The 55,496-nt window shown below is 72.4% G+C and carries 52 protein-coding genes, 1 tRNA gene and 1 pseudogene (1 of these 54 cut by a window edge); 27 read left to right on the top strand and 27 right to left on the bottom strand.

Annotated features, from left to right (window positions below; all coding sequences use genetic code 11):
- Nucleotides 1-76 precede the first annotated feature (76 nt).
- The 4 genes from HZS56_RS01940 to HZS56_RS01925 all read right to left on the bottom strand — a co-directional run bounded on the left by HZS56_RS01940 (nucleotide 77) and on the right by HZS56_RS01925 (nucleotide 4,747).
- The gene (locus HZS56_RS01940) at nucleotides 77-922 is read right to left on the bottom strand and encodes an EamA family transporter (protein ID WP_216718870.1); all 846 of its coding nucleotides are present in this window, start codon (nucleotides 920-922) and stop codon (nucleotides 77-79) included.
- A complete protein-coding gene (locus HZS56_RS01935) occupies nucleotides 919-1,443 on the bottom strand; it encodes a YbaK/EbsC family protein (RefSeq protein WP_216718869.1) in 525 nt (174 codons plus the stop codon). The genes HZS56_RS01940 and HZS56_RS01935 overlap by 4 nt, the downstream gene beginning before the upstream one ends.
- Before the next feature lie 258 nt (nucleotides 1,444-1,701).
- A complete protein-coding gene (locus HZS56_RS01930; protein ID WP_216718868.1) occupies nucleotides 1,702-3,972 on the bottom strand; it encodes an MMPL family transporter in 2,271 nt (756 codons plus the stop codon).
- 163 nt (nucleotides 3,973-4,135) lie between these two features.
- Nucleotides 4,136-4,747 (bottom strand): TetR/AcrR family transcriptional regulator, encoded by a 612-nt coding sequence (locus HZS56_RS01925; protein ID WP_216718867.1) that lies wholly within the window; start codon nucleotides 4,745-4,747, stop codon nucleotides 4,136-4,138.
- A gap of 193 nt (nucleotides 4,748-4,940) precedes the next feature.
- Between HZS56_RS01925 and HZS56_RS01920 the strand changes: the two genes are divergently transcribed.
- Nucleotides 4,941-8,453: a S41 family peptidase gene (locus HZS56_RS01920; RefSeq protein WP_216718866.1), complete on the top strand. Its 3,513-nt coding sequence runs from the start codon at nucleotides 4,941-4,943 to the stop codon at nucleotides 8,451-8,453.
- Nucleotides 8,454-8,578: 125 nt separating this feature from the next.
- Here the strand turns inward: HZS56_RS01920 and HZS56_RS01915 are convergent, their stop codons facing one another.
- From HZS56_RS01915 to HZS56_RS01900, 4 genes and pseudogenes are all read right to left on the bottom strand, one after another.
- Complete coding sequence (locus HZS56_RS01915) at nucleotides 8,579-8,761, bottom strand: hypothetical protein (protein ID WP_216718865.1); 183 nt, start codon at nucleotides 8,759-8,761, stop codon at nucleotides 8,579-8,581.
- A 188-nt stretch (nucleotides 8,762-8,949) separates the two neighbouring features.
- Nucleotides 8,950-9,816 (bottom strand): annotated as a pseudogene (locus tag HZS56_RS01910) (SDR family oxidoreductase); the annotation flags it as partial.
- A complete protein-coding gene (locus HZS56_RS01905; protein ID WP_216718864.1) occupies nucleotides 9,813-10,877 on the bottom strand; it encodes an alpha/beta fold hydrolase in 1,065 nt (354 codons plus the stop codon). The pseudogene HZS56_RS01910 and the gene HZS56_RS01905, both read right to left, overlap by 4 nt.
- Nucleotides 10,874-12,484 carry a flavin-containing monooxygenase gene (locus HZS56_RS01900; RefSeq protein ID WP_216718863.1) on the bottom strand — a complete coding sequence of 537 codons (1,611 nt, stop codon included), beginning with the start codon at nucleotides 12,482-12,484 and terminating at the stop codon, nucleotides 10,874-10,876. The genes HZS56_RS01905 and HZS56_RS01900 overlap by 4 nt, the downstream gene beginning before the upstream one ends.
- Nucleotides 12,485-12,617: 133 nt before the next feature.
- Here HZS56_RS01900 and HZS56_RS01895 point away from each other — a divergent pair, with 133 nt between their 5' ends.
- Nucleotides 12,618-13,286 carry a MerR family transcriptional regulator gene (locus tag HZS56_RS01895; protein ID WP_216718862.1) on the top strand — a complete coding sequence of 223 codons (669 nt, stop codon included), beginning with the start codon at nucleotides 12,618-12,620 and terminating at the stop codon, nucleotides 13,284-13,286.
- Between the two features lie 37 nt (nucleotides 13,287-13,323).
- Here HZS56_RS01895 and HZS56_RS01890 read toward each other — a convergent pair whose 3' ends face one another.
- Nucleotides 13,324-14,127 carry an exodeoxyribonuclease III gene (locus HZS56_RS01890; RefSeq protein ID WP_216718861.1) on the bottom strand — a complete coding sequence of 268 codons (804 nt, stop codon included), beginning with the start codon at nucleotides 14,125-14,127 and terminating at the stop codon, nucleotides 13,324-13,326.
- A 91-nt stretch (nucleotides 14,128-14,218) separates the two neighbouring features.
- Here HZS56_RS01890 and HZS56_RS01885 point away from each other — a divergent pair, with 91 nt between their 5' ends.
- Nucleotides 14,219-14,710: a GNAT family N-acetyltransferase gene (locus tag HZS56_RS01885; protein ID WP_216718860.1), complete on the top strand. Its 492-nt coding sequence runs from the start codon at nucleotides 14,219-14,221 to the stop codon at nucleotides 14,708-14,710.
- 180 nt (nucleotides 14,711-14,890) lie between these two features.
- On the opposite strand, the gene HZS56_RS01880 is transcribed toward HZS56_RS01885, so the two are convergent.
- From HZS56_RS01880 to galU, 7 genes are all read right to left on the bottom strand, one after another.
- Nucleotides 14,891-14,964, bottom strand: a tRNA-Ala gene (locus HZS56_RS01880).
- A gap of 84 nt (nucleotides 14,965-15,048) precedes the next feature.
- Nucleotides 15,049-16,329 carry a divisome protein SepX/GlpR gene (sepX, locus tag HZS56_RS01875; protein ID WP_216718859.1) on the bottom strand — a complete coding sequence of 427 codons (1,281 nt, stop codon included), beginning with the start codon at nucleotides 16,327-16,329 and terminating at the stop codon, nucleotides 15,049-15,051.
- Between the two features lie 173 nt (nucleotides 16,330-16,502).
- Entirely contained in the window at nucleotides 16,503-17,147 is a 645-nt protein-coding gene (locus HZS56_RS01870; protein ID WP_216718914.1) for a GNAT family N-acetyltransferase, read from the bottom strand.
- A complete protein-coding gene (locus tag HZS56_RS01865) occupies nucleotides 17,144-17,683 on the bottom strand; it encodes a MogA/MoaB family molybdenum cofactor biosynthesis protein (protein WP_216718913.1) in 540 nt (179 codons plus the stop codon). Before HZS56_RS01865 ends, HZS56_RS01870 begins: the two co-directional genes overlap by 4 nt.
- A gap of 35 nt (nucleotides 17,684-17,718) precedes the next feature.
- Nucleotides 17,719-18,231 carry a cyclic pyranopterin monophosphate synthase MoaC gene (gene moaC, locus HZS56_RS01860; RefSeq protein WP_216718858.1) on the bottom strand — a complete coding sequence of 171 codons (513 nt, stop codon included), beginning with the start codon at nucleotides 18,229-18,231 and terminating at the stop codon, nucleotides 17,719-17,721.
- Nucleotides 18,232-18,317: 86 nt separating this feature from the next.
- The gene (glp, locus tag HZS56_RS01855) at nucleotides 18,318-19,667 is read right to left on the bottom strand and encodes a molybdotransferase-like divisome protein Glp (RefSeq protein WP_374201051.1); all 1,350 of its coding nucleotides are present in this window, start codon (nucleotides 19,665-19,667) and stop codon (nucleotides 18,318-18,320) included.
- A gap of 5 nt (nucleotides 19,668-19,672) precedes the next feature.
- Nucleotides 19,673-20,575: a UTP--glucose-1-phosphate uridylyltransferase GalU gene (galU, locus tag HZS56_RS01850; RefSeq protein WP_216718857.1), complete on the bottom strand. Its 903-nt coding sequence runs from the start codon at nucleotides 20,573-20,575 to the stop codon at nucleotides 19,673-19,675.
- A 93-nt stretch (nucleotides 20,576-20,668) separates the two neighbouring features.
- On the opposite strand from galU, the gene HZS56_RS01845 reads away from it, so the two are divergent.
- The gene (locus HZS56_RS01845) at nucleotides 20,669-21,283 is read left to right on the top strand and encodes a 5-formyltetrahydrofolate cyclo-ligase (RefSeq protein ID WP_216718856.1); all 615 of its coding nucleotides are present in this window, start codon (nucleotides 20,669-20,671) and stop codon (nucleotides 21,281-21,283) included.
- 424 nt (nucleotides 21,284-21,707) lie between these two features.
- On the opposite strand, the gene HZS56_RS01840 is transcribed toward HZS56_RS01845, so the two are convergent.
- Nucleotides 21,708-24,491, bottom strand: coding sequence for a penicillin acylase family protein (locus tag HZS56_RS01840; protein ID WP_216718855.1), 2,784 nt, complete (start codon nucleotides 24,489-24,491; stop codon nucleotides 21,708-21,710).
- A gap of 372 nt (nucleotides 24,492-24,863) precedes the next feature.
- Here HZS56_RS01840 and HZS56_RS01835 point away from each other — a divergent pair, with 372 nt between their 5' ends.
- From HZS56_RS01835 to mscL, 6 genes are all read left to right on the top strand, one after another.
- Nucleotides 24,864-26,390: a potassium/proton antiporter gene (locus HZS56_RS01835; RefSeq protein ID WP_374201050.1), complete on the top strand. Its 1,527-nt coding sequence runs from the start codon at nucleotides 24,864-24,866 to the stop codon at nucleotides 26,388-26,390.
- Between the two features lie 433 nt (nucleotides 26,391-26,823).
- Nucleotides 26,824-28,071 carry an MFS transporter gene (locus tag HZS56_RS01830; RefSeq protein ID WP_216718910.1) on the top strand — a complete coding sequence of 416 codons (1,248 nt, stop codon included), beginning with the start codon at nucleotides 26,824-26,826 and terminating at the stop codon, nucleotides 28,069-28,071.
- Between the two features lie 68 nt (nucleotides 28,072-28,139).
- On the top strand, nucleotides 28,140-28,511 hold the full coding sequence (locus tag HZS56_RS01825; protein ID WP_216718854.1) for an FmdB family zinc ribbon protein: 372 nt from the start codon (nucleotides 28,140-28,142) through the stop codon (nucleotides 28,509-28,511).
- A 127-nt stretch (nucleotides 28,512-28,638) separates the two neighbouring features.
- Nucleotides 28,639-29,511 (top strand): S-methyl-5'-thioadenosine phosphorylase, encoded by an 873-nt coding sequence (locus HZS56_RS01820; protein ID WP_216718853.1) that lies wholly within the window; start codon nucleotides 28,639-28,641, stop codon nucleotides 29,509-29,511.
- Between the two features lie 261 nt (nucleotides 29,512-29,772).
- Nucleotides 29,773-30,381: a hypothetical protein gene (locus HZS56_RS01815; RefSeq protein ID WP_253913561.1), complete on the top strand. Its 609-nt coding sequence runs from the start codon at nucleotides 29,773-29,775 to the stop codon at nucleotides 30,379-30,381.
- 111 nt (nucleotides 30,382-30,492) lie between these two features.
- Nucleotides 30,493-31,059, top strand: a complete 567-nt coding sequence (gene mscL / locus HZS56_RS01810; RefSeq protein WP_216718852.1) for a large conductance mechanosensitive channel protein MscL — start codon at nucleotides 30,493-30,495, stop codon at nucleotides 31,057-31,059.
- A 49-nt stretch (nucleotides 31,060-31,108) separates the two neighbouring features.
- On the opposite strand, the gene HZS56_RS01805 is transcribed toward mscL, so the two are convergent.
- Nucleotides 31,109-31,285, bottom strand: a complete 177-nt coding sequence (locus HZS56_RS01805) for a hypothetical protein (RefSeq protein ID WP_216718851.1) — start codon at nucleotides 31,283-31,285, stop codon at nucleotides 31,109-31,111.
- 131 nt (nucleotides 31,286-31,416) lie between these two features.
- Between HZS56_RS01805 and HZS56_RS01800 the strand changes: the two genes are divergently transcribed.
- The 4 genes from HZS56_RS01800 to HZS56_RS39005 all read left to right on the top strand — a co-directional run bounded on the left by HZS56_RS01800 (nucleotide 31,417) and on the right by HZS56_RS39005 (nucleotide 35,206).
- Nucleotides 31,417-32,682 carry a low temperature requirement protein A gene (locus tag HZS56_RS01800; RefSeq protein ID WP_216718850.1) on the top strand — a complete coding sequence of 422 codons (1,266 nt, stop codon included), beginning with the start codon at nucleotides 31,417-31,419 and terminating at the stop codon, nucleotides 32,680-32,682.
- 74 nt (nucleotides 32,683-32,756) lie between these two features.
- Entirely contained in the window at nucleotides 32,757-33,806 is a 1,050-nt protein-coding gene (locus HZS56_RS01795; RefSeq protein ID WP_216718849.1) for a P1 family peptidase, read from the top strand.
- A gap of 244 nt (nucleotides 33,807-34,050) precedes the next feature.
- Nucleotides 34,051-34,797 (top strand): DUF6227 family protein, encoded by a 747-nt coding sequence (locus HZS56_RS01790; protein WP_216718848.1) that lies wholly within the window; start codon nucleotides 34,051-34,053, stop codon nucleotides 34,795-34,797.
- Between the two features lie 34 nt (nucleotides 34,798-34,831).
- Nucleotides 34,832-35,206 carry a transposase gene (locus HZS56_RS39005; protein WP_374201058.1) on the top strand — a complete coding sequence of 125 codons (375 nt, stop codon included), beginning with the start codon at nucleotides 34,832-34,834 and terminating at the stop codon, nucleotides 35,204-35,206.
- Here HZS56_RS39005 and HZS56_RS01780 read toward each other — a convergent pair.
- The gene (locus HZS56_RS01780) at nucleotides 35,178-35,771 is read right to left on the bottom strand and encodes a TetR/AcrR family transcriptional regulator (protein ID WP_216718846.1); all 594 of its coding nucleotides are present in this window, start codon (nucleotides 35,769-35,771) and stop codon (nucleotides 35,178-35,180) included. The two genes, HZS56_RS39005 and HZS56_RS01780, sit on opposite strands and share 29 nt — an antisense overlap.
- Before the next feature lie 83 nt (nucleotides 35,772-35,854).
- On the opposite strand from HZS56_RS01780, the gene HZS56_RS01775 reads away from it, so the two are divergent.
- Nucleotides 35,855-36,775 carry an NADP-dependent oxidoreductase gene (locus HZS56_RS01775; RefSeq protein ID WP_216718845.1) on the top strand — a complete coding sequence of 307 codons (921 nt, stop codon included), beginning with the start codon at nucleotides 35,855-35,857 and terminating at the stop codon, nucleotides 36,773-36,775.
- Nucleotides 36,776-37,021: 246 nt separating this feature from the next.
- Here the strand turns inward: HZS56_RS01775 and HZS56_RS01770 are convergent, their stop codons facing one another.
- From HZS56_RS01770 to HZS56_RS01760, 3 genes are all read right to left on the bottom strand, one after another.
- Nucleotides 37,022-39,163 (bottom strand): PTS fructose transporter subunit IIABC, encoded by a 2,142-nt coding sequence (locus HZS56_RS01770; protein WP_216718844.1) that lies wholly within the window; start codon nucleotides 39,161-39,163, stop codon nucleotides 37,022-37,024.
- 124 nt (nucleotides 39,164-39,287) lie between these two features.
- Nucleotides 39,288-40,235: a 1-phosphofructokinase gene (pfkB, locus tag HZS56_RS01765; protein WP_216718843.1), complete on the bottom strand. Its 948-nt coding sequence runs from the start codon at nucleotides 40,233-40,235 to the stop codon at nucleotides 39,288-39,290.
- Entirely contained in the window at nucleotides 40,232-40,993 is a 762-nt protein-coding gene (locus tag HZS56_RS01760; RefSeq protein ID WP_216718842.1) for a DeoR/GlpR family DNA-binding transcription regulator, read from the bottom strand. Before HZS56_RS01760 ends, pfkB begins: the two co-directional genes overlap by 4 nt.
- 232 nt (nucleotides 40,994-41,225) lie before the next feature.
- On the opposite strand from HZS56_RS01760, the gene HZS56_RS01755 reads away from it, so the two are divergent.
- On the top strand, nucleotides 41,226-42,197 hold the full coding sequence (locus tag HZS56_RS01755) for a helix-turn-helix transcriptional regulator (RefSeq protein ID WP_216718841.1): 972 nt from the start codon (nucleotides 41,226-41,228) through the stop codon (nucleotides 42,195-42,197).
- A 193-nt stretch (nucleotides 42,198-42,390) separates the two neighbouring features.
- Here HZS56_RS01755 and HZS56_RS01750 read toward each other — a convergent pair whose 3' ends face one another.
- A complete protein-coding gene (locus tag HZS56_RS01750) occupies nucleotides 42,391-43,194 on the bottom strand; it encodes an IclR family transcriptional regulator (protein WP_216718840.1) in 804 nt (267 codons plus the stop codon).
- Nucleotides 43,195-43,360: 166 nt separating this feature from the next.
- Between HZS56_RS01750 and HZS56_RS01745 the strand changes: the two genes are divergently transcribed.
- From HZS56_RS01745 to HZS56_RS01705, 9 genes are read left to right on the top strand one after another with little or no spacing between them, the layout of a single operon-like run.
- Entirely contained in the window at nucleotides 43,361-44,692 is a 1,332-nt protein-coding gene (locus HZS56_RS01745; RefSeq protein ID WP_216718839.1) for an MFS transporter, read from the top strand.
- Complete coding sequence (locus HZS56_RS01740; protein ID WP_216718838.1) at nucleotides 44,692-45,546, top strand: N-acyl homoserine lactonase family protein; 855 nt, start codon at nucleotides 44,692-44,694, stop codon at nucleotides 45,544-45,546. Before HZS56_RS01745 ends, HZS56_RS01740 begins: the two co-directional genes overlap by 1 nt.
- Nucleotides 45,546-46,373: an SDR family NAD(P)-dependent oxidoreductase gene (locus HZS56_RS01735; protein ID WP_216718837.1), complete on the top strand. Its 828-nt coding sequence runs from the start codon at nucleotides 45,546-45,548 to the stop codon at nucleotides 46,371-46,373. The genes HZS56_RS01740 and HZS56_RS01735 overlap by 1 nt, the downstream gene beginning before the upstream one ends.
- Nucleotides 46,370-47,446, top strand: a complete 1,077-nt coding sequence (locus tag HZS56_RS01730) for an NAD(P)-dependent oxidoreductase (RefSeq protein WP_301542963.1) — start codon at nucleotides 46,370-46,372, stop codon at nucleotides 47,444-47,446. The genes HZS56_RS01735 and HZS56_RS01730 overlap by 4 nt, the downstream gene beginning before the upstream one ends.
- Nucleotides 47,443-47,835, top strand: a complete 393-nt coding sequence (locus tag HZS56_RS01725; protein ID WP_216718835.1) for a cupin domain-containing protein — start codon at nucleotides 47,443-47,445, stop codon at nucleotides 47,833-47,835. Before HZS56_RS01730 ends, HZS56_RS01725 begins: the two co-directional genes overlap by 4 nt.
- A gap of 16 nt (nucleotides 47,836-47,851) precedes the next feature.
- Nucleotides 47,852-48,319, top strand: coding sequence for a carboxymuconolactone decarboxylase family protein (locus HZS56_RS01720; RefSeq protein ID WP_216718834.1), 468 nt, complete (start codon nucleotides 47,852-47,854; stop codon nucleotides 48,317-48,319).
- A complete protein-coding gene (locus HZS56_RS01715; protein WP_216718833.1) occupies nucleotides 48,316-49,320 on the top strand; it encodes an NAD(P)-dependent oxidoreductase in 1,005 nt (334 codons plus the stop codon). Before HZS56_RS01720 ends, HZS56_RS01715 begins: the two co-directional genes overlap by 4 nt.
- Nucleotides 49,321-49,325: 5 nt before the next feature.
- Nucleotides 49,326-50,096 carry a carboxymuconolactone decarboxylase family protein gene (locus tag HZS56_RS01710; protein WP_216718832.1) on the top strand — a complete coding sequence of 257 codons (771 nt, stop codon included), beginning with the start codon at nucleotides 49,326-49,328 and terminating at the stop codon, nucleotides 50,094-50,096.
- Complete coding sequence (locus HZS56_RS01705; protein ID WP_216718831.1) at nucleotides 50,093-50,872, top strand: N-acyl homoserine lactonase family protein; 780 nt, start codon at nucleotides 50,093-50,095, stop codon at nucleotides 50,870-50,872. The genes HZS56_RS01710 and HZS56_RS01705 overlap by 4 nt, the downstream gene beginning before the upstream one ends.
- A gap of 97 nt (nucleotides 50,873-50,969) precedes the next feature.
- On the opposite strand, the gene HZS56_RS01700 is transcribed toward HZS56_RS01705, so the two are convergent.
- A complete protein-coding gene (locus HZS56_RS01700) occupies nucleotides 50,970-51,656 on the bottom strand; it encodes a TetR/AcrR family transcriptional regulator (protein WP_216718830.1) in 687 nt (228 codons plus the stop codon).
- A gap of 383 nt (nucleotides 51,657-52,039) precedes the next feature.
- Nucleotides 52,040-53,038, bottom strand: a complete 999-nt coding sequence (locus tag HZS56_RS01695; RefSeq protein ID WP_216718829.1) for a sigma-70 family RNA polymerase sigma factor — start codon at nucleotides 53,036-53,038, stop codon at nucleotides 52,040-52,042.
- Between the two features lie 219 nt (nucleotides 53,039-53,257).
- Between HZS56_RS01695 and HZS56_RS01690 the strand changes: the two genes are divergently transcribed.
- Nucleotides 53,258-53,782 (top strand): GNAT family N-acetyltransferase, encoded by a 525-nt coding sequence (locus HZS56_RS01690; RefSeq protein ID WP_216718828.1) that lies wholly within the window; start codon nucleotides 53,258-53,260, stop codon nucleotides 53,780-53,782.
- Between the two features lie 55 nt (nucleotides 53,783-53,837).
- Here the strand turns inward: HZS56_RS01690 and HZS56_RS01685 are convergent, their stop codons facing one another.
- A complete protein-coding gene (locus tag HZS56_RS01685) occupies nucleotides 53,838-54,599 on the bottom strand; it encodes a dioxygenase family protein (RefSeq protein ID WP_374201057.1) in 762 nt (253 codons plus the stop codon).
- Nucleotides 54,600-54,752: 153 nt separating this feature from the next.
- Here HZS56_RS01685 and HZS56_RS01680 point away from each other — a divergent pair, with 153 nt between their 5' ends.
- Nucleotides 54,753-55,286 carry a MarR family winged helix-turn-helix transcriptional regulator gene (locus tag HZS56_RS01680; protein WP_216718826.1) on the top strand — a complete coding sequence of 178 codons (534 nt, stop codon included), beginning with the start codon at nucleotides 54,753-54,755 and terminating at the stop codon, nucleotides 55,284-55,286.
- Nucleotides 55,287-55,407: 121 nt separating this feature from the next.
- Here HZS56_RS01680 and HZS56_RS01675 read toward each other — a convergent pair whose 3' ends face one another.
- Nucleotides 55,408-55,496, bottom strand: partial view of an MFS transporter gene (locus HZS56_RS01675; RefSeq protein WP_216718825.1) — the 3' end only. The gene runs 1,456 nt beyond the window's last position; 89 of the gene's 1,545 nt are visible here — the last part of the coding sequence; its start codon lies beyond the right edge, outside the window — the gene reads right to left on this strand; it ends in the stop codon at nucleotides 55,408-55,410.

The raw sequence follows: 55,496 nt of genomic DNA, 5'->3' as shown, positions 1-55,496 counted from the left end.
CACCTCCTTCCAGGGTGCGCCTCACGACGGCGGTACGCACGTAGGCCCGTACGCCCGTACGTAGGCATGCGCCTGCCTACCCGGTGTGCAGCATCAGCCCGATCCCGACCACCAGCAGCCCGGCCGCCGCGATCCGGGGCGCACCGAACCGTTCCTTGAAGAACAGGGCCCCGATCGCCGCACCGACCAGGATGGAAGACTCCCGCAGCGCGGCGACCGGCGCGAGTTCGGCGCGGGTCTGGGCCCACAGGACCAGCGCGTACGCGGCCACGGACAGCACCGCGCCGACCAGGCCGATACCGGCGTGCGGGCGCAGCAGCGCCCGGGCCCCGGCGCGGTGGCGGTACAGGAAGTACGCCGGGAGCACCGTCCCCTGCACCGCCATCAGCCAGGCGATGTAGCCGAGGGAGGAGCCGGAGGCGCGTACGCCGAGCCCGTCGACGACGGTGTACGCCGCGATGGTCACCCCGGTCGCCAGGGCCGCGCCGATCGCCGTCCAGTCGGGCCGGCGTCCGCGCAGCCCCCACAGGGCGACGCCGGTCAGGCCCGCACAGCAGAGCAGGATGCCGCCGGTCGCCCAGCCGTCCGGCACCTCGTGGGCGAAGACGGCGGCGAGGGCGGTGACCAGCAGCGGCGCGCTGCCGCGGGCGATGGGGTAGGCCTGGCCGAAGTCGCCGAGCCGGAAGGAGGTCATCAACAGCGCGTAGTACGCGATGTGGACGGCCGCGGAGACCAGCAGGTACGGCCATGCCCCGGCCGCCGGGAACGCCGTGAACGGCAGCAGCGCGAGCCCGATGAGCATGCCTCCGCCGGAGATCAGCGCGAAGCCGGTCAGCTTGTCCGGGATCCGGTGGGCGATGGCGTTCCAGCTTGCGTGGGTGATGGCGGCGAGCAGGACCGCGCCGGTGACCGGTGGGGTCACGCGGAGGGTTCGCGGACGTCCGTGAGGGTGGCGTCGGCGGTGGTGACGAGGTCCTCGGGCCGCATCGGGAAGACGGCGTACGGGGTGCCGGCGGCGGCCCAGACGACGTCGTGGGCGAGCAGCGAGCGGTCGGCGAGGACGCGGGTGCGGGTGCGGTGTCCGAAGGGCGGTACGCCGCCGATGGCGTACCCGGTCGTCTCCCGTACGACGTCGGCCTTGGCCCGCGTGACCTTCTGGGCGCCGAGTTCCTCGCGGACCCGGTCCAGGTCGACGCGGGAGGCACCGTCCATGAGGACCAGGACGGGGACCCCGTCCGCGGCGAAGACGAGCGACTTGCAGATCTGGCTCAGCTCGCAGCCGATCGCGGCGGCGGCCTCGGCGGCGGTCCGCGTGGCCTCCGGGAACCGCCGGGCCCGTCCGGCCAGGTCCCCGAGCCCGAGTTCGCGCAGGGCGGCGGCGAAACGGGGATGGGCGTCGGAGGCGTCGGGAGTGCCGTCGGCGGAAGGCGTGCTCGTAGTCATGGTCGGCACCGTAACGCCCGGTGCGGCGCGTGTGCGAACGGGTTGAGGCGGCCTGCGGAAGACGGAAAGCCTTCGGAAAGACGGAAGAGAGGCAGGACGGAAAAGGACGGACAGGAAGGACAGGACGGAAAGGAGGAAGCCGGTGAGGGCAGCCCCGTCCCCACGGAGCCCTCACCGGCTGGTCTGTCGTCCTCCTGTCAGAGGCTGCTGGTTGTCAGAGGTTGCTGGTTGTCAGAGGTTGCTGGTTGAGGCGGCGGGTCAGGTGCGGACCAGCTCCCGGTCCTCGTCGGGGTCGGAGCCCCGCTCCTCGGCCGTGCGCAGCCCCTCGCCCTCGACGTCCACGTTGGGCAGGGCGCGGTCCAGCCACTTGGGCAGCCACCAGGCGCGCTTGCCGAGCAGGGCGAGGACCGCCGGGACGATGGCCATGCGGACGACGAACGCGTCGAAGAAGACGGCGATCGCCAGGCCGAAGCCGATCATCTTGACCATGGACTCGCTGGAGCCGATGAAGCCCGCGAAGACCGCCATCATGATCACGGCCGCGGCCGTGACGACCCGGGCGCCGTGCTTGAAGCCGGTGACGACCGCCTGGTTGGGCTTCTCGCCGTGGACGAAGGCCTCCCGCATGCGGGTGACCAGGAAGACCTCGTAGTCCATGGCCAGGCCGAAGACCACGCCGACCATGAAGATCGGCATCATCGACATGACCGGTCCGGTCTCCTCGACGCCCATCAGGCCGGACAGCCAGCCCCACTGGAAGACCGCGACGACCGCGCCGAGTGCCGCGAGTACGGAGAGCAGGAAGCCGAGGGCCGCCTTCAGCGGAACCAGGATCGAGCGGAAGACCACGATGAGGAGGAGGAAGGCGAGTCCGACGACCAGGACCAGGTACGGCAGCAGCGCGTCGTTCAGCTTCTCGCTGACGTCGATGTTCATCGCCGTGGAGCCGGTGACCAGCGTCTCGGCACCGGTGTCCGCCTCGATGTCGCCGCCCGCGTCGCGGATGGCGTGCACCAGGTCCTCGGTCTGCACGGAGGACGGCTTGGAGTCCGGGACCACGGTGATGGTCGCGGTGTCGCCGTCCTTGTTGGGCGCGGGCGGGGTCACCGCCATGACGCCGTCGAGGCCCTTGATCTCGTCGGACACGTCGGTGAAGGCGTCGTTCGGGGCGGCGGCGCCCTTCGCGTCGACGACGACCATCAGCGGGCCGTTGAAGCCCGCGCCGAAGCCTTCGGACAGCAGGTCGTAGGCGCGGCGCTGGGTCGTGGACGTCGGCTGGGAGCCGTCGTCGGGCAGGCCCAGCTCCAGGGAGGCGGCGGGGATCGCGGCGGCGCCGAGACCGATGACGCCCAGGAGGAGGACGGCGAGGGGGCGGCGGACGACGAAGCTCGCCCAGCGGGTGCCCAGGTTGGCCTTGGGCTGCCCGCCCGGCCTCCCCTGTCCCTCCGGGGACCCCTGTCCTTCCGGCTGCTCCGCGCCCTTGCCCTTGCGGGAGCGGCCGAGCAGCCTGCCCTTCGCGCCGGCGGGCTTGACCCTGCGTCCGGCGTAGCCGAGCAGCGCGGGGATCATCGTCAGGGCGATCAGGACCGCGATGGCGACGGTGCCGGCCGCCGCGACACCCATCTTGGTGAGCATCGGGATGTTGACGACCGCGAGGCCGACGAGGGCGATGACGACGGTGAGGCCGGCGAAGACCACCGCGGAGCCCGCGGTGCCGACCGCCCGTCCGGCGGCCTCCTCGCGTTCCCGTCCCTCGGCGAGTTCCGCGCGGTAGCGGGAGACGATGAACAGGGCGTAGTCGATGCCGACCGCGAGGCCGATCATCATGGCCAGGATCGAGGTGGTCGAGCCGAGTTCGAGCGCGCTGGCCAGCGCGGTGATCGTGGAGACGCCGATGCCGACGCCGATCAGCGCGGTCAGCAGGGGCAGCCCGGCCGCGACCAGGGAGCCGAAGGTGATGACCAGGACGACGGCGGCGACCGCGATGCCGATGATCTCGGTGGCGCCGGTCTCCGGCACCGCCTGGAGCGCGTCACCGCCGACCTCGACGGTCAGCCCGGCGTCGCGCGCCTGCTGGGCGGCGTCCTCCAGGGCGTCCTTGGTGGACTCCTCCAGCTCCATGCCGGAGACGTCGTACTTCACCGACGCGTAGGCGATCGTGCCGTCCTTGCTGACGGCGTTGCCCTCGTAGGGGTCGGCGACCGAGGCGACCTCGGAGCCGTCCGCGAGATCGTCGACGGTCTTCTCGACGGTCGCCTTGTTCCCGGCGTCCGTCATCGTCTCGCCGGACGGAGCCTTGAAGACGACGCGTGCGGTCGCTCCGTCGGCGCTCTGGCCCGGGAAGCGCTGTTCCAGCAGGTCGAAGGCCTTCTGGGCCTCGGTGCCCGGGATGGAGAAGGAGGAGTTGCCGGCGGGCGGGGCGCTGGCCGCGCCGACGCCGGCGAGCGTCAGCAGGGCCACCCAGATCAGGGCGACGAAATGCCGTCGGCGAAAGGCGAGCCGGCCGAGTTTGTAGAGGAACGTGGCCACGAGGGCGTACTCCCGGTCAGGTCGTGGGATCTTCAGGGCAGGGGGGATCGGCCCGACGACGTGAGCGGTTACGTCAGGTGGGGCGTCAGGTGGGACGTCAGGTGGGTCTCATGCAGGGGACGTGTCGGAGAGACGCGCCGGTGAGACGCATCGCAGGGACGTGTCAGAAGGACGTGTCAGTGGTGGCGACACCGAGGGCGGGGAGTACCACGGCGTCGAGGTAGGAGGCGAGGAAGGCCTGCGTCGGCGGCTGGTCGTCCAGCAGCGTGCGGGTGGCGAACCCACCGATCAGCATGTGGACGACGAAGTTCAGCGCCGGACAGTCCGGTCTGATCTCCCCGCGGTCGACGGCACGCTGGAGGAGCTTCTGGCCCTCGGCCATCTCCGGTTCGATGAGCTGCTCGCGGAAGGCCTGGCGCAGGTCCGGATTCTGGTGCAGCGCCATGGCCAGGCCGCGCATCAGCGCGGAGTTCTGCTCCATGACGCAGTCGTCCTCGCGGAGCAGCAGGGCGTGCAGGTCACCGCGGAGCGACCCGGTGTCGACGTCACTGATCGAACCGGGCTTGCTGTGCCGCACCGCCTTCACGACCAGCTCCGGCTTGCCGCCCCACTGGCGGTAGAGCGTCGCCTTGCTGGACCGGGTGCGTGCGGCGACGGCGTCCATGGTCAGTGCGTCGTAACCGACTTCCCGGAGCAGGTCGAGCACGGCCCCGTACAGCTCGGCCTCGCGCTCGGGAGTGATCCGGCTGCGGCGCGCGGTGGCTGCCTCGGTCATCCCACTCACTCCTCTCCGGTCCGCCGGCCCGTCCGCTCATCCCGAACGACACCGTTTCGTACATGACGAATGTACCCCACCCCCAAGCGAAACGAAACTGTTTCGTTCGTGGCCTGGGTCACGGTTGTCTGCACCGCATAAGTTGCCGCACAAGTTGCCGCACAAGTTGCCGGTACCCGGCGCCGGGAAAAGCATGGGGCGGGTGAGTTATCTGCGCCTTCCGCACCTCAGTGGCGACCAGCTGTGCTTCGTGACCGAGGACGACCTCTGGCTCGCGCCCCTCGACGGCCGCGGCCGTGCCTGGCGGCTCACCGTCGACCGCACCAAGACGGGGCACCCCCGCTTCTCGCCCGACGGCCGCCACATCGCGTACACCAGCTGGCGCACGCTCGTGCCGGAGGTCCACCTCGTCCCGGTGGACGGCGGGCCCGGACGGCAGCTCACCCACTGGGGCGGCCTCGACACCCGGGTCTGCGGCTGGTCGCCCCCGGACTCCGACGGCGGCACCGCGGTCCTGGCCGTCGCCTCCCACGGCGAACCCTTCTCCCACCTCACCTGGGCCTACAAGGTCACCCCCGACGGCGACCCCGGCCGCAAGCTCCCCTGGGGGCCGGTCACGGACATCCAGGCCGCGGATCTGGCGGGGGAACGCAGGACCCTGCTCCTCAGCGGCACCCCGCCGCACGAACCCGCCGCCTGGAAGCGCTACCGCGGCGGTGCCACCGGCCGCCTCTGGCTGCACGGCGAACGGCTCCTGCCCGAACTCGGCGGGCACCTCGCCGCCCCCATGTTCGCCGGCGGCCGGATCGCCTTCCTCTCCGACCACGAGGGCGTCGGCAACCTCTACTCCTGCGCCCACGACGGCACCGGTCTGCGCCGCCACACCGACCACGACGCGTTCTACGCCCGCAACGCCTCGAGCGACGGCACCCGTGTCGTGTACCAGTGCGCGGGCGACCTGTGGATCGTCGACGACCTCGCACCGGGGTCGGTGCCGCGCCGGCTCGACGTGCGGCTGAGCGGGCCGCGCGCGGGACGGCGTACGTACCAGGTGCCCGCGGCCCAGCACGTGAACGGCGTCTCCGTCGACGAGACGGGCCGCGCGAGCGCCGTCGTCGTCCGCGACAGCCTGTACTGGCTCACGCACCGCGACGGTCCGGCCCGCACCATCGCCGACACGCCGGGCGTACGGGTGCGGCTGCCGGAGATGCTCGGGGCGAGCGGCCGGATCGCCTACGTGACGGACGCGGAGGGCGAGGACGCCGTCGAGATCGCCCACCTGCCCCGGGCCACCGGGGGCCGCGCGGCGCGCAGGCTGGCGTCCGGCCGGCTGGGCCGGGTCCTGGAGCTGGCCTCGGACCCGGCCGGCGAACGCCTCGCCGTCGCCTCGCACGACGGCCGGCTGCTGCTCCTCGACGTCACGTTCGACGCCACGGAGGGGGACGCGGAGGTCGCCCGGGCGCTGGACGTGGTGGACGCAGGAGACGCAGGAGACGCTGAAGACACGACGGAAACCGGCACCGGAAGCGGAACCACCCCGGCCGGAACCACCCCCGCCCCCACCGCCGAAGGCCACGTCACCGAGCTGATCCGCTCCGTCAACGGCCCCGTCCGCGACCTCGCCTTCTCCCCGGACGGGGCCTGGCTCACCTGGTCCCACCCGGGCATCGGGCGCACCCTGCGGCAGATCAAGATGGCCCGGATCGCCGGTCAGAACGGCCAGGACAGCCAGGACAGCCAGGACAGCCAGGACAGCCAGGACAGCCAGGACAGGCAAAACAGGCAGGACAGGCCGAACGGCCGGAACCGTCGGAACGGCGGTCACGGCGGACCGCTCGTCCTCGACGTCACCGACGGCCGCTTCGAGGACGAGAACCCGGTCTTCACCCGGGACGGCCGCTACCTCGCCTTCCTCTCCTGGCGCGGCTTCGACCCGGTGTACGACGTGCACACCGGCGACCTGTCCTTCCCCCTGGGCTGCCGCCCCTACCTGGTGCCGCTGTCCTCCGCGACCCCCTCCCCCTTCGCACTCAACCCCGAGGGCCGTCCCGCCGCAGGCGGCCTGGACCCCCTGGAGGACGAGCCGGGCGACGGCGGCGCGGTGACGGTGGAGACCGAGGGGCTGGCCAGCCGGGTGACGCCGTTCCCGGTCACCGCCTCCAAGTACTCGACGCTGTGCCCGGTCGAGGGCGGCGGCCTGGTCTGGCTGCGCTGGCCGATCTCGGGCGCGCTCGGCGAGACCTTCGCCAACCCGGCCGACCCGAGCGAGCAGCCCACGCTGGAGCACTTCCACCTCGCCAAGGCGCGGAAGTCCGAACTGGTCGACCACCTGGACTGGTTCCGGGTCAGCGGCGACGGCAGCCGCCTGGTCGTGCTCGACGAGGGCGACCTGCGCGCCGTACCGGCGACCGAGGCCGGGGACGGCGACTCCACCACCTGGATCGACCTGCGCCGCATCCTGCACGAGGCCGATCCGGCCGCCGAGTGGCGCCAGGCGTACGACGAGGCGGGCCGTCTGACCCGCGCCCACTTCTGGGACCCCGGCATGTGCGGCATCGACTGGGACGCGGTACTGGACCAGTACCGCCCGCTGGTCGAACGCGTCGCCTCGCCCGACGAGTTCGCCGACCTGCTCCGCGAGGTCCTCGGCGAACTCGGCACCTCCCACGCCTACGTCGCCGCCGCCCGGCGCAACGAGGGCCCCGCGCACTACCAGCGCCGGCAGGGGCTGCTCGGCGCCAACTTCGTCTGCCGGGACGGGAGCTGGCTGGTGAAGCGCATCCTGCCGGGCGACTCCTCCGACTCCAGGGCCCGCTCCCCGCTGGCCGGCACCGGCATCCGCGAGGGTGCCGTACTGACCCACGTGGACGGCCGCCCGGTCGACCCGGTGGCGGGGCCGTCTCCGCTGCTCGCGGGCGCGGGCGGGACGACCGTGGAGCTGACGTTCGCGCCGGCGGAGGGCGGTCCCGGACCGTCGCGCCGGGTCGCCGTCGTCCCGCTCGTCGACGAACGCCCCCTGCGCTACCAGGACTGGGTGGCCAAACGCCGCGAGGTGGTCCGGGAGTTGAGCGGCGGGCGGTGCGGGTACCTGCACATCCCCGACATGGGCGGCTCGGGCTGGGCCCAGTTCAACCGCGACCTGCGCATGGAGGTGTCCCGGCCCGCGCTCATCGTGGACGTGCGGGGCAACGCGGGCGGGCACATCAGCGAACTCGTCGTCGAGAAGCTGACCCGGACGATCCTGGGCTGGGACCTGACCCGCGACGCCCAGCCGGTGTCGTACGCGTCCAACGCGCCGCGCGGTCCGGTCGTCGCCGTCGCCGACGAGGCGACCTCCTCCGACGGCGACATGATCACGGCCGCGTTCAAGCTGCTGCGGCTCGGCCCGGTCGTCGGACAGCGCACCTGGGGCGGGGTGGTCGGCATGACCGGGCGGCACGTCCTGGGCGACGGCACGGTGATCACGGTGCCGATGAACGCGGCCTGGTTCGACGCGTACGGCTGGTCCGTGGAGAACTACGGCGTCGCCCCGGACGTGGCGGCCCTGCGCACCCCGCTGGACTGGGCCGAGGGACGCTACACCGTGCTGGACGAGGCGGTGCGGCTGGCGTTGGAGCTGCTGGAGACCAACCCGCCCGCGACGCCGCCCGGTTACGACGGCGTACCGGACCGTTCCCGCCCGCCGCTGCCGCCCCGGGAGCGGTGATCCGGCCCACGGGCCCACGCCACAGGGAAAGGGCGCCCACCCGTACGGAAGACGGGTGGGCGCCCTCTCACCTTGGCTCAGCCTCTGGCTCAGCCCTTGGCTCAGCTCGGCTCAGCCGTGACGCGTCAGGCGTCGAAGCTCTCGTCGAACCGGTCCTCCGCGTCCCGACGGCGCGAGGAGGGGTCCATCTCGTCCTCGTCGCGGCGGCGGTCGCGGTTCTGGAGCTGGTCCTTGGCCTGCTCGGCACGCTGCTTGCCCTGCTGCTGCATGCGCTCGGCCTTGTCCTGGAACTGGTCCTTGATACCCATGTGGGTTCACTCCTGTGGTGATTCGGGCCCGACCGGATCGGCCGGGTGCCCGATCAGATTCACACGAGCGGTGACCGTGCGCATGTCGATCACTTACGGATCGTAGTCGCACCCTTCCGGCCCTGTTCGCCGGCGCCTGCCCGGCTCTGTTCCCCGGCGCTTGCCGGGTCTTGCCCGCCGGCGCCCTTCCGGCGCTGTTCGTCGGCCGCGCCGCCCGCGCCGACCAGACCGATCCGGCGGCCTTCGAGCCGGTCACCGAAGCGCCGCATCTCGCGCTGCCCGCCGGTGCCGACGATGGCCGGCAGAGCGCCGCGCACGCCCTGCATGCCGCGCAGCCACCACTGGCCGTAGACGTGCGCCGAGCGGCGCTCGATGCCGTCGACGAGCCGCTCGACCGCCGGGCCCAGCGGGTAGGTCTTGTTGCACGGCCAGGGCAGCCGCTGCCGCATCTCCCGCATCACGTCGTCCTGGTCGGCGCCGCGCACCATGTCGGTGTCGGTCCAGGACAGGTAGCCGACGCCGACCTTCACGCCCCGGTGGCCGACCTCGCCGCGCAGGCTGTGCGCGTACGCCTCGACGCCGGACTTGGAGGCGCAGTAGGCGGACATCATCGGCGCGGGGGTGAGGGCGGCGAGGGACGCGATCTGGAGCAGGTACCCGCGGGTTTCCAGCAGCGCGGGCAGGAAGGCGCGGGCGGTCACCGCCGAGCCGATCAGGTTGACCTCGATCACCCGCCGCCAGGACTCGGGGTCGGAGTCGACGAAGGGACCGCCGGTGGCGACACCGGCGTTGGCGACGACGATGTCGATGCGGCCGAAGCGTTCCTTGACCTCCGCCGCCACCCGGGCCATCGCCTCGTGGTCGGTGACGTCGGCGTGCCAGTGCCCGTTCTCCCCGTGCAACCGGGCGGCGACCTGCTCCAGTTCGTCGGGCTCCAGGCCGACCAGCGCCACCTTCACCCCGCGCGCGGACAGCTTGCGGGCCAGCAACTCCCCGACACCGCGCGCCGCTCCGGTGACGACGGCGACCCGCCCCTGAAGACTCACCCTGCTCATGCGCTCTCCTCGGTCTGTACGGCGGTCTGTACGGCGGTGTGGCCGGCGGCGCGTCCGTCGGCGGGGACGGCGGTGTGTCCGTCGGCGTGTTCGGCGGCGCGTCCGTCGGCGGGGACCGCGGCGTGTCCGTCGGCGGGGACTGCACGCTTCCGGCGGGCGCCGGGTATGTGGTCGGCGGCCAGGGTCCGTATCTTCCCGGTGACCAGCTCCGGTGCCTCGACGGGCGTCATGTGGCCGAGGCCCGGGAGTTCGGTGAGGCCCACGCAGTCGGGCAGTGCCGTGGCCAGCGCGCGGGCGTGCACGGGCGGCGTCAGCCGGTCCGCCGTACCGACGACGACCTCCACCGGCATCCGCAACTCCCGTACTCCGTGGTCGAGGTCGAGCAGGTCGAGCACGTGCGACCAGCCGTGCCGCACCCGGCGCGGACAGGCGTGCACGATCCGGGCGCAGGCCTCCACCATGTCCGGGGCCGAACCGGGGCCCATCGTGGCGTACTTGAGGATCCTGCGGGCGAGGGGCGTGACCGGCCCGAGCGGTGCCCGGGAGCCGAGGACGCGCCGGGTCAGCCAGGTCCGCACCCGGCCCTCCCCGAGCGGCAGCACGGTGGCGGACGGCACCAGCCGCGCGCTGCCGGTGCTGCAGAGCAGGACGGCCGCCGCGTGCTCGCGCACCGCCGGGCGGGTGGCGGCGGCCATCATCGTCATGCCGCCCATGGAGTGTCCGGCGAGCACGGCCTGTTCGCCCGGGGCGAGGGTGGCCTTCAGGACGGCTTCCAGGTCGTCGGCGAGCGGCTCGGTGCCGTACGCCGGGTTGGCGGGGCTGCGGCCGTGGCCGCGCTGGTCGTAGGCGACGACCCGGTGGTCGGCGGCCAGTTCGCGGACCTGCGCCGCCCAGAAGGCGGTGGAACAGCACCAGCCGTGCGAGAGGACGACCGCGGGCGCGTTCTCGGGGCCGTGCACCTCGACGTGGAGGCGGGCGCCGTCGGCCGAGGTGACGGTCAGTTCGTGGGCGGGGACGGGCGGGGCGTACGGCCCGTCGGCGACGTGCGGCAGGCGGCTCACGCGCTCACCTCGGCGTCCGCACCGGCGGCCCTCGCCGGGGTCTTCGCCGCGCCCTTCGCGGGGTTCTCCCCGGTGTTCTCCCCTGTGTTCTTCCCGGTGTTCTCGCGGGCCGGGCGCAGCACCTCGTACTCCGCGAGGTCCACGCGGCGCGTCGCGCGCCGGAACTCGGCGGTCGTGCCCGGCCAGACGGTGGTGTTGCGGCCGCTCGCGTCCAGGTACCAGCTGGTGCAGCCGCCGGTGTTCCACACCGTGCGCTTCATGCGCTCCTGCACGCGGTGGTTCCAGTTGCGCACGGCGGCGGGGCGGGGGGCGAGGGCGGTGCGGCCGCCCAGGACGTTCAGCTGGCGCAGGTAGTCCGCCAGGTAGTTCAGCTGGGACTCGATCATCAGGATCATGGACGAGTTCCCGAGGCCGGTGTTGGGCCCGATGACCGTCACGAAGTTGGGGAAGCCGGCCGCCGTGCTGCCGCGCAGCGCCTCCATGCCGCCCTTCCAGGTCTCGGCAAGAGTCCGCCCGTCCTCGCCCACGACGCGCTCGGCGATGGGCATGTCGGTGACGTGGAAGCCGGTGCCGAAGACGATCGCGTCGGCCTCGGCCTCGGTGCCGTCGGCGGCGACGAGGGTCGACCCGCGCACCTCGCTGAGTCCGGCGGCGACCACGTCCACGTTGGGCCTGGCGAGCGCCGGGTAGTAGGTGCTGGACAGCAGGATCCGCTTGCAGCCGATGCGGTAGTCGGGGGTGAGCTTGGCCCGCAGGGCCGGGTCCTTGATGGCGGCACCCATGTTGCGCTTGGCGATCTGCTCGACGAAGCCCAGTTCGTCCGGGTGCTTGGTGAAGGCCTGCACCTGGAGTTCCCGGATGCCCCAGAGCAGTCCGCGGCGCAGCTTGGTGGTGACGGGCAGCGCCCGGTGCAGGGCCCGTTCGGCGCCGCTGATCGGCCGGTCCATGCGGGGCATCACCCAGGCCGGGGTGCGCTGGAAGAGGGTGAGGCGGCCGGCCTTCGGCTGGATCGACGGCACGATCTGGATGGCGGAGGCGCCGGTGCCGATCACGGCGACGCGCTTGCCGGTGAGGTCGTAGTCGTGGTCCCAGCGGGCGGAGTGGAAGACCTTGCCGGGGAAGGAGTCGAGCCCGGGGATGTCCGGGACCCTTGGGTCGGACAGCGGCCCGGTGGCGGAGACGACGACGTCGGCGGTGAGCGTGCCGCGCACGGTCTCGATCTCCCACCGCAGCTGCTCGGTGTCCCACGCCATCCGCTTCACCTCCGAGTCGAAGCGGAGGTGGGGGCGCAGCCCGAAGGTGTCGGTGACGTGCTCCAGGTAGGCGCGGATGTGCTCCTGGCCGGAGAAGGTGCGCGGCCACTCGGGGTTGGGGGCGAAGGAGAAGGAGTACAGGTGGGACGGCACGTCGCAGGCGCAGCCCGGGTAGCTGTTGTCCCGCCAGGTGCCGCCGACGCTGTCCGACCGCTCCAGGACGACGAAGTCGGTGATCCCCTCGCGCCGCAGCCGCACGGCGGCCCCCAGCCCGCCGAAGCCGGACCCGATCACCGCCACCCGCACATGTTCTTGAACCCGCTCGTGTTCTTGAACCTGCTCGTGCTCGGCCATCCCGAAGCCTCCACGCGTCGCCTAGAACTCCGCCAGTGATTACTGGCGCAATGGGAGCGTAGAGCAGTCGCGTACTCGTGGGTAGGGGTTGGGCGGAAGAATGTTACCGGCGGTACGCCATAGGGTCGTGCACGTGACCGAGAAGCGTGAACACCACCGTGAGTACCGCATGGAGGAACTGGCCCGGCTGGCCGGCATCACAGTGCGCACCGTGCGCTTCTACCGCGAACGCAAGCTGATCCCGCCACCCCGCCGCGAGGGCCGCATCGCCTGGTACGACGACCACCACCTGGCCCGCCTGCGCACGATCGCGGCGCTGCTGGACCGCGGCCACACGCTGAACGGCATCGCGGAACTCGCCGACGCCTTCGACCACGGCCGCGACGTCGGCGACCTGCTCGGCCTCGGCGAACCGACCGAGGAGACCCCGGTCCGCCTCACCCCCGAGGAACTCGCCGCCCGCTTCGAGGGCGAGGTCACCCCGGAGAACCTGGCGGCCGCGATGGAACTGGGCTACCTCGGCACCGACGGCGACGACTTCGTCCACATCAGCCACCGCCTGCTCGAGGCGTCCTCCGCGCTGGTCCGCGAGGGCATCCCGCTCGGCGAGGTCCTCCGGGCCGGCGACCGCGTCCGCGAACACGCCGACGCCCTCGCCGCCCTCTTCGCCGACCTGATCCTGCGCCACGCCCCCGAGCAGGAACTCCAGCGCCTGCGCCCGCTGGCCCGCAGCGTGGTGGAGGCGGAACTGTCCCTGGCCCTGGACCGGCGGATACAGAAGCCCGCCCCGGGCCCTCGGTGAGCGTCAGCGCTCGTGGACCCGGGGCGGGGCGCTCGCGTCAGCGGTCGTAGACCACCGTGACCGGCGCGTGGTCCGACCAGCGTTCGGCGTGGGTGGCGGCCCGCTCCACGTGCCCCTTGACCGCCCTGGCCGCCAGCCCGGGCGTCGCCACGTGGTAGTCGATGCGCCAGCCCGCGTCGTTGTCGAAGGCCCGCCCCCGGTACGACCACCACGAGTACGGTCCCTCGACGTCCGGGTGCAGCGTCCGCACCACGTCGACGTAGCCGCCCTCGGCCGGGTCGAGGACCCTGCTCAGCCACTCCCGCTCCTCCGGCAGGAAGCCGGAGTTCTTCTTGTTGGCCCGCCAGTTCTTCAGGTCGGCCTCGCGGTGGGCGATGTTCCAGTCGCCGCAGACGACGACCTCGCGCCCCTCGGCGGCGGCGCGCTCGCGCAGGCCCTTGAGGTGGGCGAGGAACTCCCCCATGAAGCGGACCTTCTCCTCCTGGCGTTCGGTGCCGACCTCGCCGGAGGGGAGGTAGAGGGAGGCGACCGTCACACCGGGCAGGTCGGCCTCGACGTAGCGGCCGCCGGTGTCGAACTCGGCCGAGCCGAAGCCGACCCGTACGGCGTCGGGCTCGCGGCGGGTGTAGAGGGAGACGCCGGCGCGGCCCTTGGCGGCGGCGGGAGCGTGCGTGACGTGCCAGCCGTCCGGGGTGCGCACGTGCTCGGGGAGCTGCCCGGGTTCGGCCCGCACCTCCTGGAGGCACAGCACGTCGGCGGAGGTGCCGGCGAGCCACTCGACGAAGCCCTTCTTCGCGGCGGCGCGCAGGCCATTGACGTTGACGGAGGTCACGGTGAACATCCCGGCACGATACCGGCACACTGGACGGTGCCCCGATCAGCCCCGATCAGCCCCGATCCCGGGTGTCCCGCATCGATTTACGGTAGGTAGCATGAACATTCGCCGGGTCCCCTTCGACCACCCCGACGCCGTGAAACTCAGCAACGAGGTCCAGGCCGAGTACGACCTCCGCTACGGCGACGGCGGCGACGCCACGCAGCTGGACCCGTCGGACTTCGCGCCGCCGAACGGCCTGTACCTCGTCGCCTACGACGACAACGGGGTCCCGGTCGCCTCGGGCGGCTGGCGCCGCCAGGACGCCAACGACGAGGGGAACCTCGACGGGGACGCCGAGCTCAAGCGGATGTTCGTCATAGAGCAGGTGCGCGGCCGCGGGCTGGCCCGCCGCATCCTGGCCGCCCTGGAGGACGACGCCCGGGCGGCGGGCCGGACCCGGATGGTCCTGGAGACCGGCACCAAGCAGCCGGAGGCCGTGGCCCTGTACACCTCCAGCGGCTACGAGCCGTGCGGCAAGTTCGGCTACTACCGCTTCCACGAGGACAGCCTCTGCTACGCGAAGGCCCTCCAGGTCCCGGTCCCGTAGCCGCCCGCGGGCCGGGGCCCGTCGGGCGGGGTGGTCGCGCGGCCGCCCGGTCACACGTGCACCCCGGCCCGCGCCAACGGCCCGGGAAACCACGAACGGCCGCAGAACGACGAAGGTCCCGCGAAACGTCGAAGGTCCCGTCCGATCGTGACGATCGGACGGGACCTTCGACAATGTGCGTGGACCTGAGGGGATTTGAACCCCTGGCCCCCTCGATGCGAACGAGGTGCGCTACCGGACTGCGCCACAGGCCCTTGCAACGAGTGAAACTTTAGCACCCCGACGGGCCTGCTCAAAAATCACTTCCGGGGCCGCTCCCGGGGCGGCCCCGGCGGGGACTACTCGTTGGCCGCGCGGGGGCGGTCGCCGTCCTCGTACTGGTCGAAGAGGGGGGTACGGCCGCGCTCCCGGGCCCGGCGTGCGGAGGCGGCGCGCCGGGCGTCGCTGCGGGCCGGTGCCTCCGGACGGTCCTCGGCGGGGGCCGCCGGGGCGGCGGAGTGGTCCGGGGCGGCAGCCTCCTCCCGGCCGGGGGCGACGGCGCTGGAGCGGGCCGAGCTCCAGGCGTCGGGCGCCGCGAGGTCCACGTCCGGCGTGGCGCGGGGGGCGACCGGTGCGGTCACGTAGGTGGGCAGCGGCACCGGGACCGGGTCCCAGCTGTCGCCCTGCGGGCGGCCGCGGCGTTCGCGCTGCTGGTCGACCCACTCGGCGTGGTCGGTCTGCTCGACCAGGGCACGCCGGTCCGCGGCGAGGGCGGAGAGTCCGGCGTCGGGCTCGGCGTCGGGGCCGTCGTCCGGTTCCTCGGCGTCACCGTCGCCGACGGCGGCGGTGGGGTCGGCGGGCGCGCGCCGGCGCGGCCGGGGGTCGCGGGCGCGCAGCCGCTGTGCGGCGGCCTCGGCCTGGCGGCGGTCCATCTGGAAGGCGAACCGGCGGCGCTCCTGCGCACGCAGATAGGCGATGTAGGCGCTGAGCAGGACGGCGGGCACGCCGGGCGCCCACAGGAACGCGAGGCCGCCGACCGCGGCGACGACCGAGCCGAGCGTGAAGGCCAGGAACAGCATCACAGTCGTACGCCGGCGGCGCGCGAGGACCTTGGTGCGCCGGGCCCGCGCCGCGGCCGCCGCCGGCGAGACGGGTGCACGCCGGGCCTGCGGCACCCGCTCCCTCTCTCGCTCCCTCTCCCGCTCCGGTGCCGGTGCGGCGTCGGATGCGGGGCGGGCGGTCGCCGGAGCGGGCGCGGATCTGCGGCCGTCATGCGGGCCGTCCTGCGGGCCGCCCGGCTCGGGGCGCGCGCTTGCGGACCGCTCCGCGGCGTGCTGCGGGGCGGCCGGCGGGGTGTGCCGTCGGGTCCGGGACACGGCGAAGGCCCGGACGTCCACCGAGTCGGTGACGGCGTCCGGGGCGTCGGCGTCGGGCTCCGCCTCGTCGGCGGGGCGCGACTGCAGGTCCTTGGCGTACCGGCGCTCCATGCCCGCCCGTCCGGACAGCAGCCGGATGGCGGTACTGAAGCGTTCCGTGGGACGGGCTTCGTTCAGCTCGTCCTGCCTACGGAGCCACATCGGCACCAAGTAGGCGGCCCAGGCCCCGACGATGACTGCGTAGATGAGGCCGCTGCTGCTCACGCCTCACACGGTAGAGGGGTTTGCGTGGGGCCATCCGCCAATTGAGCCGGTGTGTCGCACGATCTGGCTGATATTTCGAACTTTTCTTGTGACCGATCCGATCAGCCGATCACCCAGATCGCGAAAATATCCGCTTCGAGGTGGTCGCGACCCGATCAATTTCGAACGTTTATTCAATTACCCGCATTGCCCGCGTTCGGCGTGCTCCGGTTCCGTGACCGGTGCCAGCGGCGCAGCAGGCCCTCCGGGACCTCTTCCGCGGTGAGGGCGAAGACGAGATGGTCGCGCCAGGCCCCGTCGATGTGGAGATAACGGGGCCTGAGCCCCTCCTCGCGGAATCCGAGTTTCTCCACGACCCGTCGGCTGGGCGCGTTCTCGGGGCGAATGCAGACCTCGACGCGGTGCAGTCCGACGGTGCGGAAACAGTGGTCCACGGCGAGGGCCACGCCCGTCGGCATCACACCGCGCCCGGCCACCGCCTCGTCCACCCAATACCCGACGTGGCCGGAGCACATCGAGCCCCAGGTGATGCCGGCCACCGTCAACTGACCCACCAGGCGCCCGTGGTACTCGATGACGAACGGCAGCATCCGGCCGGCGTGGGCCTCCGAACGCAGGTGCCGCACCATCTGGCGGTAGGTCGGCCGGTGCGTGACCGGTCCGCCGGGTCCGGGCGGCGGGATGGTGGCCTCCCACGGGCGGAGCCAGTCGCGGTTGCGCCGGTTGACCTCGCGCCAGGCCCGCTGGTCACGCAGTCTTATCGGCCTCAGGACGATGTCGCCGTCCCTCAGCTCGGCGGGCCAGGATGGGCTGTTCAGCTCGCACCCCCACCGGTGGCGGATCTCGGGTGGTCGCCCCCGCGGAGCTGGTCCGCGGCGTGCGTCAGCAGCGGTTCCAGCACGGCGAGGCCGTCCTTCACCCCGCCTGAGGAGCCCGGCAGATTGATGATCAGCGTCCGCCTCGCCACTCCCGCCAGTCCTCTGGAGAGCACCGCGGTCGGCACCTTGTCCCGGCCGTACGCCCGGACGGCCTCCGCGATGCCCGGGACCTCGTAGTCGATCACCGCCCGGGTCGCCTCGGGGGTGCGGTCGGTGGGTGAGATGCCGGTGCCGCCGGTCGTGACGATCACGTCGTACCCCGCGTCGGCGCCCTCGCGCAGGGCGGCCTCGACGGGGCCGCCGTCGGGGACGACCCGCGGGCCGTCGACGGCGAAGCCGAAGCGGCGCAGGCCCTCGGCGATCAGCGGGCCGCCCTTGTCCTCGTAGACACCGGCGGCGGCGCGGTTGGACGCCGTGACGACCAGGGCACGGTAGGGCGCGAGCCGGGCGTCCGGGGTTCCGTGGGCCGTGGTCACGACCGGTTGGGCGTCCGGGGTTCCGTGGGCCGTGGTCACGACCGGTTCCAGTCGCCGGACTTGCCGCCCGTCTTCTGCTCCACCCGCACGTCCGTGATGACCGCCCCCTTGTCGACCGCCTTGACCATGTCGACCACGGTGAGCGCGGCGACGGAGACCGCGGTCAGCGCCTCCATCTCGACGCCCGTGCGATCCGTCGTCTTCACCGTGGCGGTGATCTCCACGGCGTCGTCCGCGACCGACAGGTCCAGTTTCACACCGGACACCGACAACGGGTGGCACAGGGGGATCAGGTCGGGGGTGCGTTTGGCGCCCATGATGCCCGCGATCCGGGCCGTGGCCAGGGCGTCGCCCTTGGGTACGCCCTCGCCGCGCAGCAGCTCGATCACGCGGGGCGCGACGAGGACGCGTCCACTGGCGCGGGCGGTGCGTGCGGTCACGTCCTTGCCGGACACGTCGACCATCCGGGCGGCGCCCGCCTCGTCGATGTGCGTCAGCCGGTCCTGCGGGTCCTGCCCGCTGCCCGGCGGTCGGTCCTGCGTACTCATGCTCGTGCGGCGCTCCCGGTCCTGGCCCGGCGCGGTACGGCGCGTGGGCCTGCTGTGCGCGACACGCTACCGCCAATCGCCCCCGGTCAGCCGAGCAGGACCACCTCGACCTCGGCGCCGGGCTCGACGGACTCGGTGTCCTCGGGGACGACGATCAGCGCGTCCGCGTGCGCGAGCGCGGCCACCAGGTGGGAGCCGGAACCGCCGACCGGGGCGACCGTCCCGTCGGCGCAGGTGCCGCGCAGGAACTGCCGGCGCCCCTTCGGGGAGGTGAGCGCCTTGTCGGCGGCCAGGGTCGCGGTGACCGTCGGGCGGTGCACCTCGGGCAGGCCCATGAGGGTGCGGATCGCGGGGCGCACGAACAGCTCGAAGGAGACGTACGAGGAGACCGGGTTGCCCGGCAGGGCGAGCAGCGGGGTGTGGTCGGGGCCGATGGAGCCGAAGCCCTGGGGCTTGCCGGGCTGCATGGCGAGCTTGCGGAAGTCCACGCCGCTGCCCGGCTCGTCCTCGTCGCCGACGTGCGCCAGCGCCTCCTTGACCACGTCGTACGCCCCGACGCTCACGCCGCCCGTGGTGACCATCAGGTCGGCGCGCACGAGCTGGTCCTCGATGGTGGCCCGCAGGTTCTCGGCGTCGTCGGCGACGGCGCCCACGCGGTAGGCGATGGCACCGGCGTCGCGGGCGGCCGCGGTGAGGGCGAAGCTGTTGGAGTCGTAGATCTGACCGGACGCCAGCTGCTCGTCGGGCTGGACGAGTTCGCTGCCGGTGGAGAGCACCACCACGCGCGGGCGCGGGCGTACCCGGACCGTGCCGCGGCCGATCGCGGCGAGCAGGCCGATCTGCGGCGGGCCGAGGACGGTACCGGCCTCCAGGGCGCGGTCGCCGGCGCGGACGTCGCTGCCCTTGGCGCGGACGTGCGCGCGGGTCTCGGCCGGGCGGTACACGTGGACGTGGCCCGCGGCGCCCTCGGGGGCCAGGCTGCGGGCGCGCATTCCGGCCACGGGGCCCTCGCCGAGCCCGCCGTCGGTCCACTCGACGGGGACGACCGTCTCGGCGCCGGGCGGGAGCGGGGCGCCGGTCATGATGCGGGCGGCCTGGCCGGGGCCCACGGCGACCGGTTCGGCCTGGCCTGCGGCGACGTCTCCGACGACCTCCAGGACGGCGGGGAACTCCTCGCTGGCGCCCGCCACGTCGGTGACCCGCACCGCGTACCCGTCCATGGAGCTGTTGTCGAAGGGCGGCAGGGAGAGCGGCACCGTGACGTCGTCGACCAGGACGCAGCCCTGGGCGTCGAGCAGGTTCAGCTCGATGGGGTCCAGGGGCCGGACGGCGGCGAGGACGTCGTCCAGGTGGTCCTGCACCGACCACAGCCGGTCCGGGCCCGGGGCCGCGGTGGTGTGGTCGTGGCCGGTGGCACGGTGCGCGCTGCTGCTCAACGTCCTTACATCTCCTCGGCTACGTAACTGCGGAGCCAGGTCCGGAAGTCCGGGCCCAGGTCCTCACGTTCGCATGCGAGTCGGACGATGGCACGCAGGTAGTCGCCGCGGTCGCCGGTGTCGTAGCGGCGGCCCTTGAAGACCACGCCGTGCACCGGGCCGCCCACGGACTCGTCCTCGGCGAGCTGCTGCAGGGCGTCGGTCAGCTGGATCTCGCCGCCGCGGCCGGGCTCGGTCTTGCGGAGTATGTCGAAGACGTGCGGGTCCAGGACGTAGCGGCCGATGATCGCGTAGTTCGACGGCGCGTCGGCCGCCTCCGGCTTCTCCACCAGCCCGCCGACCTTCACGACGTCGCTGTCCCCGGTGCTCTCCACGGCGGCGCAGCCGTAGAGGTGGATCTGCTCCGGCGCGACCTCCATGAGGGCGATCACGCTGCCGCCGTACTGCGCCTGGACCTCGATCATGCGCTGGAGCAGCGGGTCGCGGGGGTCGATCAGGTCGTCGCCGAGCAGGACCGCGAAGGGCTCGTCGCCGACGTGCGGGGCGGCGCAGAGCACGGCGTGGCCGAGGCCCTTGGGGTCGCCCTGGCGGACGTAGTGCATCATCGCGAGGTCGCTGGACTCCTGGACCTTGGCCAGCCGGCTCGCGTCGCCCTTCTTCTGGAGGGCGGACTCCAGTTCGTAGTTGCGGTCGAAGTGGTCCTCGAGCGGGCGCTTGTTGCGGCCGGTGACCATCAGGACGTCACCGAGGCCGGCGGTGACGGCCTCTTCGACCACGTACTGGATCGCCGGCTTGTCGACGACCGGCAGCATCTCCTTCGGAGTGGCCTTGGTGGCCGGCAGGAACCGGGTGCCGAGCCCGGCCGCGGGGATGACAGCCTTGCTGATCCTGGGGTGGGACTGAGTCATGCGCGCCACCATATCCGGTGCCTATAGGGAGAATCTGTGACGCCGGAGCCCCGGCGCTCATATGAGCAGAATAGAGCGGTACGGGAGTGACCATTGCCTCACATCGACCCTGCGAACGGCCCCGGCAAGCGCGCCCTGAGGCGGGACCTCCTCGCCGCGCGGAACCGGCTCACGGCGGCTGACGTGCGGCAAGCGGCGGACGCGCTGGCCCGGCACGCGCTCGGCCTGCCGGAGGTCGCGGGGGCGCACGCCGTGGCGGCCTACGTCTCGGTGGGCGCCGAACCGGGCACCCTCGCGCTGCTCGACGCGCTGCGCGCGCGGGGGGTGCGGGTACTGCTGCCCGCCCTGCTGGCGGACAACGACCTGGACTGGGGCGAGTACACCGGAACGGGGTCCCTCGCGCGCGTGCGGCACGGTGCGCGGATGGAGCTGCACGAGCCCTCCGGCGAGCGGCTGGGGCCGGACGCGGTGACGGCGGCGGACGTGGTGCTGCTGCCGGGGCTGGCCGTGGACGGGCGCGGGCTGCGGCTGGGGCGCGGCGGCGGCTCCTACGACCGGGTGCTGGCGCGCCTGGAGCGCGCCTCCGCGCGGCCCGCCCTGCTGGTGCTGCTCTACGACCGGGAGGTGGTCGCGCGCGTCCCGGCCGAGGCGCACGACCGGCCGGTGGACGCGGTGGTGACCCCCACCGGGGTGCGCCGGTTCCGCTGACGCACGGCGGACGCCGGCCGACGCCGGCCGACGCCGGCCGATGGGGTCGGGACGCGCGACACGGGCTCAGAAGCTGTTTTCGATCCCTGAACCCGCAGGTCACACGAGGTGAGTCCTGAATGGCCGCTTTGTGTAATCGTTCGGGGAGCGGCCTCAGTGACCGCTCCCCGAACGGAAGCGCTGAGACTGGTGTGACGGGAGGGGCAGGAGCCGCGATCCTGACCGGCAACGCCACCCGGTTTCCACCGAAGACGTCCGGAACCTGATCGTTCTCAAGTTGACCGCGGCCAACTTGCCCCAGAGCCCTGCCGGTTCCAGGGTACCGAGCACTCACGGACGGGAGGGCTTGAAAACAGCTTCTCAGGACACGCGGAACGGCCTCCACGCGCGCGTGGAGGCCGTTCCGGGGATCAGCGGGTGCCCGCTACGGCTTGAGCACCAGCGTGTCGCTCGTGCTCTCGTCGACCGCCTTCTTGGAGAAGGACCACGGCAGCAGTTCCCCCTTGGCCCACTTGTCCGTCTGGTCGGTGTAGTGGGCGCTGTAGGCGTGTCCGGAGGCCCCGGTGAGGTTGATCCACCGGGACTTGTCGAGGTCGCCGAGGTTGACCACCATCCGCATGGACGGCACCCAGATCACCCCGTAGCCGCCGGCCGCGTTCCAGCCGGAGGCGTTGACCGCGGCCTCGCCGCCGCTGAGCTTCCACGGGCCGCGGTTGAGCGCGTACTTGAGGAAGCCGGGGCCCTCGGTGCCCAGGGTCTGGTTCTTCAGGAACAGGCGGTGCAGCCGGCCCCAGTTCCAGGAGTCGATGTCCTTGCCGAGCTTGGCGGTCAGCTCCCAGCGGGCGTCGACCATGGCGCGCTTGAACAGGTCGTCCCGGTTCTTCTCGGCACCCTTGCGGGCCCCGTAGTCGGGCGTGCTCCACCACTCGCTCTTCGGGTCGTCCAGCAGGCTGCGGACCACCTCGAACCAGCGGTCGCCGCCGTCCGGCTGCGCCTGGTCGGCGTCGCGCTGGCCGCACTCGTAGACCTTGTTCGTCTCGTCCGCGGGGCCGGTGGTGCTGACCGGGTCCACCCACAGGCACTGGCCCTTGACCCGCAGTTCCTTGGGCAGCTTGTTGCCGAAGGCGAGCTTGAGGACGTTGCGCCAGACGGCGTTGAAGTACGCGGCGGCGGCCGAGTCGGCGTCCTGGGTGTAGTCCCAGCCCTCCAGCAGCTTCTGCGCCTCGCGGACGTCCTTGTCGGCGACGTCGATCTTCAGCAGCTGCGGCACGAGCAGCTTCGCCATCTCGCTGCTGTTGTCCAGCTGCATCTGCCGCATGTCGTCGGTGGAGATCTTGCCGCCGTCCTTGATCTTCTGCTCGATCAGGGAGGTGATGCGCTGGCTGCGGGTGCCGTAACCCCAGTCGGTGGTCAGCGTGTACGGGTAGCTGTCCTCGTCGACGACGGCCTGGTTGGCGGTCACGATGTAGCCGCGCTCCGGGTCGTACTCGTGGGGCAGCTCGTCCTGGTCGATGTACTCGCCGGTCCAGCGGAACTTCGGGTCCCAGCCGGGCGCGGGAACCGAGCCGTCGTGGCCCTCGGCGCGCACCGGGATCTTCCCGGGCAGGGTGTAGCCGATGTGCTCGCTGTCGGCGTAGACCAGGTTCTGCGAGGGCACGTCGAACAGCGTGGCCGCCTCGCGGAAGTCGGACCAGTTCTTGGCGCGGTCGATCGCGAAGACGGCGTCCATGGTGGTGCCCGCCTCCAGGGCGGTCCAGCGCAGCGCGACGCCGTATCCGTCGCCGCGGTCGGGGGCGGCGGTCTCGACGGTGGCCTTCTTGCCGGTCTTCACCAGTTCGTCGTCGCGGTCCGAGAGCAGCGGGCCGTTGTTGGTCTCGCGGACGACGATCTTCTTGGAGTCGCCGCCGGCGACCTTGATGGTCTCCTCGCGCGTCTCGAAGGGGACCACCTTGCCGTCGTACTGGTAGCCCTCGCCGGTGATCTTCTCCAGGTAGAGGTCGGTGACGTCGACGCCGGAGTTGGTCAGGCCCCAGGCGATCTCCTGGTTGTGGCCGACGACCACGCCGGGCATGCCCGCGAAGGTGTAGCCGGCGACGTCGTAGCGGCACTTGTCGGAGACGGTCCGGCAGTGCAGGCCCATCTGGTACCAGACGGACGGCAGCGACGGCGACAGGTGCGGGTCGTTGGCCAGCAGCGGCTTGCCGGTGATGGTGTGCTCGCCGGAGACGACCCAGGAGTTGGAGCCGATGCCGTTGCCGTTCACGCCGACGGCGGTGGGGACGTCGTCCAGGACGTTCTGGAGGCCTGCGAGTTGGCCCTCGAGAGCGCTGCCCGCCCCGGTGCCGGTGCCCGTACCGGTGCCGGCCCCCGTGTCCGTACCGGTGCCCGTGCCCGTGCCGGAGTCGCCGCCCGAGGAGCCGCCGGCGTCGAAGGTCTGGGTCAGTTCGTCGTACTGGCCCTCCTGGACGATCGCCTTGTTCCGGTCGTAGGGGTACGCCGGGTAGAGGTCGGCGATCTGCTTGGGGCCGAGGCGGCTGGTCATCAGGGCGCGGTCGACCTCGTCCTGCATGTTGCCGCGCAGGTCCCAGGCCATCGCCTTGAGCCAGGCCAGCGAGTCGACCGGCGTCCACTCCTGGGGCTCGTAGTCGTTGGTGAAGCCGAGGGCGGCGTACTCCAGCGAGATGTCCGCGCCGTCCTTGCCCTCCAGGTAGGCGTTGACGCCCTTGGCGTACGCCTGGAGGTACTTCTTCGTGGAGTCCGACAGCGTTTCGTCGTACTCCTTCTTCGCCACCCGGTGCCAGCCCAGGGTGCGCAGGAACTCGTCGTTGTCGACCTGGTCCTTGCCGAACATCTCCGACAGGCGACCGGCGGTCATGTGGCGCCGTACGTCCATCTCGTAGAACCGGTCCTGCGCCTGGACGTAGCCCTGCGCCATGAACAGGTCGTCCTCGGAGGAGGCGTAGATCTGCGGAATGCCGTACCCGTCGCGCTTGACGTCCACCGGACCCGACAGGCCGTCCAGCGTGATCGAGCCCTTGGTCTGCGGGAAGGACGCACGGACGGTGCTGATGGACCAGTACGCCCCGTAGACCAGGCCGCCGATGACGGCCAGGACCAGCACGATGACGAGCAGGCGGCCCTTGCGCCCCTTCTTCCTGCCGGACGTGCCGGGCTGCTGACCCGTGGAGGCGGTGTTGTTGGGGGGCATCGCTGTCCTTGCTGTCCTAACACGAGCGGCAGGGGCGGGCTGTGCTTCGTACCGGGGCGGGGGCGCTGAGCGCCGAACGCTGGAGCAACTCTAGGCGCAGCCCCGGCTCCCCCTTGACGCGGAGTCGGGTACGGGCACGCACGAGCGTTCGATCTTGCCAAGAGTGCCGTCAAGAACGCGTCAAGAGTTAGGTAAGGTAACGAAGTAGTTGTCCGCGAGCACGGCGGCTTCGCGTGCCATGGGGTTGGTGTACTTCGTGCGCCAGGTTGGTGTACTTCGTGCGCCAGGGTTCGTGCGCCACGGGGGGAAGTGCACTCCGCCTCACGGCGCGGGCGCGTTCGCCCGCGCCGTGAGGCGCGCCGGATCCGTGCTGTGCGCCAGGGAAGGGAACGGCCGCTGACTGTCCACCACCTCAACCAGCTCCTGCTCGTCTGCTCGCTCGTCCTGCTCATCGCCGTCGCGGCGGTCCGGATCTCCTCGCGCAGCGGGCTCCCCAGCCTGCTCGTCTACCTGGCCATCGGTGTCGCCATGGGCCAGGACGGCATCGGCGACATCAAGTTCGACAACGCCGAACTGGTCCAGGTCATCGGCTACGCCGCCCTGGTCGTGATCCTGGCCGAGGGCGGCCTCGGCACGAAGTGGAAGGAGGCGAAACCGGCCCTGCCGGCCGCCTCCACGCTGGCCCTGGCCGGCGTCGCGGTCAGCGTCGGCGTGACCGCGACGGGCGCGCACTACCTGACGGGGCTGGAGTGGCGGCAGGCACTGATCATCGGGGCGGTGGTGTCCTCCACGGACGCCGCGGCCGTCTTCTCCGTGCTGCGCCGGATCCCGCTGCCCAAGCGGATAACGGGCACGCTGGAGGCCGAGTCCGGCTTCAACGACGCCCCCGTGGTCATCCTCGTGGTCGCCTTCTCGACGGCCGGTCCGATCGAGCACTGGTACGTGCTCCTCGGCGAGATCGCCCTGGAGCTGGCCATCGGCGCGGCCATCGGGCTCGCGGTGGGCTGGCTGGGCTCCTGGGGCCTGCGGCACGTGGCCCTGCCCGCGTCCGGCCTCTACCCCATCGCCGTCCTGTCCATCGCCGTCACGGCCTACGCGGCCGGCGCCATGGCCCACGGCAGCGGCTTCCTCGCCGTCTACCTCGCCTCGATGGTCATGGGCAACGCCCGGCTGCCGCACTGGCCCGCCACCCGCGGGTTCGCCGACGGGCTCGGCTGGCTCGCGCAGATCGGCATGTTCGTGCTGCTGGGCCTGCTGGTGACCCCGCACGAACTGGGCGACGACATCCTGCCCGCCCTGGTCATCGGGCTGGTGCTCACCATGGTGGCGCGTCCGCTGAGCGTCGTGCTGTCCCTGACGCCCTTCCGGGTGCCGTGGCAGGAGCAGGCGCTGATGTCCTGGGCGGGGCTGCGCGGCGCGGTGCCCATCATCCTGGCCACCATCCCCATGGTGGAGGGCGTCACGGGCAGCCGCCGGCTCTTCAACATCGTCTTCGTCCTGGTCGTCGTCTACACCCTGGTGCAGGGCCCGACCCTGCCGTGGCTGGCCCGCAAGCTGCGCCTGGGCAAGGGGGAGGAGGCCGCCGACCTCGGCATCGAGTCGGCGCCCCTGGAGCGGCTGCGCGGGCACCTGCTGTCCGTGACGATCCCGCAGGGCTCGAAGATGCACGGCGTCGAGGTCAGCGAGCTGCGGCTGCCGACCGGGGCCGCCGTCACGCTGGTCGTGCGCGACGGGACGTCCTTCGTGCCGCTGCCGACGACGGGGCTGCGGCGCGGTGACGAACTCCTCGTCGTCGCCACCGACCCCGTCCGCGACGCCGCCGAGGCGCGGCTGCGCGCGGTCGGCCACGGCGGCAAGCTGGCCGGCTGGCTGGGCACGGGCGGCAACGGGGGGCGGTGAGAGGGGGCGACGAGACGCGCCGGTGCTGGGGGCGGTGTGACGGAGTCCGGCAGCTCGGCGTGCGGGCGAAGCGGCACCCGGGCGTACGATGAGTGCGGCACCTGATCGATCCAACTCTGCCTGATGCAGGGCTGGCGCGACCGTATGGCGGCCGGAACGCCCTCCTCCTGGCGCACTCCCGCGCCCGGGCCCCGGTATCTACCGCAGTCCGCGCAAGAGGACAGCTCTCGGCGCTCCCGCACGGCGAACAGCCGCGAGACGGACCGCGTCACCAGGCGGCAGAAAGGCACGGGCCGTGGAACCCACGGTCACTCCTTCGCACACCACGTCGCGCACGTCACAGTCCCGGTCGGGACCGTCACAGTCCCAGTCGGGAACGTCGCAGACCCATTCGGGAACGTCGCGCGCCCCTTCGCGCCCCGGGTACGGGCAACTGCTGCGCACCCGCGGCGCCTGGACGTTCCTGCTCCCCGGCTTCGCGGCACGCCAGCCGTTCGCCATGCTGACGCTGTCCATCGTGCTGCTCGTGCAGCACACCACCGGCTCCTACGGCGTCGCGGGCGCCGCCGCGGCCGTCACCGGCGTCTCCATGGCCCTGTTCGCCCCGTACAGCGGGCGGCTCGCCGACCGCTACGGACAGCGCGCCGTCCTGCTGCCGGGTGTCCTCGTGCACGCGGCGTCCGGCCTGGCCCTGACCGCACTCGCGCTCGCGGACGCCCCGCTGTGGCTGCTGTTCGCGGCGGCCGTGCCCACCGGCGCCTCGGTGCCGCAGATCGGCCCCATGGTGCGTGCCCGCTGGGGCGTGAAGCTGGGGGAATCGCCCCTGATGGGCACGGCCGCCGCCTTCGAGTCCGTCACCGACGAGCTGACCTTCGTCCTCGGCCCGCTGCTGGCGACCGCGCTGTGCACGGCCGTCGACCCGGCCGCGGGCCTGGTCGCGGAGGCCGCGCTCACCCTGGTGGGCGGTCTGCTCTTCGCCGCGCAGAAGAGCACCCAGCCCGCCGTCAGCGCCTCCGGTGCCGCCGGCGGGGCCGACGGCGGGCACGCGCGCGTGGAGCACGTTTCCGCGCTGCGCGTCCCCGGGGTGCGCGTCCTGATCGCCGTCTTCCTGGGCGTCGGTTCCGTCTTCGGCGGCATGCAGGTGTCGCTGGCGGCGTTCACCGAGTCGATCGGCGAACCCGGTCTGAACGGCGTCCTGTACGGCGTCTTCGCCGCGGGCAACATGATCTCCGGCCTGGTCTGCGGGGCCGTCGCCTGGAAGGTGGCCCCGCAGCGGCGCCTCCTCGTCGGCTACACCGCCCTCGCGCTGACCGCGTCCGGCCTGTGGGCGGCGCACTCGGTGCTCGTGCTGGCCGGCCTCGGCCTGCTCGTCGGCATGTGCGTCGCACCCGCCATCGTCACCGGCTACACGCTGGTCGAGGGCCTGGTCCCGGCGGGCGCCCGCACCGAGGCCTTCACCTGGCTGACCGGCGCCGTCGCACTCGGCCAGGCGGCGGCCGTGACGGTCTCCGGCCAGCTGGAGGACCGGTTCCGGGAGGGGGCGGGCTTCCTGGTGCCGATGGGCGGCACGGTGCTCGCGCTGGCGGTCCTGGTGGCGCTGCGCTCGCGGCTGGCGGCCCCGCCCCACAGCCGTACGGTCGCACGTGGTGTCGGTCACCGCGCGGCCGTCGCAGTGGACTGATCCCGCGGAATAGGTCACTATGGACCGTCGTTAGCACTCATCGAGTGAGAGTGCCAGGAGGAAGTACAGTGCCGACGTACCAGTACCAGTGCACCGAGTGCGGCGAGGGCCTCGAGGCGGTGCAGAAGTTCACCGACGACGCCCTCACCGAGTGCCCCAACTGCCAGGGCCGCCTGAAGAAGGTGTTCTCGGCCGTCGGCATCGTCTTCAAGGGTTCCGGCTTCTACCGCAACGACAGCCGTGGCAGCTCGTCGAGCAGCTCGCCCTCGTCGTCGGGTTCAAAGTCCGGTTCGTCCTCCGCGTCTTCGTCCTCCTCGGACTCGGGCTCGGGCTCCGGCTCGTCTTCGTCGTCTTCCTCCTCGTCGTCCTCGTCGAGCTCCTCGGGCTCCGGTTCGTCGTCGGGCTCCGGCAGCTCCTCCGCCGGCACCACCGCCGCGTAGGACCCGCTTCCCGCGCGCCCTTTCCCCGCGGTCTTCCTGCGCGTCCTTTCCGCGATTTCTTACGGGACCCTGTCGTCGTCCGGCGACAGGGTCCTCGGCGTTTCGCGGGGCGGTTAGGGTCAGGGCCATGGCGAACAAGGTGAAGGCCGAGAACGCGGGGGCGGAGAACGTGCGGGCCGAGATCGGCGTGATCGGCGGCTCCGGTTTCTACTCGTTCCTCGACGACGTGACCGAGGTCGAGGTGGACACCCCCTACGGGCCGCCCAGCGACTCCCTCTTCGTCGGGGAGGTCGCCGGCCGGCGGGTCGCCTTCCTCCCCCGGCACGGCCGCTCCCACCATCTGCCGCCGCACCGGATCAACTACCGCGCCAACCTGTGGGCGCTGCGCTCGGCCGGGGTGCGCCAGGTGCTCGGCCCGTGCGCGGTCGGCGGCCTGCGTCCCGAGTACGGGCCGGGCACGCTGCTGGTGCCGGACCAGTTCGTCGACCGCACCAGCTCGCGCCCGTCGACCTACTTCGACGGGCTGCCGACACCCGACGGGACGGTGCCCAACGTGGTGCACGTGTCGCTGGCCGACCCGTACTGCCCCACCGGACGGTCCGCCGCGCTGAAGGCGGCCCGGGGGCAGGAGTGGGAGGCCGTCGACGGCGGCACCCTGGTCGTGGTCGAGGGGCCGCGGTTCGGCACCCGCGCGGAGTCCCAGTGGCACCGGGCCCAGGGCTGGTCGGTGGTCGGCATGACCGGGCACCCCGAGGCGGCACTCGCCCGTGAGCTGGAGCTCTGCTACACCTCGCTGACCCTCGTGACCGACCTGGACGCCGGCGCGGAGACCGGGGAGGGGGTCTCGCACGAGGAGGTGCTGCGGGTGTTCGCGGCGAACGTGGACCGGCTGCGGGGCGTCCTGTTCGACACGGTGGCCGCGCTGCCGGCGTCGGGCGAGCGGGACTGCGGGTGCGGCTCGGCACTGGGCGGGACGGACCCGGGCATCACGCTGCCGTAGTCCGGGGGATCGCGCTGCCCCGGCGGACTGCCGTAGTGCACTGCCGTGACGGACTGCCCCGGCGGACTGCCGTGACGGACTGCCGTAGCTGACTGCCGTGACGGACTGCCGTAGCGGAACGTCCTGTTCGGGTGACGGAGTTGTCCACAAGCGGGCAGTGGTCCACGGGCTTCGGCAGGCTTCGGCGAAAAGCCTCATCGTGGGAGCGCAAGCCGGTCCCACGACACGGCCCGTCCCAGTCCGCACAGGTGGTGCTCCCTCATGTCCCGTTCCGCCGTCGCCGTTCCCCACGTCTCCCCCGCGCCGTCCCTCCTGCTGCTGCCGACCGGCAGCGAGACGCCGCCCACCTGTGAGGTTCCCCACTTCCCCCCGGTGCGGGTACGTGGCGGACACGGCCCGCTGCACCGGCTCGTACGGCACCGACGGCGGGCGCTGGCCGCCGGGCTGGTGGTCACCGCGGCGGCGCTGGTGGCGGCGGGCCCGCATCCGGATACCGGCGGACCGGACACCCGGCGGGCCCGGGGACATCCGGTCGCCGAGCCGGTGCGGGAGCGGGAGGACACCCGGCTCGTGTCGGCGCCGGTGCGGATCGCGGACGCGGACGCGGTGCGGCTGCTCGGGCCGGGCGACCGGATCGACGTGGTCGCGACCGGGCACGGCGGCACGACCGGCGGCTCGGACAGCGGTGCGGACAGCGACGCGGACGGTGCGACGGTGGTCGCCCGCGGGGCGCGGGTGGCGGAGGTGCCCGAGCCCGTGGCGGGAGCGGCGGCGGACGGGGCTCTGGTGGTGGTCTCCGTGCCGCGCGGGACGGCCCACCGGTTGGTGGACGCGGCTACCACGGCACGGCTGGCGGTGACCCTGTGCTGAGCCTGTCAAGTCCCTCGTTCGAGGGATCGGATTGGACAGGACGGCCCACGGCTGTCGTAGGTTGCGGAGCGTTTGGTACCTACACCTGTTCAAGCGAGGAGTGCTCCCACCGTGAGCGAGAAGAGCGAGCCGAGCATCTGGGACGGCTTCAAAGCCTTCCTGATGCGCGGAAACGTCATCGACCTGGCGGTGGCAGTCGTCATCGGCGCCGCCTTCACCAAGATCGTCAACTCGGTGGTGGAGGGGGTCATCAACCCCGTGGTCGGGGCGCTCGGCACGCAGAGCCTGGACAGCTACAGCTCCTGTCTGAAGGGCCCGTGCACCGGCACCGGCGAGACCGCGACGGGCGTGCGCATCGCGTGGGGCTCGGTGCTGGGCGCCACCCTCTCGTTCCTGATCACCGCGGCCGTCGTCTACTTCCTGATGGTGCTGCCCATGGCCAAGTACCTGGCCCGCCAGGAGGCCCGGCGCAAGGCGAAGGAAGGGACCGAGGAGGTCATCGAGGTCTCCGAGCTGGAGGTCCTCAAGGAGATCCGCGACACGCTGATCGCGCAGCGCGGTGCCGCGTCCGGGGCGGCGCCCGGCCTCCCGGCCACCGGATCCGACCAGCCGGACCCGGGTCCCGACCAGCCCGGCTCGGGTTCCGGCGGACCCGGCGAGGGTTCCGGCCGCTCGTAGCCGGACCGCCCGCGGGGTGTGCACTCCCCGGTGCACTGCCCGCCGTCGCTCAGAGGTGGTGGGGCGGCTTCTCGTCGAGGAAGCGCTTCAGGTCGGCCGCGCCGTCGCCCTCGGACCGCTCGCCCCAGCCGCGGTCGGTGTCGTCCGAGGTCTGCTGGTCCAGCGGGTCGTCGAAGACCAGCGCCGGCCTGGGCGCGCGGGGCTCGGACTCGGGGGTGCTGCTCATGCCTCCAGGGTACGGCCCGCCCCCTGGCCCGCCGGCCCGTACGTCCGGGCCCGCCCCGTGCTCGGGCCCGCTCCTGCTCTCGGGCCCCGTCCGCATGCACATCCGCACCGTTCTCTGCTGTGCTGGGAGCCATGATGTCCAGTAGCCCGTCCTCCCCCGGTCCGCCAGGCTCCGGTCCGTCACCGGCGGGCACGCACGCCGTGCCGCCGTCCGACGACCAGGCCCCGGTGCGCAGGCTGAAGGCCCGCGACCGGCACGAGCGGCACCGGGTCGCCACGCCGCTGGAGCTCTTCTTCGACCTGTGCTTCGTCGTGGCCGTCGCCCAGGCTGGCGTGCAGCTGGTGCACGCCGTGGCCGAGGGCCATGCCGGTGAGGGCGTTCTCCACTACGCCATGGTCTTCTTCGCCATCTGGTGGGCCTGGTTGAACTTCGCCTGGTTCGCCTCGGCCTACGACAACGACGACGTGCTCTACCGGGTCGTCACCCTGGTGCAGATCGCCGGGGTGCTCGTTCTCGCGGCCGGGGTCTCCCGGGCCTTCGAGGACGACGACTGGGTGGCCGTGGTGCTCGGCTACGTGATCATGCGCCTCGCCATGTCGGTGCAGTGGCTCAGAGCGGCACGTTCGGCCGAGGAGACGGCGGAGCGCACCATGGCCCTGAGATACGCGGGGGGCCTGCTGGTCTGCCAGGTCGGCTGGCTCGGCCTGCTGCTCCTTCCGGAGGGTGGCCGAGGCTGGCTGTTCCTGGCGATGGTGGTGCTGGAGCTGTGTGTGCCGGCGTTCGCCGAGCGCGAGCACCAGTCGTCCTGGCACGCACACCACATCTCCGAGCGGTACGGGCTGCTCACGATCATCGTGCTCGGCGAGACCATCGCCGCGGCCACGGTGGCGGTCAAGTCGGGCATCGACGAACACGACGCGCTGGGCGAACTGCTCCCGATCGCCGCCGGCGGACTGCTGATCGTCTTCGCCGCCTGGTGGATCTACTTCGTGGTGCCCGTCCACGGCCACCTGCGGTCCAACCGCCAGGGCTTCCTGTGGGGTTACGGCCACTACCTGGTGTTCGCCTCGGCGGCCGCGATCGGAGCGGGACTCGAGGTGGCGGTGGAGCAGGCCGTGGGCAAGGCGCACATCTCGACGCTCGCGGCCACCTCGGCGGTGACCCTGCCGACGGCGGTTTTCCTGATCACGGTCTGGGCGCTCCACGCGCGGCACTTCAAGGTGGGCGTCGCCGAGCAGGTCGTACTGCCGACGGCCGCGCTGCTGGTGCTCTGCTGCACCTTCCTCGGCGACCCGGGGGTGCTCGTGGCGGGGCTGGTGCTGGCCCTGGCAGTGGCGGCGGGAGTGGCGCTGACCGCGCGGCACACGTCACGGGACGCTTCCGGCACCACCACCTGAACCGCTTCCGGCACCCCTTCCCGCGCCACCACCTGAACCACTTCCGGCACCCCTTCCTGCACCACACTGGCCTCATGACAGTTGACGGATTGACGGACGTCGGCGGTGTGCTGGTGGGGCATGCGACGCGGGCCGGTGACGGATGGCTCACGGGGACCACGGTGGTGCTCGCGCCGGAGGCCGGGGCGGTCGCGGCCGTCGACGTGCGCGGCGGCGGCCCCGGCACCAAGGAGACCGACGCGCTCGATCCCCGCAACCTGGTGCAGCGGGTCCAGGCGGTCGTGCTGACCGGCGGCAGTGCCTACGGGCTGGACTCGGCCTCGGGCGTGATGGCCTGGCTGGAGGAACGGGGACGCGGAGTGCGCGTGGGTCCGGACCCCGCGCACGTGGTGCCGGTGGTGCCCGCGGCCTGCGTCTTCGACCTCGGCCGCGGGGGCGACTTCCGGGCCAGGCCGGACGCGGCCACCGGATACGCGGCGGCGCAGGCGGCCCACGCGAGCCCGCCGGGCAGGCCGGTGGCCGAGGGCTGTGTCGGGGCGGGCACGGGAGCGGTGGTCGGCACGCTGAAGGGCGGGGTCGGCACCGCGAGCACCGTGCTGGACTCGGGGATCACGGTGGCGGCGCTGGTGGTGGCCAACGCGGCGGGATCGGTGACGGACCCGGAGACGGGGGCGCTGTACGGGGAGTTGTTCCGGGGCGGGCGCGCGGCGTATCCGGCGCCGGACGTCCACGCGGCAGCGCAGGCGCGGCTGGCCGAGGTGGCTGGGAGGAACACGCCGCCGCCGCTGAACACGACGCTCGCGGTGGTCGCCACCGACGCGGACCTGTCCAAGGCGCAGGCGCAGAAGCTGGCCGGCACGGCGCACGACGGCATCGCACGCGCCGTACGGCCGGTGCATCTGCTCAGCGACGGCGACACGGTGTTCGCCCTGGCCACCGGGGACCGGCCGCTCGACACGGGGCAGCCGCTCGCCCTGAACGAGGTGCTGGCGGCGGGCGCGGACGTGGTGACGCGCGCGATCGTCCGGGCGGTCCGGGCCGCCGCTCCGGTGGACGGGCCGGGCGGAACGTGGCCGTCGTACGGAGAGCTGTACGGCGACACGCGGGCAGCACGACGGAGCTGAGCAGGGCGCGGGGTACGGAAAGGTGTGCGGAGCCGGAACGGCGGGCAGGAGCACAGGGAGACGAAGCGCGGCCCGACGAGCCCTTGAGCAGCGGATTTTGACGGTCCGTCGGCTCGTACGGGAACTTTTCGCGTGGCTCTCGCGTATTTCGTGCGTACGTTTTCTCGGTTCCCGGACACGATGTCCGACCGAGGGGCTACGGTATGCACCCACAAGGTGACATGCAGCAACGCCGGGAGAAACCTTGAGCGTTCCGTACGAGACAGCAGCGTACGAACCACCCGAGTCGCCCGAGTCTCCGGAGGAGCACCTCATGCGGCTGCTCGGTCGGGCCCTGAACTCGTTCGAGCTGCCCGACGAGACGATACGGCTGCTGGACTGCGCGCTGGCGTACGACGGATCCCTGCACTCCGCGCACCACAGCGCGGGGCTGCACCGCGAGACGTACCGGCACACCTGGCTGCTCGCCGACGGCTCGGCGCTCACCCTCTGGGAGCTCGTCCACAACCCCGCGCCGGGCAGCGAGCCGCAGCACGAGGTGTACGTGGACGAGGAGGAGCTGCGCACCGCGACCGCACGGCTGGCGCTTCCGCCGGAGACGCCGGACTTCGAGCTGGCGGTGCAGGTGCGGTTGTCCCCGGTCCCCGCCCCGCGGCACGCCTACGTCCCGGACGCCTCGGCCGACCACGCCCGCCGGCTGCTGCGCCGCGCGGAGAACACGGACCGGCCCGGCGCCGACCTCGCCGCTCTGCTGTCGACGGCGTCCGCGCACCAGATCACCCAGGCCTTCGGCGTCCCCGGCCGTACGAGCCGCGCCCGGATCGGCTTCTCGCTGTACGAGCACGCGTTCTTACTGCACGACGGCGCGGAGGTCTCCCTCTGGGAGGTCGAGCACACGGCCACGCCCGACGGACGGCACATGTGCGAGGTCTACGACAGCGAGGACACGGCCCGCCTGGCGATGGAGCGGCGCGCGGCCCAGGTGCCCTAGGCAGTTCCGTCCGGCCAGTCGGTCGTTGGCCCTGGTGTGCCGTCGACTGACGCGCAGTGGGCGGGGATTGAGCCGTCGCTCCCAGGGCCGGACGCAGAAGCGGGGTGGTCGCCGGCGTGACCATCGTGAGGTGATTGACGCGATTGCCCACAAGTTCGGGACCGGGACGCAGTGGGTTCAGCTGCCGAAGACGTACGGCAACTGTCGAGGCGTCTCCGACCGACTGCGGATCTGGGCCGTCGACGGCACGTGGGAGCGGGTCTTCGCCACCCTGGTGGCGCAGGCCCGACACGGACGAGGACCTGAGCCGTCTCGGTGGACTCCACCATCGTGCGGGCTCACCAGCACGCGGCCGGGGCCCGCAAAAAGGGGCCCCGGCCCTAGGTGTGTCGTTCGGAGAGGTTGGTGACGTGGACGGCGACCGCGCGCACCTCGGCGAGCGCCTGTCGTGCCAGCGGGCCGAAGCCCTCGCCGCCGTCGGTGCCGATCCACTGGTCGTAGGCGACCTCCCAGGCCAGCGCGCCCAGTGTCGCGGTTACGCGCGCGGTCAGGTCCGGGGCGCCGCGGCGGTTGAGAGCCTCGACCATTGAGGCGGTGAGGCCGATCCTTTTCAGGGCCTCACGCTCGCGCAGTTCCGTGTTGGCGTTCAGCACGGCCTCACGCCGGCCGCTGAACGCGCGGCGGTCGTCGGTGAAGAACGTCCGGCCGAGCGCGTCGAGGCCCCCCGCCACAGCGTCGAGCGGTCCCGCCTCCGGTGGCGCCGAGGTGATCCCTTCGACGAGCACACCGGTCATCGCGCCCCTGCCGAAGAGCACCTCGCGCTTGTCCGGGAAGTACCGGAAGAACGTGCTCTTGGTGAGCCCGGCACGCTCCGCGATCTCGATCACGGTCGTGTTCTCGTAGCCGCGCTCCTCGAAGAGGTCGAGAGCTGCGGCGGCGAGCCGTCCTGGTGCGTCGGGTTGCCAGCGGGCCATGGGAACAGTGTACGGGACTTCGTCCCATCACTGGTGTACAGTCCATGAGACCAAGTCCCATCACTGACCAGGAGAGGTCACCGATGAGCAGAGCTGTCCGTTATCACCGATTCGGCGGTCCCGAAGTGCTCGAACTGCAGGAGATACCGGAGCCGCACCCCGCGCCCGACGAGGTGCGCGTCCGGATCACTGCGGCCGGGCTGAATCCGATGGACTGGCAGATCGCCGCGCAGCCCGACATGGCGGCACGGTTCGGCATCACCCTTCCGGCCGGGTTCGGCAGCGACTTCGCTGGAGTGGTGGACGAAGTGGGCGCCGAAGCCGTGGGGTTCGCGACCGGTGACCGGGTGTACGGGGGAGCAATCGGCCGCTCCGTCGCCGATTTCGTGCTGGTCAGGACACCCACGACGACGCTGTTTCCCACCCCGGAGGGCATCGGCGACGAGGTGGCGGCCACGCTTCCGGTAGCCGGCCTGACGGCCTCCGCCGCGCTCGCCGCGACGGGGCTCCGGGCCGGTGACACCGTCCTGGTCGGCGGGGCGGCGGGCGGTGTGGGCATCTTCGCCGTGCAGTTGGCGGTGCGTGCGGGTGCCCGGGTGCTCGGCACCGCCTCCGAGGGCACGTTCGGATTCCTGCGGGGGCTCGGCGCCGAACCCGTGGCGTACGGCCCCGGCCTTGCCGACCGGGTGCGTGCCCTGGCACCGGAGGGGATCACCGCGGCGACCGACCTGTTCGGAAGGGAGACGGCCGAGACCGCACTCGAGCTCGGCGTGGCACCCGAGCGGATCTCCGTCGTGGCCGACGGCCCCGCCCCGCCGCCCGGGGTGCGCAAGGTCGGCGCCTTCGACGCGGCTTCGGGCGCTCTGGAACGGATCGCCGACGCCGTCCGCTCCGGCGACATCACGGTGCCGATCGCGGCGACCTTCCCGGTCGAGCGGATTCGCGACGCCGTGACGACGCAGGCCGGACGACATGTCCACGGCAAGATCGTGATCGCGCTGTGAACCGGCACGAGGTGGTCTCAGTGTGTTCCCCGTGTTCCCGCACAGGGGCTCGCCGGGAGCCGCATCGCAGGACCGGCCGGGCAGTCGCTGACAAGGCTGCGGCCCCCGGTATCCGGGTCGCCGGGTCGCCGTACCTGTCTGCGACGACGCGACGTCGCCGCCGCGAGCCCCGGGCAGGCTGACGCGCGAGCGGGGCGCCGTCCCCCCGGTGACCCGGGAGGGCGCCCGCGCTCGCCGTGCCTTCCCCTACGCCGCCACCGGCTGCTTCGAGCCCGCCGGTGCCGACGGGTCCGCGCCGTCCGGTCCCTGGGCCGCCGCCCCCGGCACCGGCCTGCGCAGGCCCTTGAGGACGATCACCAGCGCCGTCGTGACGCACACGCCGGCCGCGATGGCGACCAGGTAGAGCAGCGGGTTCCCGATCAGCGGGACCACGAAGACGCCGCCGTGCGGAGCGCGCAGCGTGGCACCGAAGGCCATCGACAGGGCACCGGTGAGCGCGCCGCCCACCATCGAGGACGGGATGACGCGCAGCGGGTCGGCCGCGGCGAACGGGATCGCGCCCTCGGAGATGAAGGAGGCGCCCAGGACCCAGGCGGCCTTGCCGTTCTCGCGCTCGGTGGCGTTGAAGAGCCGGCCGCGCACCGTGGTGGCCAGGGCCATCGAGAGCGGCGGGACCATGCCGGCCGCCATCACCGCCGCCATGATCTTCATCGCGGAGTCGCTCGGGTCCGACACCGCGATGCCCGCGGTGGCGAAGGTGTAGGCGACCTTGTTCACCGGGCCGCCGAGGTCGAAGCACATCATCAGGCCGAGCAGCGCGCCGAGCAGGACCGCGTTGGCGCCGGACAGACCGTTCAGCCAGTCGGTCATCGCCTCCTGCGCGGACGCGATGGGCTTGCCGATCACCACGAACATCAGGAACCCGACGACCGCCGCGGAGATCAGCGGTATCACCACCACCGGCATGATGCCGCGCAGTGCCGCCGGGATGCGGACCCGCTGGATCGCCAGCACCACGCCGCCGGAGATCAGACCGGCCGCCAGCCCGCCCAGGAAGCCGGCGTCGATGGTCAGCGCGATGGAACCGCCGACGAAGCCGGGGACCAGGCCGGGCCGGTCCGCCATGCCGTAGGCGATGTAGCCGGCGAGCACGGGCACGAGGAAGGCGAAGGACACGCCGCCGATCTGGTACAGCAGGGCGGCCCAGCTGTCCGCCTGGCCCCACACGAAGTGGTCCACCACCGACGGGGCCTTGTTGATCTCGTAGCCGCCGATCGCGAACCCGAGGGCGATCAGCAGGCCGCCCGCGGCGACGAACGGCACCATGTAACTGACGCCGGACATCAGCCACTTGCGGAGCCTGGTGCCGTACCCCTCGCCGGACTCGCCCCCGCGTCCGACCGGTGTGGTGCCGTCGGCACCGGCCGGGCCGTCGTCGTCGGCGGCGGCCGTGACCTCGCCGCGGGCGGCCTTCGAACGGACCTCGCCGATCAGCTCACCGGGCCGGTTGACGGCCGCCTTGACGCCGGTGTCGACGGTCGGCTTCCCGGCGAAGCGGTCCTTCTCGCGCACGGCGACGTCATGGGCGAGGATCACGCCGTCCGCCGCCGCGATCACCGCCGGGTCGAGCCGGGTGAAACCGGCCGAGCCCTGGGTCTCGACGACGACTTCGACGCCCGCCTCGCGCCCCGCGTTCTCCAGCGCCTCGGCCGCCATGTAGGTGTGCGCGATACCGGTGGGGCAGGAGGTGACGGCGACGATCCGGAACGGGCGCCCGGGCTCGCCGGAACCCTCGCCGGACACGTCGCCCGTCCCTGCTCCGGCGCCCTCGCGGGCCTCGCCGACCGGCTCCCCGTCCGGTTCCTCGGCCGGCTCCCCGTCCGGTTCCTCGGCCGGCTCCCCGTCCGGTTCCTCGGCCGGCTGCCCGCCCGGTTCCGCCGGTGCCGGTTCCTCCCCGCGGATCAGCCTCGCCGCGTCCGCCGCGTCGCCCACCGAGCGCAGCGCCGCGGTGAACTCGGCGTTCATCAGCTGCCGGGCCAGCGCGGACAGGATCGTCAGGTGGGCGTCGTCGGCCCCCGCCGGCGCGGCGATCAGGAAGACCAGGTCGGCGGGCCCGTCCGCCGCCCCGAAGTCGATGCCGGCCGCACTGCGCCCGAAGGCGAGCGTCGGTTCCGTAACGTACTCGCTGCGGCAGTGCGGGATGCCGATGCCGCCGTCGAGGCCGGTCGGCATCTGCGCCTCCCGGGCCGCCACGTCGGCGAGGAAGCCCTCCAGGTCGGTCACCCGGCCGCGGGCCGCCATCCGCTCCGCGAGGGCACGCGCCGCCGCTTCCTTGGTCTCGGCGGACAGGTCGAGGTCGACCAGATCGGCGCTGATCATGTCGCTCATCGCGGGCTCCTTAGCTCGCGTATCGCCCGCAACCCGGGCTGAGGGGCTGGAACGGGGAGGAGGGAGAGAGGGGAGAGGAGGGAGAGGAGGGAGAGGAGGTAAGGGGGAAGGGTGGCAGGGGAGTTCACGAGGTGGGCTCCCGGAGCGCACGGTCCAGGGGAACCTCGGCGGTCACGGTCACCGCCGCCGGATCCAGGTCCTCCGGCGTCGGCATCACACTGCCGGGCAGCCGGACGGCCGCGGCGCCGTGCGCGACGGCGGAGGCGAGGGCGGCGGGGCCCGCTCCCCCGGCGACGAGGAAACCGGCGAGGGAGGAGTCCCCGGCGCCGACGTTGCTGCGTACGGCGTCCACGCGGGCGCTGCCGTACCAGGTGCCCGCGTCGTCCACGAGCAGCTGGCCGTCGGCGCCGAGGCTGGCGAGCACGGCCCTGGCACCCAGCTCCCGCAGCTCCTCGGCGGCCTTGACGGCGTCGCCGACCGTGCCCAGCGGACGTCCGACGGCCTCGGACAGCTCCTCGGCGTTGGGCTTGACCACGTCCGGCCGCTCACGCAGCGCCCGGAGCAGGGCGGGTCCGGAGGTGTCCAGGGCGATGCGGACCCCGGCGGCGTGCGCGCGGGCGACCAGGTCGGCGTACCAGGACGGGGCGAGCGAGCGGGGCAGGCTGCCGCAGCAGGCGATCCAGTCCGCGTCGTGCGACGTGCGCCGCACGGTGTCCAGGAGCGACTCCCGCTCGGCCGCCGTCAGTTCGGGGCCCGGCGCGTTGATCTTCGTCAGGACGCCGTCGGCCTCGGCGAGCGCGATGTTGGAACGGGTGGCCCCGGCGATCGCCACCGGCGCGACCTCGATGCCCTGCGCGTCGAGGAGGTCGGCCACCAGGGCGCCCGGCGCGCCGCCGAGCGGCAGCACGGCGACGGTGCGCCGGCCGGCCGCCGTCACGGCACGCGAGACGTTCACGCCCTTGCCGCCCGGGTCCACCCGCTCGCCCGTGGCGCGGACGACCTCGCCGCGGTCCAGCCGGGGAAGCTCGTAGGTGCGGTCCAGCGACGGGTTGGGGGTGACGGTGAGGATCATGCGCGTACTACTTCCGTGCCGGCGCGCTCGATGGCGTTGGTGTCTTCGGGGCTCAGCCCGCTGTCGGTGACCAGCAGGTCCACCTCGCCGAGGGCGCCGAAGCGGGCGAAGTGCTCCTGTCCGTACTTGGAGGAGTCGGCCACCAGCACCACCCGGCGGGCGGCGGCCACGGCGGCCCGCTTGACGGCGGCCTCGGCGAGGTCGGGGGTGGTCAGGCCGTACTCGACGGAGAAGCCGTTGGCCGCCACGACGGTCACGTCGGCGCGGATCTCGCCGTACGCGCGCAGCGCCCAGGCGTCCACGGCGGCGCGCGTACGGTGCCGGACCCGCCCGCCGACGAGGTGGAGCTGGATGCCGGGGTGGTCGGCGAGGCGGGCCGCGATGGGCAGGCTGTGGGTGACGACGGTCAGTGCGGCCTCCGGCGGGATGGCCGCGGCCATGCGGGCGACCGTCGAACCGGCGTCGAGGATCAGCGTGCCCTCGGCCGGCAGCACGGCGAGGGCCGCCTTGGCGATGCGGTCCTTCTCGTCGGCGGCGGTGGACTCGCGCTCGGCGAGGTCCGGCTCGAAGTCGAGCCGCCCGGCCGGGATGGCGCCGCCGTGCACCCGGCGGAGCAGCCCGGCTCGGTCCAGCGCCTTGAGGTCGCGGCGGATGGTCTCCGCCGTCACCTGGAACTCCTCGGCCAGCGACACCACGTCCACCCGGCCGCTGTCCCGGGCGAGCCGGAGGATCTCCTGCTGCCGCTCCGGTGCGTACATGACCGTTCACCTCCGAACCGTGCCCGAACCTGTGGTTTCTCCCGGAGGCTACGCCCGGTTTTCCGGAATGTAAACACGAGAGCAGACACATTCGGACCCAAGTGGGCATGAACGGGCATTGCGAGCGAACTCCACGGCAGGCAGGGAACAGCGCCAGACGCTCCGGAGCAGACGCTCCAGGACCGATCCTCCAGGACAGTTCAAGACCTGGACGTGCGGCATCCTCGGGTCCATGACGACGGACACCCCGGCCCGGCTGCTGACGCTCCTCTCGCTTCTCCAGACGCCCCGTGAATGGCCGGGCGGCGAGCTGGCCGAGCGGCTCGGGGTCTCGCGGCGGACGATCCGGCGGGACATCGACCGCCTGCGCGAACTGGGCTACCCCGTGCAGGCGACCATGGGTTCGGACGGCGGCTACCGGCTGGTCGCCGGGAAGGCGATGCCGCCGCTCGTCCTGGACGACGAGGAGGCGGTGGCCATCGCCGTCGGGCTGCGGGCCGGTGCCGGGCACGCGGTCGCGGGGCTGGACGAGGCCTCGGTCCGGGCGCTGGCCAAGCTGGAGCAGGTGCTGCCCTCACGTCTGCGGCACCGCGTCACGACGTTCCAGGCGGCGACCACCCCGCTGACCGGTGGCGACGGCCCGGGCATCGCCCCGGAGACGCTGACCGTCATGGCCTCGACGGTGGCCGGGCACGAGCGGCTGAGGTTCGCCTACCGCGCGGCGGACGGCACCCAGTCGCGCCGCCTCACGGAGCCGCACCGGCTGGTGTCGGCGGGCGCGCGCTGGTACCTGGTCGCCTACGACCTGGAGCGGGAGGACTGGCGGACCTTCCGGGTCGACCGGATCACCGAGCCCTTCGCCACGGGCGCGCGCTTCACGCCGCGCGAGCTGCCGAACGGGGACGCCGCGGAGTATCTGCGGCGCTCGGTCCAGCGGCTCGGCGACTCGTACCCGATCGAGATCCTCTTCCAGGCGTCGGCCGAGGTGGCCGCGGCACGGCTGCCCCACTGGTTCGGGGCGCCCGAGGCCACGGGCGACGGCACGTCGTGCGTCCTGCGGGCGACCGTGTCCGACGCCCCGGAGGCGGTGGCGGTGCGGCTGGCGACGACCGGCCTGGAGTTCCGGGTCCGGCAGCCGGCGGTACTGGCGGACCGCGTACGGGACCTGGCGGCACGGCTCGCGCGGGCGACGGACGACACCTGACGCACCGCCCCGCCACCACGCCCGCCGGGAACGCCCGACGCACCTGGCCGCACCTGGCCGCACCTGGCCGCCAGACACATCCCACCACCGGACGCAGCCCGGCCCCGGACGCACCCCGCCACCAGACCAGCCCGGCCCCGGACACACCGCACCCCGCCACCACGCCCGCCCGGAATCCCGGACGCGCCCCGTGTCAGCGCTCGTTCGGCTCGGTACGCGGCACGCGGTGGCCGAGCATGACGCTCAGCTCCTCGGCTCCGGCCATCACCGTCTCCGCCAGCTGCTCCTTCGCCTCCTCGCGGAACCGCATCTCGGGAATCGTCAGCGTGAGGCTGCCCACGGCGATGCCGTCGGCGCCCAGGACCGGAGCGGCGATCCCCCGGGAACCCGGGATCTTCTGCCCGCGGGAGAACGCGTAGCCCTTCTGCCGGATCAGCTCCAGCTCCCGGCGCAGCACAGCCACGGTCGGCGCCTTCTCCCCCGACACGGGAGCGGGGGCGCGCTCGGCGAGGACCGCCTCCCGCTCCTCCTCGGGCAGGAAGGCGAGGATCGCGCGGCCCGAAGCACCCCAGTTGACCGGCACCGGAGAGTTCAACTCGATCCGGTACGAGAGCGGGTCGGGCGAGATGTGCTCGTCGGCGTAGATCATCTCGCGCCGGCGCGGCAGGTACACGCCCAGCAGGCACGCCTCCTGGCTGCGCGCGACGACCTGCGCGAGTACGGGGCGCGCGAGCCGCACGAGGTCCCGGCGCGCGGCCAGCAGCGCCCCCAGCCGCTGGCACTCCGCGGTCGGCCGCCAGCGGCGCGTGCCCGGATCGGGCTCGACCATGTCCTCCTTCGCCAGCAGGTCGAGCAGCCGGTGGACGGTGGGGCGCGGCAGCCCGATCTCCTCGGCCAGCTCGGCGGCGCTGATGTCCTCGTCGGCCTCGACCACGCCACGCAGTACCGCGACGACGCGGGCGACCGTGCCGGTGGGCGCTTCGGATCCCGTTCGCATAGTGGTCGACGTTATCACTCAGTGGACGTACAGAGCATTGACAACCGTCGGATCCGCGCTCTAGCTTGACGAAAAGGACGTCCACTCAATGAGGTTCCTGTCCGGTGAGTGGACAGTCGGTGGCCATGCACGATCGCCGATCAGTGTGGATCGCAGGAGTCGATGGATGACAGCGCAGTCCCCGGCCGGCACCGGCCGGACCCAACGCAAGGCGGCGGTCGGCGCCGGTGTCGGCAACTTCATGGAGTGGTTCGACTTCGCCGTCTACGGCTTCTTCGCACCGACCATGGGGAAGGTCTTCTTCCCCTCCGACAGTGCCGCGGTGAGCCTGCTGTCCTCGCTCGCCGTGTTCGGCGTCGCGTTCTTCTTCCGTCCGCTCGGCGGACTGATACTGGGCTCGCTCGGCGACCGCCGCGGGCGCAGGTTCACGCTGTCGGTCTCGGTGCTGATGATGGGCGTGACGACCACGCTCATCGCCCTGCTGCCCAGTTACGCCACCGTCGGCGCGCTAGCGCCCGTCCTGCTGGTGATCCTGCGCTGCCTCCAGGGCCTGTCGGCGGGCGGTGAGTGGACCGGTTCCTCGGCCTTCCTGCTGGAGATGGTCCCGGACCACCGGCGGGGCCTGTTCGGCAGCGTCATCTCGGCGACCGCCGCGCTGGCGACGGTCGCGGGCAGCTTCGTCGCGCTGCTGATCCAGTCGGTGGTGAGCGACGACGCCATGCTCGCCTGGGGCTGGCGGATCCCGTTCCTGATCGCCGCGCCGCTCGCGCTCATCGGCCTGTACGTGCGGATGAAGATCGACGAGACTCCGGTCTTCACCGAGCTGGAGCGGCTGGGCCAGGTGTCGGACAAGCCGCTGCGCGCCGCGGGGAACCGGGACCTGAAGCCGATCCTGCTCACCCTCGCCATCGCCTCCGTGCAGGGCCTGGGCTTCTACTACCTGGCCACCTACGTCGTGAACCACCTCACCGAGACGGTGGGCCTCTCGCGCACCGGCTCCCTGGGGCTCAGTGCGATCGGGCTGTCCGTCTACATGGCGCTGTGCCCGCTGGCCGGCATGCTGGCCGACCGGTTCGGCCGGCGCCGGGTCAACCTCGTCGGCAGCATCGGCTACGTGGTGCTGGGACTGCCCGCGTTCGCCCTGATGGGTCAGGGCTCGGTGGCGGCCGTACTGCTCGGGATGCTACTGCTGACCGTGCCGCAGGCGATGGTCAGCGTGACCACCGTGGTCATGCTCGTGGAGCTGTTCCCCGCGGCGACCCGCTCCAGCGGCAGCGCCACCGGGTTCAACATCGCGCTGGCGTTCGTGGCCGGGCCGGGACCGTTCATCGCGACCGCCGTCGCGAACGCCACCGGCAGCAGTGTGTGGCCGGCGTCGTACCTGGTGGCGGTCGCGCTCGTCGCCACGGCGTTCCTGCTGAAGCACCTGCCCGAGACCGCGGGCCGGAACATCGGCGCGCAGGCACCGCATCCCGAACCCGTACGGGAGGTGGGCTGATGCCCTCCGCCGAAACGCCCTCCGCCGGAACCGAAGCGACGACCGAAGGGGCCTGGGAAGTGCTCGCGGTCCGGTTCGCGACCCGGCAGACCGTCGCGAGCCAGGTCTACCTCAACTACCACGTGTACGGAGAACCCGATCGTCCGATCGGCATGGACTACTTCTTCTGGGTGCTGCGCCGCCCCGGGCGCACCGTCCTCGTCGACACCGGGTTCACGCCCGCGGTCGGCGAACGGCGCGGGCGCACCATGACCTGTCCGGTGCCCGACGCGCTCTCCCGGCTGGGCATCGACCCCGCGGACATCGACCAGCTGGTGATCACGCACGCGCACTACGACCACACCGGCAACGTCTCGCTGTTCCCCCACGCGGAGATCCTGATCACCGCACGGGAACTGGACTTCTGGACCGGCCCGTACGCCGAGCGCGTGCAGTTCGGCCACTCCGTCGAACGACCGGACATCGCCGCCCTCGCCGAGGCCGACCGGGAGGGCCGGGTGACCCGGCTGGCCGGACGGCACCGGCTCGCGCCCGGCATCGAGTTGCTCGAGGTCGGCGGGCACACGCCCGGCCAGTTGGTCGCGCTCGTACGCACCGCGGGCGGCACGGTCGTACTGGCCTCGGACGCCGTGCACTACTACGAGGAGCTCGAACTCGGCCGTCCGTTCCTCGTGGTCGCCGACCTGGAGGCGATGTACCGGGGATTCGACGACCTCGCGCGGATCGCGGCGGAACCGGACACGGTGCTGCTGCCCGGACACGACCCCCTGGTGCTGGAGCGGTTCGAGCCGCTCGACGCCACCGATCCCGGATTCGCGGTCGTGGTGCGGCCGCGGGCGGAAAGGAAGAGCTGATGACGGAAGGCAGGGTGGCGGTGGTCACCGGCGCCGCCGGCGGCATCGGGGCCGCCAGCGCACACCGCCTGTCGCGCGCCGGCGCACGCGTGGTCGTCGTCGACATCGACGGCGACGGCGCGCGGGAGGTCGCGGCGGCGCTGCCCGGACCGGCCGTCGCGGTGGCCGCCGACGTCGCGCGCGAGGAGGACGTCGAGAACTACGTACGCGTGGCCGTCGACACCTTCGGCAGGCTCGACCTGCACCACCTCAACGCGGGCGTCACCGGCCCGTTCGAGGATCTCACGGACCTGAGCGTGGCGGACTTCGACCGGGTGCTCGGCGTGAACGTGCGCGGTCCGTTCCTCGGGGTGCGCGCGGCGTTCCGCAGGTACCGGGAGCAGGAGTCGCGCGGGGCGATCGTGATCACCGCGTCCATCGCGAGCCTGCGCGGCAGCCACGACCTGCTCGCGTATCAGACGTCCAAGCACGGTGTGCTCGGTCTGGTGCACGGCGCCGCGATGTACGGCGGACCGCTGGGCGTGCGGGTCAACGCGGTCGCGCCGGGTCTGGTGCCGACCGGGCTGTTCGACGCCGCGAAGGACGCGTCGGGCGGCGGCAACGACATGGTCCGCCGCGGCACCACGGTCCCGCTGCGCCGCACCGGGACGCCGGACGAGGTCGCCTCCGTCGTGGCCTTCCTCCTCAGTGACGACGCCGCGTACGTGCACGGCGAGGTCGTCTCGGTGGACGGCGGTTCGGCGATCGTCAGCACGGTTCGCCCGTCCGGCGGCGCGGGCGCCTGGGACACCACGTCCGTCGACGAACGGAGCAAGGGGAAGTCATGAGTACGCCAAAAACGCCGAGTACGGCGAGTACGGCGAGTACGGCGAGTACGGCGAGTACGGCGAGTACGGCGAGTACAACGACTACGCCGAGGACACCGACTACGCCGAGGATCGGTGTGATCGGACTCGGCAACATGGGCGGCCGGATCACCCGGCGCATCGTCGCGAGCGGCCGGCCGGTGATCGGCTACGACCCGGTACCCGGGCGGGCCGAGGCGGCGGGCGCGACCGCCGCGGCCTCGGTCGCGGAGGTCACCGGGGCCGCCGACCACCTGCTGCTGTCCCTGCCGGACAGCAAGGTCGTCGAGAAGGTGGTGCTCGGCGAGGAGGGCGTACTGGCCGGCAGCCGTGCCGGGCAGATCGTCGTGGACCTCAGTACGGCGGCACCGTCGTCGACGGTACGGCTGCACGCGGCGTTCGCCGAGCGCGGGGTCGCGTACGTCGACGCCGGCATCTCCGGGGGCGCCGCCGCGGCGGAGAAGGGCACGCTGACGCTGATGGTCGGCGGTCCGGACGACGCGGTCGCGCGCCTGGAGAAGACCCTGGAGCCGTTCAGCTCCAAGGTGTTCGCGATGGGCGCGAGCGGCGCCGGACACACCGCGAAGGTGCTCAACAACTTCCTCAACGCGGTCAGCCTCGCCGCCACGGCCGAGGTCCTGGTCGCCGGCCGGAGCGCGGGCCTGGACATGCACCAGCTGCTCGACGTGCTCAACTCCAGCAGCGGCGTCAACTTCGCCACCCTCAACCGGTTCCCGCACATCGTCGACGGCGACTACCTCGAAGGCGGGCTGACCAGCACGCTGATGATGAAGGACGTCGTGCTCTACGTGGACCGGCTGCGCGAGCTGGGAGTGCCGACGCTCAACTCCGCAGGGCCGATGGCGAGCTTCGCGCTGGCCCAGTCGCTCGGCTACGCCGACCAGATCAGCAACCGGGTCGTCGACGCGATCGGCGACGCCGCCGGCGGCATCCGCCTCCACGACGGGGCGGCGGATGCCGGAAAAACACCGGGCGGACAAACACCGGGCGGAGGAACACACGACGGAGGAACACAGGACGGAGGAACACGGTGAGGATCATCCACGGCAGGCCCGAGGAAGCCGGGACCGAGGAGCGCGGCGCGACCTTCGACGGCACTGTCTGGGCCGACCCGGTGCTGCCCACGACCGACGGCGTCACGATCAACTCGGTGTACTTCACCCCCGGTTCCCGCACGCACTGGCACCGCCACGAACGCGGCCAGATCCTCCAGGTGACCACCGGCAGCGGCTGGGTGTGCAGCGAGGGCGAGGCACCGCAACGGCTGCTCCCCGGCGACGTGGTGTGGGTGCCGCCCGGTGAACGGCACTGGCACGGGGCGTCCGCCGGCTGCGCGCTCGCGCACGTGGCCATCTCGCTCGGCACCACGCAGTGGGAGACACCGGTGGGCGAGGAAGAGTACCTCGCCGCTCACCAGCACTGAACCCGGAGGGAAAGCCATGGACCAGGCGACATTCGAAGCGGGACTGGCCACACGCAAGGAGGTGCTGGGCCCCGAGCACGTGGAGCGCTCGCTGGCGAAGGTCACCGACTTCAGCCGTCCCGTGCAGGAGCTCGTGACCGAGTACTGCTGGGGCGAGGTGTGGACGCGCGACGGCCTGGAACGCAGGACCCGCAGCCTGCTCAACCTCGTGATGCTCACCGCGCTGAACCGTATGCACGAACTCGCCGTGCATGTCCGGGGCGCCGTGCGCAACGGCTGCACGGAGACCGAGATCCAGGAGGCGCTGCTGCAGACGGCCGTCTACTGCGGCGCCCCCGCCGCGCTCGAGTCGTTCCGCGTCGCCGAACGCGTGCTGAACGAGCTGAAGGACGAACTGACGAACGAGCAGCAGGACACGCAGCAGAACAAGCCGCAGGACGAGCAGCAGAACGGGCAGCAGGACGAAGGGACCACGGGCTCGTGAGCACGCCACCGACCGACGCGGCACGGACCGGCGAAGCCCTGACCGACGGGTCGGTGCTCGGCTTCGTCGGGCTCGGCAACATGGGCACCCCCATGGTCGGCCACCTCGTCGGCGCCGGATACACCGTCCGTGCCTTCGACACGTCCCCCGCCGCCCGGAAACGGGCCGCCGCGCTGGGGGCGACCCCGGTGGACACGCCGGCCGCGGTCGCCGAGGGCGCGGACGCGATCCTGCTGATGCTGCCCGACTCCGACGCGGTGGAGAGCGTGCTGTACGAGAGCGGCCTGCTGGACGCCGCCCGCCCCGGCACCGTACTGGTCGACATGGGTTCGTCCCGCCCGCACTCGACGCGGACGCTGGCGCGGCGGGCCGCCGACCGGGGCGTGTCGGTGGTCGACGCGCCCGTGTCCGGCGGGGTCGCCGGCGCCGAGGCCGGCACGCTGACCGTCATGGCGGGCGGCACGGCCGAGGACGTGGCACGGGTGCGCCCGCCCCTGGAGCGCCTGGGCGGAACGGTCTCGCACGTCGGTGGCACCGGCGCGGGGCACGCCCTGAAGGCCCTGAACAACCTCATGTCCGCCACACACCTGCTGGTCAGCTCCGAAGCGCTGCTCGCGGGCGAGGAGTTCGGGCTCGTTCCCGAGGCGATGCTGGAGGTCGTCAACGGTTCGAGCGGGCGCAGCGGGTCCACGCAGACGAAGTGGCCGAAGTACGTGCTGCCCGGCACCTTCGACTCCGGCTTCGGCCTGCGCCTGATGCTCAAGGACATGCGGATCGCGGTCGGCCTGGCGCGCGAGTCCGGCCTGCCCTCGCTGCTGGGCGAATCGGCGGTACGGCTCTGGGACGAGGCAGCCGCACAACTCCCCGCCGACGCCGATCACACCGAGATCGTGCGGTGGCTGCGAGACCAGCAGGACGGACACAACGAGCAAGACGGACACGACCAGCACGACGGCCACAACAAGCAGGACGGCTTCAACGAACACGACGGAAAGGGATGACGACGATGACATCCGGCCTGACCGCGCCCCAGGAGGAACTGAAGGCGGAGTTCGTCCGGGTCAGGGGAACCTGGAGCGACGCGTGGGAGAGCATCCTGCGCCACGACCCGGACTTCCTGGCCGCGTACCTCAACTTCTCCGCGGTCCCGTGGCGCAAGAACCATCTGGACGACAAGGTCAAGGAGTTCATCTACATCGCCGCCGACTCGGCCGCGACCCACCTGTACTCGGCCGGCACCCGCCAGCACATCCGCGCCGCGCTCGCGTTCGGCGCGACCGGGCAGGAGATCATGGAGGTCATCGAGCTGACCTCCACGCTGGGCATCCACGCGGCGAACATCGGTGTGCCGCTGCTCCTGGAGGTGCTGGAGGAGGAGGGCCTGCGCACGGGCCCCAAGCCGCTGGACGCCGAACAGGAGCGGATCAAGGCCGAGTTCACCGAGAACCGCGGGTACTGGCACTCGTTCTGGGACGGTCTGCTGGAGATCGACCCGGAGCTCTTCGAGGCGTACACGGAGTTCTCCTCCGTGCCGTGGCGGAACGGCGTGCTGGAGCCGAAGGTCAAGGAGCTGATCTACACGGCCTTCGACGCGTCCGCGACGCACCTGTACGTGCCGGGCCTCAAGCTGCACATGCGCAACGCCGTCCGGCTCGGCGCGACCCAGGAGGAGATCATGGAGGTGCTGGAGATCGTCAGCGTGATCGGCATCCATGCGGCGACGGACGCCGTGCCGGTCCTGGACGAGGAGCTGGCCCGGGCGGAGGCCGAGCGGTGAGCGGCCTCGAGGTGGTGCAGGTCCGCTACGGCGAGCGGGTCACGCGCAAGAGCGCGGTGCTGCACGACTACGCGTCGTACGGGCAGCCCGACGGCGACCTGCAGATGGACTACAACTTCTGGGTGCTGCGCGACGGTTCCCGGACGATGCTCCTCGACACCGGGTACGACATCGCCGAGCGCGACTGGCTCGGGGAGCAGCCCGTGATCCCGACCGCGCGGGCCCTGGCGCTGCTCGGGATCGACCCGCTGGACGTGTCCACGGTCATCGCGTCGCACTTCCACTACGACCACATCGGGCACCTGGGCCTCTTCCGCAACGCCGAGGTCGTGGCCGGGGCGGCGGAGTACGACTACTGGTTCGGGAAGTGGCGGCGCGCCGAGCTGGACGGGGAGTTCGCGACGGCCGGGCACCTGGAGGCGGTGCGGCTCGCCGAGCAGGAGGGGCGGCTGAAGCTGGTCTCCGGGCAGACGGAGGTGTCCCCCGGCGTGACGGTCCATCCGGTCGGCGGCCACTCCCCCGGTGAACTGCTGACGGTCGTGGAGGAACGGCTGATCATGGCGGCGGACGCCGCGCACTTCTACGAGCAGATCGAGAACGAGTGGCCGTTTTTCGCGTTCACCGACCTGGACGAGATGCGGCGGGCGCTGACCTTCATCAACCGCCTGGCGGCCGAGACCGGGGCGACCGTGATCCCCGGCCACGACGGCCGGGTGCGCGACAGGTTCCCCGCACTGGCCGGCCCGGCCGCCGAGGTCGCGACGGCCCTGGGCTGAGGGGATCCGGCCGCGCGGTTCCCCGCTTTCGGCGGGGGAGGGAGGGGGAAGCCCGCCCAACGGGCCCGCACGAGGCCGGCGGCGCGACGCCGCGGCCTCAGCCGTGCTCGGCGCCGTGCCAGTCGAAGCCGCGCAGTGCCTCCAGGTTCCGCAGCGCGGTCTCCAGCGGGCCGGGCGACCCCTGCGGACGGGCGGCCCAGTGCTCCACCGCGACGCGCACGGCCGCGGCCGCCACCGCCGCCCCGAACTGCAGCCGGGGAGCGGACGCCAGCCGCGCGGCCGCGTGGTCGTCACCTTCGGACAGCCGCGCCGCCAGTGCCTGCAGCAGGCCGCGCTCCGTGATGTGGCAGACCTCCGCCCACACCTTGCGCAGCGCCGGGCTGCTCTCGGCGAGACGGACGAGGGTGCGGGCCCACTCCCAGGAGGGCGCCGCGACCGCGGCCCCCGGCGTCAGCGTGTGCCGGACGGCGTGTTCCAGGGCCTCGGGCGGGGACAGTTCGGCGGGGGCCTCGCGCACCGTCCGCACCCAGCGCTCGGCGCCGAGGGCGTAGAGCGGGGCGACGGCCTCCTCCTTGGTCGCGAAGTACCGGTAGAAGGTGCGCGGGGCCACTCCGGCGGCCCGGGCGATGTCCTCGGCCCGGGTGGCCCGCAGGCCCTGGCCGACGAAGAGTCGGGCCGCCGCGCGGGCGATCTCCATACGGGTCTCGGCCTTGCGCCGCTCGGTCAGGGAGACCGGCCCCTGCCCAGGGTCGGGGTCGGGGAATGCGGGGATGGTGCTGCTCACTTCGGCAGGCTATGCCGCTGTGGCACAATCTGCCATTCGGCGGGCCACCCCGGGGTTCAGGTTCGGGGTGCCCCGCCTCCCTCTCCTGCCCAGGCATGAGAGGAGCCGGGCTGCGACGCCCCGGGGGGAGAGGCGCCGAGCCCGGCTCGGGGAAGTCCCGGCGCCGGGGGGAGTGCGTCGGGACGTGGTCCACAGGTGCGGATGTTCCGCGGGTACACGGGGGCCCGTCGTTCTTGTTCCCGGCCCCCGCGCGTTGAAGCAGCGTTGTACAGCCATGTTCGCGCGGTCCCCGGCCGCCCGGCGTACGCCCCAGCCGTCACGTCACGCCCCCGCGTCACACGGCGACCGGCCGGTCCGTACCGCTCCGTGCGGCGAGGGGCAGACTACGCCGCCGCCTCGAAGCCGGTGGAACGGGCCAGCTTCTTCAGCTCGAGGAGCGCGTGCTTCTCGATCTGGCGGATGCGCTCGCGCGTGAGGCCGTGCTCCTTGCCGACCTCGGTGAGCGTGCGCTCGCGGCCGTCGTCGATGCCGTACCGCATCTTGATGATGGACGCGGTGCGCGGGTCGAGGCGGCCGATGAGGTCGTCCAGTTCCTCGCTGCGCAGCAGGGTCAGCACCGACTGCTCGGGCGACACGGCGGACGTGTCCTCCAGCAGGTCGCCGAACTGGGTCTCGCCCTCGTCGTCCACCGACATGTTGAGCGAGACCGGGTCGCGGGCCCAGTCGAGCACGTCGGTGACGCGCTCCGGCGTCGAGCCCAGCTCCGCCGCGATCTCCGTGGGCTCCGGCTCCCGGCCGTGCTCGCGGTTGAACTCGCGCTGCACGCGCCGGATACGGCCCAGCTCCTCCACCAGGTGGACGGGCAGCCGGATGGTGCGCGACTGGTCGGCGATGGACCGGGTGATGGCCTGCCGGATCCACCAGGTCGCGTACGTCGAGAACTTGAAGCCCTTGCGGTAGTCGAACTTCTCGACCGCGCGGACCAGGCCGGCGTTGCCCTCCTGGATCAGGTCGAGGAGCGGCAGACCGCTGCGCGGGTAACGCCGGGCGACCGCGACGACGAGGCGGAGGTTGGAGCGGATGAAGACGTCCTTGGCCCGCTCGCCCTCGTCGATCAGGGCCTGGAGCTCCTCGCGGGTGGCGTCCGCCCCCGTCTCCTCGTACCCTTCGAGGACCTGCCGGGCGAACACACCGGCCTCGATGGTCTGGGACAGCTCGACCTCCTTGGCGGCGTCGAGCAGCGGTGTCCGGGCGATCTCGTCGAGGTACATGCCGACCAGATCGCGGTCGGCGAGCTCGCCGCCGTTCGCGCGGACGCTGGTTGCCGCGTCGGCCGTCTCGCCGGTGGCGGACTTACGACGGGCGACGGCACGGGTTGCCATGCGTGCTCCCTTGCGATGGTGGTTCAGCGGGTGGCCTTCGGACGTCCGGCTCCCTGCGGCTCGCCCCGCGGCCGGATATCGCCTCCGGCCCCTGTCGGGACTCTCCTCGGGTGCCCTGCATCCGATGGAAACAACGACTGGAATCCGGACAGAATTCCCAACCCGCCCCTCGATTTTTCTGATCATGCAGTACCCTGTGCCGCCACACGGGGAGGCGTGATGGCGTCGGGAGAGACAGAGATCCAGGTCAGACCGGGAGTCGAGGACGACCTCAAGGCCCTCACCGACCTCTACAACCACTACGTACGTGAGACGGCCATCACGTTCGACACCGAGCCCTTCACTCCCCGGGAGCGCCGCGCCTGGCTGCTCTCCCACCCTGAAGACGGCCCGCACCGCCTCAGGGTTGCGACGAACGCCAACTCGGGCTCGGAGGGGATTCTGGGCTACGCCGTATCCGGCCCCTACCGCCCGAGGCCCGCCTACGCGACCTCCGTGGAGACCACCGTCTACGTCGACCCGCACGCCGGCGGGCGCGGCATCGGCTCCCTGCTCTACACCTCCCTCTTCGAGGCCCTGGCCGGCGAGGACGTGCACCGTGCCTACGCGGCCGTCGCCCAGCCCAACGAGGCCTCGGCCCGGCTGCACGCCCGGTTCGGCTTCCGTCACGTCGGCACCCACCGCGAGGTGGGGCGCAAGTTCGGCCGCTACTGGGACGTGGCCTGGTACGAGAAGCCCCTGTAGACCACCGGACACCACCGGCGGGACGCGGCACGTACCACCGGTGGGGCCGGGCAGCTCAGCCGAACTGCACCGACCTCTTGGCCAGCCCCATCCAGAACCCGTCGATCACCGACCGGCGCAGGTCCAGTTCACCGGCGGCGTCCGCCGCGCCCATCGTCACGAACAGCGGCGCGAAGTGCTCCGTGCGCGGGTGCGCGAGTCGCCCCGCCGGGGACTTGCGGGCGAAGTCGAGCAGCCCGTCGACGTCACCGGCCTCCAGCGCGGACCGGCCCCAGTCGTCGAACTCCGCCGACCAGGAGGGGATGCCGCCCTGGCGCAGCGCGGCCAGGTTGTGGGTGAAGAAGCCGGAGCCGATGATCAGCACGCCCTCGTCGCGCAGCGGCGCGAGCCTGCGGCCGGTCTCCATGAGCCGTACCGGGTCGAGGGTCGGCATGGAGACCTGGAGGACCGGGATGTCGGCGCCGGGGTACATCTCGACCAGGGGGACGTAGGCACCGTGGTCGAGGCCGCGGTCGGGGACGTCCTGCACGGGCGTGCCGGGGGCGCGCAGCAGCCTGCGGACGGACTCGGCGAGGGCGGGGGCGCCCGGAGCCTCGTAACGCACCTGGTAGTAGTGCTCGGGGAAGCCCCAGAAGTCGTAGACGAGAGGGACGGTGCGGGTGGCGCCGAGCGCGAGCGGGGCCTCCTCCCAGTGGGCGGAGACGACGAGGATCGCCCTGGGGCGGGGCAGGGCGGCGGACCAGGCGGCGAGTTCGCCGGGCCAGACGGGGTCGTCGGCGAGCGGCGGCGCGCCGTGACTGAGATAGAGGGCGGGCATGCGGTCCTGCGTGGCGGCGGTCATGGCTGCTCCGATACTCCGGATGACTCCGGATGTTCCAGATCTCAGTACTTTAACTCTCAATCTTTACTTGCCAACAATCTACGTCGAACTTGTTCAAGTTTCAAGGAGTCGTCTCTTACAGTGGGATACATGAACACGGCACCCATCCCCGCACCCTCCGCCGAACCGGACGCGCCCGACGAGCCCCGCTGGCTCACCGACAGGGAGCAGCTGGTCTGGCGCTCCTACATCGAGGCCTCCACCCTTCTGGACGACCATCTGGACCGGCAGCTCCAGCGCGACGCGGGCATGCCGCACGTCTACTACGGCCTGCTGGTCAAGCTGGCCGAGTCACCGCGCCGGCGGCTGCGGATGACCGAGCTGGCCAAGTACGCGAAGATCACCCGTTCCCGGCTCTCGCACGCGGTCGCCCGCCTGGAGAAGAACGGCTGGGTGCGCCGCGAGGACTGCCCCTCCGACAAGCGCGGCCAGTTCGCCATCCTCACCGACGAGGGGGACGAGGTGCTGCGCCGTACCGCACCGGGTCATGTGAACGCCGTGCGCCAGGCCGTCTTCGAGCGGCTCACCCCGGAACAGCAGAAGTCCCTCGGCGAGATCATGCGGATCGTCGCCGAGGGACTCCAGCCCAGCGAGGCGGGCGCGGACCTGCCCTGGCTGCGCTGAACGCGCGGCCGGGGCAGGTCCTGGGAACCGTGCGCGAGGGGCGTCCCCTCCCCCTGCGCACGGGTGGAACAGGGGCCCGGGCGGGTACCGGGGGCCCGAGCGGGTACCGGGTCCGGCGTCGTCAGTGGGCGACGACCGGCACCGGCAGCTCGTCCTCGGCCGTCTCGCCCGCACCGGACGCGCCGGCCGCGGGACCGCCCGGGCGGCCGG

The organism is Streptomyces mayonensis (assembly GCF_018982965.1).
Taxonomy (GTDB): domain Bacteria; phylum Actinomycetota; class Actinomycetes; order Streptomycetales; family Streptomycetaceae; genus Streptomyces; species Streptomyces mayonensis.
Note: the sequence above shows the minus strand (reverse complement) of the source record. Positions and strands in the feature narration are given on the sequence as shown.

Excerpts from the sequence above, each read along its gene's own strand:
- HZS56_RS01935 (WP_216718869.1), bottom strand. The coding sequence starts at position 1,443 with ATGACTACGAGCACGCCTTCCGCCGACGGCACTCCCGACGCCTCCGAC.
- HZS56_RS01925 (WP_216718867.1), bottom strand. The coding sequence starts at position 4,747 with ATGACCGAGGCAGCCACCGCGCGCCGCAGCCGGATCACTCCCGAGCGC.
- HZS56_RS01920 (WP_216718866.1), top strand. The coding sequence starts at position 4,941 with ATGGGGCGGGTGAGTTATCTGCGCCTTCCGCACCTCAGTGGCGACCAG.
- HZS56_RS01915 (WP_216718865.1), bottom strand. The coding sequence starts at position 8,761 with ATGGGTATCAAGGACCAGTTCCAGGACAAGGCCGAGCGCATGCAGCAG.
- HZS56_RS01900 (WP_216718863.1), bottom strand. The coding sequence starts at position 12,484 with ATGGCCGAGCACGAGCAGGTTCAAGAACACGAGCGGGTTCAAGAACAT.
- HZS56_RS01890 (WP_216718861.1), bottom strand. The coding sequence starts at position 14,127 with ATGTTCACCGTGACCTCCGTCAACGTCAATGGCCTGCGCGCCGCCGCG.
- HZS56_RS01885 (WP_216718860.1), top strand. The coding sequence starts at position 14,219 with ATGAACATTCGCCGGGTCCCCTTCGACCACCCCGACGCCGTGAAACTC.
- moaC (WP_216718858.1), bottom strand. The coding sequence starts at position 18,231 with ATGAGTACGCAGGACCGACCGCCGGGCAGCGGGCAGGACCCGCAGGAC.
- galU (WP_216718857.1), bottom strand. The coding sequence starts at position 20,575 with ATGACTCAGTCCCACCCCAGGATCAGCAAGGCTGTCATCCCCGCGGCC.
- HZS56_RS01840 (WP_216718855.1), bottom strand. The coding sequence starts at position 24,491 with ATGCCCCCCAACAACACCGCCTCCACGGGTCAGCAGCCCGGCACGTCC.
- HZS56_RS01820 (WP_216718853.1), top strand. The coding sequence starts at position 28,639 with ATGGCGAACAAGGTGAAGGCCGAGAACGCGGGGGCGGAGAACGTGCGG.
- HZS56_RS01815 (WP_253913561.1), top strand. The coding sequence starts at position 29,773 with ATGTCCCGTTCCGCCGTCGCCGTTCCCCACGTCTCCCCCGCGCCGTCC.
- HZS56_RS01805 (WP_216718851.1), bottom strand. The coding sequence starts at position 31,285 with ATGAGCAGCACCCCCGAGTCCGAGCCCCGCGCGCCCAGGCCGGCGCTG.
- HZS56_RS01800 (WP_216718850.1), top strand. The coding sequence starts at position 31,417 with ATGATGTCCAGTAGCCCGTCCTCCCCCGGTCCGCCAGGCTCCGGTCCG.
- HZS56_RS01795 (WP_216718849.1), top strand. The coding sequence starts at position 32,757 with ATGACAGTTGACGGATTGACGGACGTCGGCGGTGTGCTGGTGGGGCAT.
- HZS56_RS01780 (WP_216718846.1), bottom strand. The coding sequence starts at position 35,771 with ATGGCCCGCTGGCAACCCGACGCACCAGGACGGCTCGCCGCCGCAGCT.
- HZS56_RS01775 (WP_216718845.1), top strand. The coding sequence starts at position 35,855 with ATGAGCAGAGCTGTCCGTTATCACCGATTCGGCGGTCCCGAAGTGCTC.
- HZS56_RS01770 (WP_216718844.1), bottom strand. The coding sequence starts at position 39,163 with ATGAGCGACATGATCAGCGCCGATCTGGTCGACCTCGACCTGTCCGCC.
- pfkB (WP_216718843.1), bottom strand. The coding sequence starts at position 40,235 with ATGATCCTCACCGTCACCCCCAACCCGTCGCTGGACCGCACCTACGAG.
- HZS56_RS01760 (WP_216718842.1), bottom strand. The coding sequence starts at position 40,993 with ATGTACGCACCGGAGCGGCAGCAGGAGATCCTCCGGCTCGCCCGGGAC.
- HZS56_RS01755 (WP_216718841.1), top strand. The coding sequence starts at position 41,226 with ATGACGACGGACACCCCGGCCCGGCTGCTGACGCTCCTCTCGCTTCTC.
- HZS56_RS01750 (WP_216718840.1), bottom strand. The coding sequence starts at position 43,194 with ATGCGAACGGGATCCGAAGCGCCCACCGGCACGGTCGCCCGCGTCGTC.
- HZS56_RS01745 (WP_216718839.1), top strand. The coding sequence starts at position 43,361 with ATGACAGCGCAGTCCCCGGCCGGCACCGGCCGGACCCAACGCAAGGCG.
- HZS56_RS01740 (WP_216718838.1), top strand. The coding sequence starts at position 44,692 with ATGCCCTCCGCCGAAACGCCCTCCGCCGGAACCGAAGCGACGACCGAA.
- HZS56_RS01735 (WP_216718837.1), top strand. The coding sequence starts at position 45,546 with ATGACGGAAGGCAGGGTGGCGGTGGTCACCGGCGCCGCCGGCGGCATC.
- HZS56_RS01730 (WP_301542963.1), top strand. The coding sequence starts at position 46,370 with ATGAGTACGCCAAAAACGCCGAGTACGGCGAGTACGGCGAGTACGGCG.
- HZS56_RS01720 (WP_216718834.1), top strand. The coding sequence starts at position 47,852 with ATGGACCAGGCGACATTCGAAGCGGGACTGGCCACACGCAAGGAGGTG.
- HZS56_RS01710 (WP_216718832.1), top strand. The coding sequence starts at position 49,326 with ATGACATCCGGCCTGACCGCGCCCCAGGAGGAACTGAAGGCGGAGTTC.
- HZS56_RS01695 (WP_216718829.1), bottom strand. The coding sequence starts at position 53,038 with ATGGCAACCCGTGCCGTCGCCCGTCGTAAGTCCGCCACCGGCGAGACG.
- HZS56_RS01690 (WP_216718828.1), top strand. The coding sequence starts at position 53,258 with ATGGCGTCGGGAGAGACAGAGATCCAGGTCAGACCGGGAGTCGAGGAC.
- HZS56_RS01685 (WP_374201057.1), bottom strand. The coding sequence starts at position 54,599 with ATGCCCGCCCTCTATCTCAGTCACGGCGCGCCGCCGCTCGCCGACGAC.
- HZS56_RS01680 (WP_216718826.1), top strand. The coding sequence starts at position 54,753 with ATGAACACGGCACCCATCCCCGCACCCTCCGCCGAACCGGACGCGCCC.